The sequence below is a fragment of the Telluria sp. PB2R4 genome, assembly GCF_059685695.1.
Genome location: NZ_JCASIC010000008.1, coordinates 168,626 through 226,296 on the forward strand (window position 1 = coordinate 168,626; position 57,671 = coordinate 226,296).

Genomic DNA, 57,671 nt, shown 5'->3' on the forward strand with positions numbered 1-57,671 from the left:
GTCCATGATGCAGAACATCACGGCCGAGGTGCTTGGCTTGGGTACCTTGATCCGGTTTGAATAGCGCAGGTCGAAGGGGTCGATGAAGGGAATCGCGTTGAGGCGGATATGCAGGTGGTGGATCTTGTCTTTCAGCGCCACTACCATCTCGTCGTCGGAAGGCGCGCCCTGGTCGAGCAGGGCCTGCAGCGCTTCCTCGGCTTCGCGCAGCTGACGCCGGGCGGGGCCGCCGACGGCGATGCGGCGTCCGAGTGCGCCGCGCAGCGAGCGCAGCACGTGGATGTTGGACGGTGTGCCGGACACGTTATAGCCGGCGCGCTGGCTCTTGAATTCGATGGTCTGGCTGAGCTGCGTCTTGATCATGTTCGGCAGCTCAAGATCTTCGAAGAAGTAATTCATGAACTCTTCGCGCGACAGCTCGAAGATGAAGTCGTCCTCGACGGTCTGGTCGCTGTTGCCGGCGCGCCCGCGACCCGACCCGCCACCGCCGCTGCGTGGGCGGTTGAACTGGTCGCCTTTCTGGTATTCGGTATTGCCCGGGTTGACGGTTTCCCAGACGCCCCCGTGGGCGTGGCCGAAATGCGGCTCGTTCACGTCCTTGACGGGGATCGTGACTTTCTCGCCATTTTCGATATCGGTGATCGAACGGCCCTTGATCGCGCGGCCGACCGCATCCTTGATTTGCGCCTTGTAGCGGCGCAGGAAGCGTTCGCGGTTGACCGCGGACTTGTTCTTGCCCTGCAAGCGACGGTCAATAAGGTAAGTCAAAACAGGCCTCCTGCTCTAAAAACCTTCGGCGCACCGCGAAACCAGCCGGTACTCCTATCTTAATACGCGCGGCGCAGACGCGTACGATGCACGCGCGTGCGCCGGTGACGGCGCACGCCGCCGGGAGCGGGGCCTGCGCCGCCGCCCGGCGCACGGAATTGATTCAGGAGGATTTCCTCACGCGCAGGTACCATTCGCACAGCAGGCGTACCTGCTTCGGCGTATATCCTTTCTCGACCATGCGGGCCACGAAGTCGGCATGCTTGTTGGCATCCTCGGTATTCGCTTTCGCATTGAACGAAATGACGGGCAGGAGTTCTTCGGTGTTCGAGAACATCTTCTTCTCGATCACGCTACGGAATTTCTCGTAGCTGGTCCAGGCCGGGTTCTTGCCGGCGTTGGTGGCCCGCGCACGCAGGCTGAAGTTGACGATCTCGTTGCGGAAATCTTTCGGATTCGAGATGCCGGCCGGCTTCTCGATCTTCTCGAGCTCGGCATTGAGCGATTCGCGGTCGAAGCTCTCGCCGGTGTCCGGATCGCGGAATTCCTGGTCCTGGATCCAGAAGTCGGCAAACGTGACGTAGCGGTCGAAGATGTTCTGTCCGTATTCCGAATAGCTTTCCAGGTAGGCGGTCTGGATTTCCTTGCCGATGAAGTCGACATAGCGCTGCGCCAGGTGTTCCTTGATATAGGACATGTAGCGCTGCTCGGTCTCCGGCGGGAACTGCTCGCGCTCGATCTGCTGTTCCAGCACGTAGAGCAAGTGCACCGGATTGGCCGCCACTTCGGTATTGTCGAAGTTGAAGACCTTGGACAGGATCTTGAAGGCGAAGCGGGTCGACAGGCCGTTCATGCCTTCGTCCACGCCGGCATAGTCGATGTACTCGTGCAGCGACTTGGCCTTGGGGTCGGTGTCCTTCAGGTTTTCGCCGTCGTACACCAGCATCTTGGAATAGATGCTCGAGTTCTCGGGATCCTTCAGGCGCGACAGGATCGCGAACTGCGCCATCATGCGCAGCGTGCCGGGCGCGCAAGGGGCCTTGTCGAGCGAGGAGTTGTACAGCAGTTTGTCGTAGATCTTGATTTCGTCGGATACGCGCAGGCAGTACGGCACCTTCACGATGTAGATGCGGTCGAGGAAGGCCTCGTTGTTGCGGTTGTTGCGGAAGGTCTTCCATTCGGACTCGTTGGAGTGCGCCAGCACGATGCCCTCGAAGGGAATCGCGCCGAAGCCTTCGGTGCCCTTGTAGTTGCCTTCCTGCGTGGCCGTCAGGAGCGGGTGCAGCACCTTGATCGGCGCCTTGAACATCTCGACGAATTCCATCAGGCCCTGGTTGGCCAGGCACAGGCCCCCCGAGTAGCTGTAGGCATCCGGATCGTCCTGGGCATAATCTTCGAGCTTGCGGATGTCGACCTTACCGACCAGCGAGGAAATGTCCTGGTTGTTCTCGTCGCCCGGTTCGGTCTTGGAGACGGCGATCTGCTTCAGGATCGACGGGTAGCGCTTGACGACGCGGAACTTGTTGATGTCGCCGCCGAATTCGTGCAGGCGTTTCACGGCCCATGGGCTCGGGATGGCGCGCAGGTAGCGGCGCGGAATGCCGTAGTCTTCTTCGAGAATGGTGCCGTCCTCAAGTTCGTTGAACAGGCCCAGCGGCGACTCGTTCACGGGCGAACCCTTGATCGCATAGAAGGGCACGTGTTCCATCAAACTCTTGAGCTTTTCAGCGATCGAGGATTTGCCCCCGCCGACCGGGCCCAGCAGGTAGAGGATCTGCTTGCGTTCTTCCAGGCCCTGGGCCGCGTGGCGGAAATAGGAGACGACCTGCTCGATCACTTCTTCCATGCCGTAGAACTCGCGGAAGGCCGGATAGATCTTGATCACCTTGTTGGCGAAGATGCGCGACAAACGCGGGTCGAGGCGGGTGTCGACCAGGGTGGGGTCGCCGATCGCGGCGAGCATGCGCTCCGGCGCGCTGGCATAAGTGAGGGGATCCTTCTTGCACAGCTGGAGGAATTCTGCCATGGAATATTCCTCTTCCCGGGTACGCTCATAGCGGGCGGTGTAGTTGTCAAAGATGCTCATGTCGTCTGTCCTTTATGTGCAAAGCGTGTGCCAACAACGATCACTTTCACGGCCGCCGTCGATGCTCGGCTGCCCCAGGCCCCGGTCTGTTTTTTTTTGCGTACTCCTAGTTCGGTCGCCCGCACTGGCGCCGGGATTGCCGGCGCCGCGGGTGCGGCGATTTTCTTGTTGTTGTCCCGGACGGCCGTGTCGGCCGCACCGGTCTCCCGCAGTGTGGAGAGCGTCTTTTTTTGCGTTTGTGAAATTTATTATGTGCCTAATAGTTCCCGAAGTCAAAGCACCGTCGTTCGTACGTGCACCGCATATGCAAGTGCTTGAATCGAAGAAGAAAATACTGATTTTCCAGGGCTCCGGCGGCCCTGGAAAACGCGTGCGGACACGGCTTTCCGGACGCTTTCCGGCGCGGTCGATTCGGTCCGCTCCAGGCTGCTTAAATATCAACTTTGTGAGCCGATAGTGCACCAACTATCCAAGCTGTGGCGCACGCAAACGGTCAATACAGCGCAGTGCAAGACGGCCGATTTCACCTATGACGGGAGAGTGCGGCAGGCATGCGTTACACTTGTCGGCCATGTCACATCGACCCCACACCGGCGCCGGAGAACCTCATGCTGAACGACCAGCTGCGCACGATTCTGCAGAACATGCCCAAGGCAGAATTACACATCCACATCGAGGGCTCGCTCGAGCCTGAGTTGATTTTTGCGTTAGCGCAAAGAAACGGCGTATCGCTGCCCTACGCCTCGGTCGAGGCGTTGCGCGAGGCCTACGCTTTCAGCGACCTGCAATCCTTCCTCGACATCTATTACGCCGGCGCCAGCGTGCTGCTGACCGAGCAGGATTTCTACGACATGACCGCCGCCTACCTGGCGCGCGCGCATGCCGACAATGTCCGCCACGCAGAGATCTTCTTCGACCCGCAAACCCATACCGCGCGCGGCGTGTCCTTCGCGACCGTCATCAACGGCATCTGGCGCGCCTGCCAGGATGGCCCGATCAGCGCCAGCCTGATCATGTGCTTCCTGCGCCACCTGTCCGAGGAAGAAGCGCTCGCCACGCTGGACGAGTCGCTGCCTTACCGCGACAAGTTCATCGGCGTCGGCCTGGATTCGTCCGAGCTCGGCCACCCGCCGGAAAAATTTGCGCGCGTGTTCGAGCGCGCGCGCCAGCTCGGCCTGCGCCTGGTGGCGCACGCGGGCGAAGAAGGCCCGCCAAGCTACATCGAAAGCGCGCTCGACGTGCTCAAGGTCGAGCGCATCGACCATGGCGTGCGCACGCTCGAGAGCCCGGAACTCACCGAACGCCTGGCGGCCGAGGGCATGGCGCTCACCGTGTGCCCGCTGTCGAACATCAAGCTGCGCGTGTTCGACGTGATGGGCAGCCACAACCTGCGCCGGCTGCTCGACGCCGGCCTGGCGGCCACGGTCAACTCGGACGACCCGGCCTATTTCGGCGGCTACATGAACGCCAATTTCATCGCCGCCTTCGAGGCCTTGCCGCTCGACACCGGCCATGCGCGCCAGCTCGCGCACAACAGTTTCGCCGCCTCCTTCCTCGACCCGGAGCGCAAGCGCGCCTTCCTCGCCGAGGTCGATGCATTCTTTGCCGCCGCATAAGGTAGACCCATGTTCAAACAGTCCCTTCGCATGACCGCGCGCGACTGGCGCGCGGGCGAGCTGCGTTTCCTGCTGGTGGCCCTGATCGTGGCCGTGTCGGCGCTGTCCTCGGTCGGCTTCTTCATCGACCGCATGCGCGCGGGGCTGAATCGCGACGCGCACCAGCTGCTGGGCGCCGACCTGCTGATCAACGCCGATGACGCGATCCAGCAGCGCTGGCGCGAAGAAGCGGCGCGGCGCGGCCTGCTGGTGGCCGATACCGTCGCCTTCCAGAGCATGGCGCAGGCGGGCGAGGGTGAGGCCACGCTGGCCCAGCTGGCCGCCGTCAAGGCGGTATCGGGCGGGTATCCATTGCGCGGCCAACTCGCCATCACCACCGATCCGAACGATGCCGGCCGCGCCGTCGGCCGGAAGACGCGGGCGGTCCCGGAGCCGGGCACGGTGTGGGTCGACGCCAACCTGCTGCCCGCACTGAAGGTGGGCGTGGGCGGCACGATCCAGCTCGGCGACAAGGCTTTCCGCATCGCCCAGCTGATCGCCACCGAACCGGACAAGGGCGCCGGCTTCTCCAATTTCGCGCCGCGCGTGATGCTGTCGCTGCAGGACCTGCCGGCCACGCGCCTGGTGGATGCGTTTTCGCGCGTTACCTATCGCCTGCAGGTGGCGTCGCCGTCGAAAAACGAGCTGGCCGGCGTCAAGGCCTTCGAGCAGTGGGTGCGCGCCGATATCGTCAAGAACAATGTGCGCGGCGTGCGCATCGAGACGCTCGAGAACGGCCGTCCCGAGATGCGCGCCACGCTCGACCGCGCCGACAGCTTCCTGTCGCTGGTCGGCCTGCTGTCGGCGATGCTGGCCGCGGTGGCGGTCGCGATGGCGGCGCGCCGCTTCATGCAGCGCCACCTGGACGCCTGCGCGATGCTGCGCTGCCTCGGCATGACCCAGAACCAGGTCGGCGCCATGTACCTGACCGAATTCGCCATCGTCGGCCTGGCGGGCAGCCTGCTGGGCGTGGCGGTGGGCTTCGGCGCCCACTTCATCCTGGTCCAGATGATCGGCAACCTGCTGCCGCCCGACCTGCCGCCGGTGTCGCCGCTGCCCGCGCTGCAGGGCATCGCCACCGGCATGCTGCTGCTGGTCGGCTTCGCGCTGCCGCCGGTACTCCAGCTGCGCAACGTGCCGCACAACCGCGTCATCCGGCGCGAGGCAGCAAGCCCGCAGCCGCTGGCGCTGGCCACCTACGGCCTGGGCATCGGCGTGTTCCTGGCGCTGCTGCTGTGGCAGGCCGGCGACACGAAACTGGCCCTGATGACGGCCGGCGGCTTCCTCGGCGGCCTGGCCCTGTTCGCCTTCGTCGCCTGGCTCGGCCTGCGCCTGCTGCGACGCCTGCGCGGCGCCTCCAGGAACCAGAGCTGGCGCTTCGCCATCACCTCGCTGCAGCGCCGCCCCGGCGCTACCGTGGTGCAGGTGGTGTCGCTGTCGCTGGGCCTGATGGCGCTGCTGCTGCTCACCGTCGTGCGCGGCGACCTGATGTCGGCCTGGCGCAGCGCCACGCCGCCGGATGCGCCGAACCGCTTCATCATCAACATCCAGCCGGAGCAGGCGGCCGGCGTCGAGGGGCAGCTGCGCGGCGCGGGCGTGCGCACGCCGATGCTGTATCCGATGATCCGCGGCCGCCTGACCGCCGTCAACGGCCAGCCGATCACCCGCAACAGCTACCAGGACGGCGATGCGCGCCGCCTGGCCGAGCGCGAGTTCAACCTGTCGACGGTAGCAAGCCTGCCCGAGACCAACGAGATCGTCGAAGGCGCCTGGTACAAGGATGCGCCGGGCGTGGCCGAAGCGTCGGTGGAGCAGAGCCTGGCCAAGCGGCTTGGCCTGAAGCTGGGCGACGTGATGCGCTTCGACATGGCCGGCCTGCCGGTGGAGGCGAAAGTGACCAGCCTGCGCAAGCTCGAATGGGGCTCGATGCGCGCCAACTTCTTCGTCATCATCAACCCGCAAGCGATGGCGAATGCGCCGAAGAGCTACATGACGGCCTTCCACCTGCCCGAGGGCGGAAGCGCCGCGTCCGGCAATCTCACCAACAGCCTGACCCGGGCCTACCCGAACCTGACCGTGATCGACGTCTCCGGCATCATCCGCCAGCTGCAGGAAGTGCTCGACCAGGTGGTGGTGGCGGTCGAGTTCCTGTTCATGTTTACCCTCGCTTCCGGCGTGCTGGTGCTGTACGCGGCCCTGATGGGATCGCAGTCGGAGCGCACCCGCGAAGCAGGCCTGCTGCGCGCCCTCGGCGCCACGAAAGGCCAGCTGGCGACGGCGCAGCGCATCGAGTTCGTGCTGGTGGGCGGCCTGTCCGGTGTGCTGGCGGCGACCGGCGCGGCGGCGATGGGCTGGGTGCTGGCCGAGTTCATCTTCAAGTTCCCCTGGAAGTTCGAGCCGCAGGTGTGGCTGGCCGGGGTGGTGGTGGGCGCGCTTTGCGCCTTGATCGGCGGCTGGCTGGGCCTGCGCAGCGTGCTGCGCCAGCCGCCGCTGCAGACGCTGCGCGAAGCTTGACGCGCTGAGTTTGCAACAACGCGTTGCCGGGGTGGCCAGTCGCTACCCCGGCGCGCTATCATGGCGGCATGTCCGAACCGAACACCCCCGAAGCACAAACGCTGTACCAAGTCATGGGCGGCGCCGAGCGCCTGCGCGAACTGGTCGACCGCTTCTACGACCTGATGCAGCTGGAGCCCGAATTCGCCGGCATCCACGCCATGCACCCCGTCCCCAACGACAGCTCGCGCGAGAAGCTGTTCATGTTCCTGTCCGGCTGGACCGGCGGCCCCGACCTGTTCATCGAACGCTACGGCCACCCGCGCCTGCGCGCACGCCATCTGCCCTTCGCCATCGGCACGGGTGAACGCGACCAGTGGCTGCGGGCCATGGCCTGGGCGATGGAAGACCTGGGCTACGACGAGGCGCTGCGCATGCGGCTGATGCAGTCGTTCTACCAGACCGCCGACTGGATGCGGAACAAGGCCGACTGATCCATGACCATCGTCGAACTCCTGATTCTGCTGGCGGTCGTGGTCGTCATCGCGCTGCAGCTGTTGCTGCTGGCGAAAGCCCGTTCCAATGGCGACGGTCGCCACATCGAACGCCTGGAGCGCGAGCTGCGTCTCGAGATGCAATCCACCGCCCAGACCACGCGCCAGGAAGTGGCGGGGCACATGGGCCAGTACCACGGCGCCACCGTGCAGCAGCTCGACGGCATGCGCCAGCAGATGCAGCTGCATTCCGCCAGCGGCCGCGAAGAGCAGGCGCGCGCGCTCAAGCGCTTCGCCGACACGCTGCAGCTGACCCTGTCGAACCTGACCGAATCGAACGCCCAGCGCATGCTGGAAGTGCGCGGCACGCTGGAAAGCAAGATCCGCGACCTGCAGCTTGACAACGCCAAGCGCCTCGAAGAGATGCGCCAGACCGTCGATGAAAAGCTGCATGCGACGCTGGAGACGCGCCTGACGGAGAGCTTCAGGCAGGTGAGCGAACGCCTGGAAAAGGTGCACCAGGGCCTGGGCGAAATGCAGCAGCTGGCGATCGGCGTCGGCGACCTGAAGCGGGTGCTCACCAACGTCAAGACCCGCGGCACCTGGGGCGAAGTACAGCTCGAGATGCTGCTCGAGCAGGTGCTGACCGTGGACCAGTACGCGAAGAATGTCGAGACCATCGCGGGAAGCGGCGCGCGCGTCGAATTCGCGATCAAGCTGCCGGGCGTGGTCGACGGCGGGCCGCCGCTGTGGCTACCGATCGACGCCAAGTTCCCGAAGGAGCAGTACGAGCGCCTGCTGGAAGCGGCCGAGACGGCCGACGCCGACGGCGTGGCGCGCTTTGGCGCCGAGCTCGAACGCGCGGTGCGCGGCGAGGCGAAAACCATCTGCGAAAAATACGTATCGCCGCCGCAGACGACCGACTTCGCGATCCTGTTCCTGCCGACCGAAGGCCTGTACGCGGAAGTGATGCGGCGCCCGGGCCTGGCCGACGACCTGCAGCGCGTGCTGCGCGTGACGATTGCCGGGCCGTCGACGCTGTCGGCGCTGCTCAACAGCCTGCAGATGGGCTTCCGCACCCTGGCGCTGGAAAAACGCTCGTCCGAGGTATGGCAGGTGCTGGGCGCCGTGAAGACCGAGTTCACCAAGTTCGGCGACGTGCTGGCGGCCACCAAGGCGACGCTGGAGAAGGCCGCCAAGAACATCGAAAGCGCCGAAGTGCGCAGCCGCCAGATGGCGCGCAAGCTGAAGTCGGTGGAGGCCTTGCCGAGCGAAGCGGCGCAGCTGATGCTCGGCCCGGACCGTCTCGATACCGACGAATGATGCGGCTTGTTACATCAATCCTTCGAAAGGGATGATGTCGACCATGTCGCCCGCGTTGACATTGCCCTGCTCGTCGTGCAGCACCACCATGCAATTCGCCTCGGACATCGAACGCAAGATGCCCGAGCCTTGCGAGCCCGTGATGCGCACTTCCGGCGGGCCGTCGCCGGCGCGTGACAGGATGCCGCGCTGGTATTCGGTGCGGCCTGGCTTCTTGCGAATGGCAGCAGCCGAGCGGGCGCGCAGCAGCGGCAGCGGGGCCTCGGCGCCCATCATGCGCAGAAGCGCCTCGCGCGCGAAGAAGTAGAAGGACACCATCACCGCCACCGGATTGCCCGGCAAGCCGAACAGGAAGGCGCTGCGGCCGGCCGAAGCCACGCGCCCGAAGGCCAGCGGCCGCCCGGGGCGCATGCCGATTTTCCAGAAGCTCACCTCCCCCAGCTTGGCCATGATCTGCCTGGTGTAGTCGGCCGCGCCCACCGACACCCCACCCGAGGTGATGACGGCGTCCGCATTCTCGCAGGCGCTGCGCAGGGCGTCTTCCAGCGCTTGCGGGTCGTCGCGCACGACGCCCATGTCGATGACATCAACGCCGAGGCGTTGCAGCATGCCGTAGATGGTGTAGCGGTTGCTGTCGTAGACGCAGCCTTCGCCAAGGGTCTCGCCGACCGAGCGCAGCTCGTCGCCGGTGGAAAAGAAGGCCACGCGCAGGCGGCGCTGCACCGCGACTTCGGCGATGCCGAGCGAGGCCATCATGCCCAGGTCCGGCGGGCGCACCACGCGCCCGGACCTCAAGGCAGCGCTGCCGGCCTGCAGGTCTTCGCCGGCGAAGCGGCGGTTGTCGCCGGGGCGGATCACGCCCACAGGCAGGATGATCGTATCGCCTTCTTGCGTGACGAATTCCTGCGGTACCACGCTGTCGCAACCGTCGGGCATGACGCCGCCCGTCATGATGCGTACGCATTCCCCGGGACCCGGGACCAGGCCGGACGGATTGCCGGCAAACGCGGTGCCGATCACGCGCAGGCTGGCCGGGCCATCGCCGCCCAGGTCGGCGCCGCGCAATGCGAAGCCGTCCATGGCCGAGTTGTCGTGGGCCGGCACGTCGATCGGCGAGATCACGTCGGCAGCCAATACCCGCCCGAGCGCGGACCGCAGGGCCACTTTTTCGACGGCGCGCACCGGCTGCACGAACTCGCGGATGATGCGCTGGGCGTCACGCACGCTCAAGGCGTCCGGATCGTAGCCGGACAGGCAGCTGACGACTTTCGCCAGCGTCGGTGGAGATGCGGGCGGGGAGGTATCGTCCAGCCCCTGCAGGTCTTCTAACGTATTGATATTGCGGAAGGCCTCCGCATCCTCGAACAGCACCTCGACCGAGGTCAACTCCTTGTACCAGCCGTCCACCCGGCGTCCGCCCTCGAGCAGGTACTGCGACAGCACCGGCAGCCGGCTCGCCTTCACCAGGCAGAACACCGGATGCGCTTGCGGGCGCATGCCCGGCTCCCGGGTCGCGGCAAAGGCCACGTCGGCGTCCGCCGCTTCCGCGGCGGCAGCCAGGCGCGCGGCCAGGTCCGGCGGCAGGAAGGGCGAATCGCAGGGCACCGCCAGCAGCCAGGGGGTGACGCAGTGGCGCAGCCCGGCTTCCAGGCCGGCCAGCGGCCCTGCGAACCCCGGCGTTTCATCCTGCCACACGGGGGCGGCCAGCTCCAGCCAGCTTTCAATGTTGCGGTTGGCGTTGACCATGACCGAGCCCACCTGCGGCAGCAGGCGCTCGATCGCGTGCTGGGCCATCGGCTTGCCGCGGAAGGGCTGCAGGCCCTTGTCGACGTTGCCCATGCGCGAGCCACGGCCGCCCGCCAGGATGAGTCCCGTGATGAGTTTCTTGTCCATGTTTTATGTATCAGCCGCCGATGTACGACATTTCGACTTTCTTGCCGCGTGCGGGACCCGAGGCGTCGACCGTCCGCGTTTCCGAATAGCGGTCGCTGCGTCCGCGCCACAGCCGGGCGATGGCGCCGGACATCTCGCTGTCCGTGCGGCCGTTGCGCAGCAGGGCGCGCAGGTCATGGCCGCGGGTGGCGAACAGGCAGGTGTAGAGCTTGCCCTCGGTCGACAGGCGCAGGCGCGTGCAGTCGTGGCAGAAGGCTTGCGTGACGCTGGAGATGAAGCCGACCTCGCCGCTGCCGTCAAGGTAGCGCCAGCGGGCCGCGGTCTCGCCGCTGTAGTTGGCGCCGACCGGCGCCAACGGCAATTCGAGCCCGATGCGGCGCACCAGCTCGGCGGAAGGAATGACCTCGTCCATGTTCCAGCCGTTCGACGCGCCCACGTCCATGTATTCGATGAAGCGCAGGATGAAGGGCGAATCCTTGAAGTGGCGTGCCATCGGCAAGACCTGGTCTTCGTTGGTGCCGCGCTTGACCACCATGTTGACCTTGATCGGTCCGAGCCCGGCGGCGTGGGCAGCATCCAGCCCGTGCAGCACATCGCTGACGGCGAAGTCGACGTCGTTCATGCGGCGGAACACCGTGTCGTCGAGCGCGTCGAGCGATACCGTTACGCGGTCGAGACCCGCGTCTTTCAGGGCCCGGGCCTTGCGCGCCAGCAGCGAGCCGTTGGTGGTGAGCGTGATGTCGAGCGGGCGGCCGCTTGGCGTGCCCAAGGCGCGCAGCATGCCGACCAGACCCTCGAGATTCTTGCGCAGCAGCGGTTCGCCGCCGGTCAGGCGGAGCTTCTCGACGCCGTGGGCGACGAACAGGCGCGCCACCCGCGTGATCTCTTCGAACGACAGCAAGTCGCCGTGCGGCAGGTAGGCATAGTCCTTGTCGAAGACCTCTTTCGGCATGCAGTACACGCAGCGGAAATTGCAGCGGTCGGTCACCGAGATGCGCAGGTCGTGCAGCGGCCTGCCCAGGGCGTCCAGAAGCCGCCCGGTGGGCGCTTCCGGCGCCGTCGGCACCGCCATCGATGGCAAACGCAGCTCGCGCAGGTCGGTAATCGGGATGATTTTTTCAGGCATGCCAATACGATAGCACGACCCCCGCCAGCGCACAGGCGGCGATCAGCTTGATGGGGCCGACCTTGAAGCGCAGCAGGGCAAGGCTGGCGGCGGCGCCGATGACGATCGCCGCGGGCTGGGCCTGGCCGCCGGCGAAGAATACGTGCTGGCCGAAGAACACGGCCAGGCTGGCAACCACGCCGACCACCGCGGCCGAAATCGCCGTCAAGGGGGCCGTCAGACGCACGTTGCCGCGCCCGGATTCGACCAGCGGCCCGCCGGCCAGGATGAACACGAAGGACGGCAGGAAGGTGAACAGGGCCGCCACCAGCGCCGCGGCGATGCCGGCAAGCGGGAGTGCGGCCGGGCCGAACAGCGCATGGGTCCAGCCGCCGACAAAGCCGACAAAAGCCACGATCATGATCAGGGGCCCGGGCGTGGTCTCGCCCAGGGCCAGGCCGTCGATCATCTGGGTGGGGCTGAGCCAGCCATACTGCTCGACCGCGCCCTGCACCACATAGGGCAGCACGGCGTAGGCGCCGCCGAAGGTCAGCAGCGCGGCCTTGGTGAAGAACCAGCCCATCCGCGCCAGCGTGCCGTCGACCCCGTAGCTTGCCGCCAGCGCCAGCAGGGCGCCGCCGGCCAGGCCGACACCCAGCAGGGACACCTTGAGCAGCCCGCGCAGCGAGAAGCGGGCGTGCGCCGGCGTCGGCGTGTCGTCGTCGATCAGGGCCGGACCGTAGTGCCTGCGGTCGGCCGGGTGTCCGCCGCCGGGCTGGAAGCGCTGGGGCCAGACGCGGCCGCCCACCAAACCCGCGAGCGCGGCGGCCAGCACGATGAGCGGGAAGGGCAGGTCGAGCAGCGTAATGGCGACAAAGGCGAGTGCGGCGATGGCGGCAAGCAGGCCGTTGCGCAGCGTGCGCGTGCCGATGCGCCAGGCCGCAGCGATCACGATGGCCACCACCGCCGGCTTGATGCCGGCCATGATGCCGGCGATGACGGGCAGGTGTCCCCAGGCCAGGTAGATCCAGGACAGGCCGATGAGCAGCGCCAGCGAGGGCAGGATGAACAGCAGCCCGGCCATGATGCCGCCCCAGGTGCGGTGCAGCAGCCAGCCGATGTAGACCGCCAGCTGGGTCGCTTCGGGACCGGGCAGCAGCATGCAGTAGTTCAGGGCGTGCAGGAAGCGCTGTTCGGAAATCCAGCGGCGCCGCTCGACCAGTTCGCTGTGCATCAGGGCGATCTGGCCGGCCGGGCCGCCGAAGCTGATGAAACCGAGCTTGAGCCAGTAGAGCAGGGCTTCGCGAAGGGAAATGGGGGCGGGCATTGTCTTATCGTAACCCGGCAATATGACAGTGTGTTGGCAGGCACATCGGCGTCCCCAAAACAAAATGGGAAGCCAGGCTTCCCATTTTGTCATTTCAGCACCAAGGCAGTGCTTACTGGCGCGTATCCACCTGGATCAGCGGCTCGTCCACCGGTGCCTGCACCGGCTTGCGGGCGCGGCCGACGCGTGGCGCGATATTGGCCTGGGCAGCTGCTTCCTGGGCTGCGCGCAGCTTCTCCGGGTCGGTCGACGCGAGCTGCAGGCCAGCCTGGGACAGCACGGCGCTCATGTCGATCGGTGCGGCGGCAGGCACCGCGGTAGGCACGGAGGCAGGTGCCGCTGCCGGCGCTGCCTGCACAGGCGCCGGAGCAGGAGCAGGAGCAGGAGCAGGAGCAGGAGCAGGAGCAGGAGCAGGAGCAGCCGCTGGAGCTTCGGCGACAGGCGCTGCAACAGCCGGAGCGACCGGGGCTTCAGCGACGGGCGCCGGCGCTGCTTGCGGAGCCGGAGCAGCAGCAGGAGCAGCCGCAGGTGCAGCCTCGACAGCCGGCGCCTTCGGTGCAGCCATCGACGCGGCGGTCGGGAACAGCCACGGACCCGGATCGGCCGCAACGGCCGGCACCGGGACGACAGCACGCGATGCTGCGGCAACCGGTGCCGGAGCGGCGGCAGCGGCTTCGGCATGCGCCTTGGCAGCCACCGACGCGGCGGTCGGGAACGGCCACGGACCTGGCTCGACCGGCGCGGACTTCTTCGGTGCGGCCTTGGCTTCGGCCGCGACTTTCGCGGCTTCTTCGTCGGCTACCGGGGTAAAGGCCGGTGCGCCTTCCACGCCGTCCGCGGACTCGATGCCCTCGGCGCCGTCACGGTCGCGACGGTTGCGGTTGCGGCCACCGCGGCGGCGGCGGCGGCGCGGCTCGTCGCCATCGGCGTCGAGTTCCTCGCCACCAGGGCCCTGCGTCGCCATTTTGACCGCGTGGTCCAGCACGTCGCCGTGCGGGGTCGTGGTCGACAGTTCGCTTTCATCGCTCGGTGCCGGGATGGCCTGCACTTTCAGTTCTTCGGCCTTGGCTTCGACCTGCTGGGCATTGCGCTCGCCACGCTCGCGCGGCTGGCGCGGTGTACGTTCCTTGCGCTCGCCCGGCTCACGTTCGGCGCGTGGTGCGGCCGTTGCGTTGTCGAGCTGTTCACGCGGCTCGCGTGGAGCGCGCGGCTCACGCTTTTCACGCGGCGGACGGGCCGGCTTGGCTTCGGCATCCACCGGCTTGACGGTGTCTTCGAGCTTGCCGGTCAGGTCGCGGTCCTCGCGCTCGCGGCCACCCTTGGCGCCGCGCGGATTGCGGGTGCGCTGGCCATTACGGCCATTGCGTTCGCCGCGTTCTGCTGGTGCCGAGGTTCCAGCTGATGCACCTGCGGGCTTCTCGACCACGCTCGGCGCCGGCGCAGGCGCCGGGACGACCGGCTCGCCCATGAAGAAGCTCTTGATGCGGGCGAAGAAGCCCAGTTCGCTCGGGGGCGGGGCCACCGGCGCCGGTGCCGTTGCGGCGGCAACCGCCGGCTTGACCGGCTTGGCCGCTTCGCTGCGGTCCACCACCGGGGCCGGCTGGGCCGGAGTGATGGTCTTGACCACGGCTTCCTGGCGCGGCTTGGCTTCTTCTTTCTGGCGCTTGGCGAAGCCCATGTCGGTCTCGGCCGATTCCGCCATGGTGTAGCTGGCGGCCGCGTCTTCCAGGCGCGGGTCGTCGTGCTTGATGCGCTCGAGCTTGTAGTGCGGGGTATCGAGATGCTTGTTCGGGATCAGGATGACTGTGATGCGGTGCCGGTTCTCGATCTTGAGCACTTCGCCGCGCTTCTCGTTGAGCAGGAAGGCGGCGACGTCCACCGGCACCTGCACGTGGATCGCGGCCGAGTTCTCCTTCATGGCCTCTTCCTGGATGATGCGCAGGACTTGCAGGGCCGAGGATTCGGTATCGCGGATGTGTCCGGTGCCCGAGCAGCGCGGGCAGGTCACATGCGAGCCTTCCGACAGCGACGGACGCAGGCGCTGGCGCGACAGTTCCATCAGGCCGAAGCGCGAGATCTTGCCCATCTGGACGCGTGCACGGTCATGGTGCAGGGCTTCCTTCAGGCGCGTTTCCACTTCGCGCTGGTTCTTGGCCACTTCCATGTCGATGAAGTCGATCACGATCAGGCCGCCCAGGTCGCGCAGGCGCAGTTGTCTAGCCACTTCGTCAGCGGCTTCGCAATTGGTGTTGAAGGCGGTGGTCTCGATGTCCGAGCCGCGCGTGGCGCGTGCCGAGTTGACGTCGATGGAGACCAGGGCTTCGGTGTGGTCGATGACGATCGCGCCGCCCGACGGCAGCGGTACGGTGCGTGCGTAGGCGGTCTCGATCTGGTGTTCGATCTGGAAGCGCGAGAACAGCGGCACGTCGTCGCTGTAGCGCTTCACGCGGTGCGCCATGTCCGGCATCACGTGCGACATGAACTGCTGCGCCTGGTCGAAGATCTCGTCGGTGTCGATCAGGACTTCGCCGATGTCCGGCTGGAAGTAGTCGCGGATCGCACGGATCACCAGCGACGATTCCTGATAAATCAGGAACGGACCCGAGGCCGACTTGCCCGCGCCTTCGATCGCGCGCCACAGTTGCATCAGGTAGTTCAGGTCCCACTGCAGTTCATCGACGTTGCGGCCGATGCCGGCGGTGCGGGCGATCACCGACATGCCCTGCGGCAGGTCGAGCTTGTCCATGGTCTCGCGCAGTTCCTGGCGCTCTTCGCCTTCGACACGGCGCGACACGCCGCCGCCGCGCGGATTGTTCGGCATCAGCACCAGGTAGCGGCCGGCCAGCGAGATGAACGAGGTCAGGGCAGCGCCCTTGTTGCCGCGTTCTTCTTTCTCGACCTGCACCATGATTTCCTGGCCTTCGCGCAGGGCTTCCTTGATGGTGCAGTTACGCACATCGACGCCATCGCGGAAATAGGTCCGGGCAACTTCTTTGAAGGGGAGGAAGCCGTGGCGGTCTTCGCCGTAGCTGACGAAGCATGCTTCGAGGGAGGGTTCGATGCGGGTGATGACACCCTTGTAGATATTCGACTTGCGTTGCTCGCGACCAGCGGTCTCGATATCGATGTCGATCAGCTTCTGGCCGTCGACAATCGCTACGCGCAGCTCTTCTTGCTGCGTAGCATTAAACAACATGCGTTTCATTTTTATTAACTCCGCGACCCGAAGGCCGTGTCATGCCGCGTGTGTCAGACGCGGCGAAAGTACAAGGGATGTACGCGGAGCAGGAATGTTGGAGGGGGGAATACCCGGGACGGGGCAGGGCGATGCAAACACATCGCTGCCGCACAGGGCGCAAATGGAGCCGAACGTCATTGTCTACGCACGCCGCAACCAGCGACTGGGACCGCCTGCCACCACGTTGGGGTGGGCACAGCGGGCACAGCGGGTCGGTGTGCAACAACGGGCCAGACCGGAGCCGGCGAACAACCGAGACGTCGATGCAGAGGCGATCAATCAGCCTTCTACCCTTGCGCCTTCAGGTGATGCTTACTTCGGTTCGGGCGGAAACGACAAGCGTTATCGACACCATCAACCGGCGAGCCGCCAAAGGTGGCTTTCCGGTACTTATCCATACAAATCCAAACAATCCAATCCGGCACTCAGCCACGCAACCCGATTGCAACTGCAGGTGCAACCCTGATCGGCGCAAGGACACCACCAAAAACCTGCTGCGCGTTGCATTTTCGGTCTGCGATGCTCGCTGTACTCTAGTACAGCTGCGCTTCTCGACCGAAACTGCTGCCGCTCGCGACGGTTTTTCGAGATGTCCGCCTGAATGTGCGTACACGTTTTTTTCCACCGAATTTGCTCATGGCGGGGCCGGTGGAGCGCGCCCCTGTGTAAAATATCGTTTTAATTCTTACACCAGCAGAGGTTTGACCGCCGCCTGTCGATTATATATTCAAAATGAAGGACTTAGAGAGAATTTCTGGGAAGACAATGCGAACAGTGTTACAGAACGATGTTGTTCCCCCTTCATCACAGCCGGCAGCAGCGGCCCCCGCATCGGCACCATTACAGGCGCAGTTCGTCACAATCACAGAGGAAGAGGCCGGCCAGCGCATCGATAACTATCTGTTGCGTGTCTGCAAAGGCGTCCCCAAAAGTCATATTTACCGCATCCTCCGTTCGGGCGAGGTGCGGGTCAACAAGGGCCGTATCGACCAGCTGTACCGCCTGGTGGAAGGCGACCTGGTGCGCATCCCGCCGATCCGCATTGCCGAGAAGGCCAGCAGCCAGGTGGCGCCGGGCGCCGAATTCGCCATCGTGTTCGAAGACACCCACCTGCTCGTCATCGACAAGCCGGCCGGGGTCGCCGTGCACGGCGGCTCGGGTGTGTCCTATGGCGTCATCGAGCAGTTGCGCGCGGCGCGGCCGGAGGCCAAGTTCCTCGAACTGGTGCACCGGCTCGACCGCGAAACCTCCGGTTTGCTGCTCATCGCCAAGAAACGCTCGGCCCTGACCAACCTGCACGACCAGATGCGCGAAGGCGTGACCGACAAGCGCTACCTCACTGCGGTGGTGGGCGACTGGACCAACAAGCGCCAGCATGTAAAGCTCCCTTTACATAAGTTCACGACTCCGGACGGCGAGCGCCGCGTGGTGGTGCAGGCCGGCGGCCAGGAAGCGCACACGGTGTTCAACCTGAAGCGCAAGTGGCAGGGCTTCGCCCTGCTCGAGGCCGAACTCAAGACCGGCCGCACGCACCAGATCCGCGTGCACCTGGCGTCGAGCGGCTTTCCGATCCTCGGCGACGAGAAATACGGCGATTTTGCCTTGAACAAGCAGCTGCAAAAGGCGAACAACGAGCGCGGGGCGCTCAAGCGCATGTTCCTGCACGCTTACCAGATCACCTTCACGCACCCCGACACCGGCCAGCCCGTGACCCTGCGCGCGCCGCTGCCGGCGGAGTGCGACCGATTCTTGGTAAGCTTGGGGCAACCATTAAACTAACATTGTAGGGTGGACGGCTTTGCCGTCCGCGCGTTCAAGCAGCTCAAGAACAGCCGCGCGGCTGTGCATTGGCTGGTTGAACGCGTGGGCGGAGGATCCGCCCACCCTACCAAACCAAGAGAGACAGGTGGCGAAGCCACCGACAACAATGCCAAGAAAGCAATTTGACCTGATCGTCTTCGACTGGGACGGCACGCTGATGGACAGCACCGCGGCCATCGTCCGCTGCATCCAGTCGGCGGCGCGCGACCTCGGTTTGCCGGTGCCGAGCGATGCCTCGGCATCGCACGTGATCGGCCTCGGTTTGTCCGAGGCCATGCAGGCCGTCCTGCCGGACATCGATCCGGTGCTGTACCCGCGCATGATCGAGCGCTACCGTTACCACTTCCTTACCAAAGACCACGAACTGGTGCTGTTCAAGGGAGTTCGCGAGATGTTGACCGAACTTTCCCAACAAGGCTACTTCCTGGCGGTAGCCACGGGAAAAAGCCGCGTGGGGCTGAACCGCGCCATGAACGCGGCCGGGCTGCTGGCCATGTTCGATGCCACCCGCTGCGCCGACGAAACCTTTTCCAAGCCGCACCCTGCCATGTTGCAGGAGCTGACCCGCGAGCTGGGCCAGGATCTGCGCCGCACCGTGATGATCGGCGACACGACCCACGACCTGATGATGGCGACCAATGCCGGCGCATCGGGCATCGCGGTCGAGTTCGGCGCTCACCCGGTGCACCAGCTGCAGGCTTGCAAGCCGATCTTCTCGGCGCGGACGATTCCCGAGCTGCATGCCTGGCTGCTGGAGAACGCATGAACATGGCTGCGTGATGGAAGAAGATCGCAGGCTGTTCGTGTGCGAAGCGTCTGCGCTGCTGGACGGAGGCAAAGGCGTGCGCTTTCCGGTAATTGCTTTTGGGCATCCGGGCACCGGCTTTGTGGTACGGTATGACGGTAAACCATTTGCTTACCTGAACCGTTGTGCGCATGTGCCGATCGAACTCGACTGGTCGCAAGGCGATTTTTTCGAATCGAGCGGCCTGTACCTGATGTGCGCGACCCATGGCGCGGTGTATGAGCCGGATACCGGCAAGTGCGCCGGCGGACCCTGCCGCGGCGGCCGGCTGCGGCCGATCGCGGTCAGCGAGCGGGACGGTGGCATCTGGTGGCAGCCCGACGACATGGTGCGGGCATCCGTCCCCGGGAATCCGACAATTAGCTGAACAATTAGCTGAACAATTGAGCGAATGAGCGACCAAACGAGTCACGATCACGATCCATTGAGCCCTTCCGACAAGCGTCTCGCCGCCGACCCGAGCGTCGGCAACTGGGAACGCGCGACGCTCGAAAAGCTGGTATTCGCCACCGTGCAGGAACGCCGGGCGGCGCGCCGCTGGGGCATTTTCTTCAAGCTGGGCTTCCTGCTGGTCGCCATCCTGGCCCTGCTCACCTATTACGACTCCACCTTCGGCCTGGGCGGCGACGAAAACCTGGGCCGCCACACGGCCCTCATCGAGATCAACGGCGATATCGAGTCCGAGGGCAGCGGCGCGGCCGATACCGTGATTCCTTCCCTGAACAAGGCATTTTCCGACGCCGGCTCGGCCGCGGTGGTGCTGCGCATCGACAGCCCCGGCGGCAGCCCGGTGCAGGCCGGCATCATCGTCGACGAGATCCAGCGCCTCAAGCGCGGCTATCCGGACAAGCCGCTGTACGTCGTGGTGGACGAGATGTGCGCCTCGGGTGGCTACTACATCGCCTCGGCGGCTGATCGCATCTATGTCAACAAGGCCTCGATCGTCGGTTCGGTCGGCGTGCTGATGGACAGCTTCGGCTTCACCGGCACCATGGAAAAGCTGGGCGTCGAGCGGCGCCTGCTCACCGCCGGCGAAAACAAGGGCTTCCTCGACCCGTTCAGCCCGCAGTCCGACAAGCACAAGGCGCACGCCCAGGCGATGCTGAATGAAATCCACCAGCAATTTATCTCGGTGGTCCGCGCCGGCCGCGGCAAGCGCTTGAAAGAAACCCCGGAAACCTTCTCGGGCCTCTACTGGACCGGCGCGAAGGCAGTGGAAATGGGCCTGGCCGACGGCTTCGGCACGGTCGACAGCGTCGCGCGCGACATCGTCAAGGCCGAGGACATCGTCGACTACACCGCCCATGAAGGCTTGCCCGAGCGCGTGCTCAAGAAGTTCGGTGCGGCGGTCGGCAATGGCGCCGTCAACGCCGCCTACAAGGGAGCTGTTCCGCAACTTCGATGACAAATTGCTTGCATCCTGCGGAACATGTTCTATATTGGGTGTAGCGACTCGAGGGCAGGTACCGATCGGGATCCGCTCCCCCACTGCACCCAGCTGCAGTTTTCGAGAGAATTCAATTCCTCATAGTAGTGTTCCTTCTCAGGAAGTGGAAACGACGGCTCCGGTCGTCGTTTTCATTTCCCGAGAGGCCTTTGATTACGTGCAGCTACCGATCTGCCGGGTGTCACCGTCGGGTACCGGCTGGCGCTTGACGATGCTTGGCGGGCAAGGCGCTGCCGTTTCTTCGTACTGGCTGAAGCCGCCGCGGTCGAGCCAGGCCTGGAAGTCACGCCGGGCATTGGCGTACCAGGCCGCACGCAAGGCCGGGGCGCCGTGGTGCAGATGGGGAATGTGTCCACCATATTGCCAGCGCGACAGGGCGAGCCGGGTGGGAAACAGGGCAGCATGGAGTCGGGCCATCTGGCGTCGCTCGGCAGGATCAACTGCGGGAGGAAGTGTTCCATCGGTCGTTTGCGCGTTGGTATGCACGGTCTTGTCCTATCGGTCATGGCGAGGAATGTTGTCTTACAAGAAGTCCTCATGTCATTAGGTGGATTCCTAACGCGTTGAAGTCTATCAATAGGAAACTTCCTAGGCTTGACGCTCGTCAAATGTACAGGTGCATCCGACGCCTGTCGGAATACTTTACGCCCGGGGTGGGGGCGCCGAAGCTTTGTCGGGACTGCCCCTTCTGTTAAAGTGGCGCCCCATGAGCAAACTTTCCCTGGACCGTATCCTGCAATCGCAGGGATTCGGCACCCGCAAATACTGCCGCGCGCTGATCGAGGACGGCGATGTGCTGGTCAACGGCACGGTCGAAGACAATTACAAGACCAGCGTCGATACCGACAACCTGGTGCTGACCGTGTTCGACGAGGAGTGGCGCTACCGCGAGCGCGTCTATCTTGCGCTGTACAAGCCGGCCAACTACGAGTGCTCGCGCAAGCCGAGCCACCATCCCGGCGTGCTGACCCTGCTGCCCGAGCAGTTCGGGTGGCGCGAAGTGCAGCCGGTCGGCCGCCTCGACCATGACACCACCGGCTTGCTCCTGATGTCGGACGACGGTCCCTTCATTCACGCCCAGTCTTCGCCCAAGCGCCACGTGCCCAAGGTCTACCAGGCCACCACCGCCGAGCCAGTGACCGAGGCCCTGGTCGCGCAGCTCCTGGGTGGCGTGCAGCTGCATGACGAGCCGGCGCCGCTGAAGGCGCTGTCCTGCGTGCGGCGCGGCGAACACCTGCTCGAGATCGTGCTCGAGCAGGGCAAGTACCACCAGGTCAAGCGCATGCTGGCGGCGGCGGACAACCATTGCAGCGCGCTCCACCGTTCGCAGATCGGCGGCCTGACGCTGGAGGCGCTGGGACTGAAAGAAGGGGAGTGGTGCTTCCTGGAGCAAGACCAGCTGGACCTGCTGGTTCCTTGACGCGCGCTTTCAATCAGGCCCATTGGCCGCTGCCCGGACCTGGCGCCCCATCCTGTCGCCCCGCCTTGCCATGCTCTGCAGGTCGAGCGGCCGCGTAAGCCGGTGACGCGCGAGCGCCGCGGCGCCGACCGCGACGGCATCGGCGCCGAAACGCGAGGTGCGGATTTCCGGTGCGGTCAGCAGCGCGGCATCCGCATACTCGCCGAGAATACGGCGTGCGGGCGCGATCAGCGTGTCGCCCAGCCGCAGCGCCGGCCCGCCGATAACGATCGTCATCGGGTCGAATGCGGCCCATAGATTGTTCAGCAGTACCCCGAGCTGTTCGCCTGCCGCGGTGACTGCCGCGCAGGTCTGTTGCTGGCCCTGCGCTATCCTGTCGAACAGCAGCTCCAGCGCCACACGGCTTGGTTTGGCCGTGCCCAGCAAGGAAGCCAGGCCGATCAACGCGTCCGCGCAGCCGCAGCGCCCGCATGAGCATGGCGGTCCGTCGATCTGCAGGATCGCGTGGCCGACTTCGCCGGCAAAGCCGTTCAGGCCGGTGAGCAGGCTGTCGCCGACGATCACGCCGGCGCCCACCCCATAGCCGATCGACAGGTAGACCAGCGGGTCGGTGCCCGACTGCCCGGTGAATTCGAACTCGGCCAGCGCCGCGGCATTGGCCTCGTTCTGCATATAGAGCGGCAAGCCGTCCAGCGGCGTGCCGGAGAAATGCGATCGCAGCTGGCTGTCCACCTCGACGTTGCGCCAGCCCAGGTGCGGTGCGTAGCGCAGTACCCCGAGCGTTTCGTTCACCCCGCCGTGCAGGCCTACGCCAATGCCGAGCACCTGGCGCGCGCCGCGGGCCCCCGTGGCGCGGCCCAGCCGGCGCGCGACGCGTACCAGTCCGGCCGCGACCACCTCGATGCAGCGCGCCGGATCCCGGGTGTCGTCGTAAGTCACCACCTGTGCGTCGAGCACTTCGCCGAGGAGGTTGGTAGCGACGATGCGCGCTTCATCCACGCCGACCTCCGCGCCAAGCAGGGCCAGGGTGTCCGGGTTGAGGTGCAGCGGCGTCGCGCGGCGGCCCACTTCACCGGTCGCAATCAACTCGCGCTCGCTCAGCCAGCCTTCGTCCATCAGGTCGCGTACCAGCATGCTGACCGTCGATTTGGTGAGCCCCAGCACCTCTGCCAGGGACGCGCGCGATAGACCGGGCTGCATGCTGACCTGGCGCACCAGCGCCATCCGGTTGAGTTGCTTGAGTAGTTGGTGGTCGCCGGTGACGGGCATGAGCCGAGAAAGTGGGGTAAGCGTGACTATTATGCAACACTACCATGAACGCAGGGAAAAAAATTCGCTGTTTGTCGAGGCGGTAAACGCTTGCAAGTATAACCGGCTCTTCCGTTCGACAGTCGCCGCAGCAAACAACGCGAAGTCCTTGAATTGTCTATGAAATCGATTTCATAAGTGATCCTTGCCACTGTGCGTCCGGCTTCTCCCTGGGCAGATAAACGGCGTTTTTTGTTGCGGTCCCATAACCAAACGTAGCTTGTTTAGTTTGTTCGACGAATTGACTAATTAAATCTCTTTCACTAATCTCCGGTCATTACAACAAGTCCGCGGCAAAGGCTTGAGCCTGCGTGTGCGCCGCCTGTACACAGCACGACGGACAAGGCCCACTACAAATTTTCAAATCAAGGTGTATTTCGACAACACCAAACCGCGGCACGTTCCCGACCGGGCGCGGCGCCATCTTTGTAGAAGAGAGGAGACATAGTGCTGCACAAGAAAACCAAGGGTAATGCCTTCCATCCGGGCACCAGGCACCGGCTGATCGTTCTGGCGGTAGCGAGCGCATGCGCCACGCTGGTCGCGCAAGTCCATGCACAGGAAGCGAACAATCAGGCCGCGGTCAATGCGGCTCCCGGCACCGCGGCGCCAGGCAACGCGGCCGAGCCGGCCACTCCCACCGCTGGCAACACCGTCGTCGTGACGGGCATCCGCGCCGCCATGCAGTCGACGCTCAACCTGAAGCGCAACTCGGATGGGTTCGTGGACGGTATTGCAGCCGATGACATCGGCAAGTTCCCCGACACCAACCTGGCGGAAGCGCTGCAGCGCATCAGCGGCGTGTCGATCGACCGCAACCGCGGCGAAGGCGCCCTGGTCACCGTGCGCGGCGTCGGCCCGGACCTGAACCTGGTGCTGCTCAACGGGCGCCAGATGCCGACCGCGAACCTGGGCGACCAGTCCGGCCGTGCATTCGACTTCAGCAACCTGGCCGCGGAAGCCGTGTCCCAGATCCAGGTGTACAAGAGCGTGCGCGCCGACGTCACCCCGGGCGGCATCGGCGCCACCCTGAACGTCATGACCGGCCGTCCGCTCGACCTCGGCAAGCAGGCCAGCTTCGGCGCCAAGCTCGTCCACGACACGTCCAACAACAACCTGCCGGCCCAGAACAAGGCCGGGCGTTCGACCACTCCTGAAGTCTCGGGCTTGTACAGCAACACCTGGAACGACGGGATGTTCGGCCTGTCCGCCAGTGCCAGCTACCAGGAACGCAACATGGGCGTCAACACGGCCGCCGTCATCAACGGCTGGCTCGGGCCGCTCAAGATCGGCGACACCACCGATGGCGCCATCCCGCAGCCGGGCAATCCGAATTTCGTCAACATCAAGAACCCGCCGAGCGGGAACGACCTGTATCTGTCGCCGCAGAACATGTCGTACAAGATGAACGGCTACCAGCGCCAGCGTACCAACGGCCAGCTGACTTTCCAGTTCCGCCCGGTCAAGGAACTGACCGCCACCCTCGACTACACCTACGCCGAGAACAAGCTCCAGCACCGCTATAGCGAATTGTCGGCCTGGTTCGGCCACAACATGGACATCCAGGGCGCCGAGTTCACGAAAGGTCCGCTGGCCTCGCCGCTGTACTACGAAGAGCGCTATACCAGTCCCCAGGATATCTCGATGAACGGCGGCGACTCGGCCCGCAAGTCGACCCTGAACTCGCTCGGTTTCAACACCCAGTGGCGCGCGACACCCGACCTGACCCTGAGCTTCGACGCGCACCACTCGGTCGCCGAAGCGAAGTCGGACAGCCCGTACGGATTCAACAACGACCTGGCCACCGCCAGCTTCAGCCGCGGTGTCACGCGCGCCGATTTCACCAGCGAAATGCCGGTGCTGTCGATCCAGGGCGCCGACTTCGTCGGCAGGCCGCACCAGGTCGCGGGCTCGTGGTTCCAGGACGGCCGCAACAAGATGGAGCTCGACCAGGTCCAGCTGGGCGGCAAGCTCAGGCTGTTCGAGCGCTCGGGCCTGAACTTCGGCGCTGCGTTCACCGAGAACAAGAACGAGTCGATCTTCCAGCAGGTGCAACGCGATACCTGGGGCGGTACGGTGCCGGTCACGTCGAACGCCTACGACCAGAACATGTGGCACGCGGATAACCTGCGCAATTACTTCAGCAAGCTGGGCGGCGCCGACAATCCGGCCCTGTTCACCCAGATCCACCCCTTCGATTTCGAAGCGGTACGCAATGCCGCCATCGCGATCACCGGCGACCGTGCCGGCTACACGCCGAGCCTGGCCAACCCGGCCTACAACCGCACCACGGTCGAGAAGACCAAGTCGCTCTACTTCCAGTTCAACACCGACTGGGATACCGCGCTGCCGATGCACACCGGGATCGGTTTCCGCTACGAGCAGACCCGGGTCGCCTCGACCGGCCTGACCAAGGTGCCGACCGGGATCCGCTGGATTTCGGAAAACGAGCTGCCGGTCGACTTCGGTTCCCAGCAATTCGAGACGCTGGAAGGCAAGTACAACAACTTCCTGCCGAGCGTGGACTGGGACATGGACCTGCGCTCCGACCTGAAGCTGCGCGCCAGCTACGGCGTATCGATCGGCCGTCCACGCTACGACCAGATCGCCGGCGGCAGTACCTACGGCACCACCGCCAGCGTCACGGGCGTGACGGTCAGCCGCGGCAACCCGGCACTGGAACCGGTCAAGTCCAAGAACCTGGACTTCTCCGCCGAGTGGTATTACAACAAGCAGAGCATGCTCTCGCTGGGCTTGTTCCACAAGAAGCTGACCGATTACACGGGTTCGACCGTGATCACCGAAGGCTCGCCGACCGCGACCACGCCGGTGGGCGGCGCGTACTGGAATGCGGCGGTGGCGTCGGGCTGCTCGGTCTCGAACCGGATCTGCATCCGCAACTACATCCTGCGCACCTATGCCGGTCAGGCAGGCGTGACCTATACGGGCGAGAACTCGTCCGGCGTCGCGCAGGGCACGATCACCGGCATCCCGGGCAATCCGGCACTGCCTTACCAGGTGTCCACCCTGGTCAACTCGCAGGGCGACACCCTGAAGGGCGCCGAGCTCAACTGGCAGCACATGTTCGCCAACGGTTTCGGCTTCCAGACCAACTACACCTACGTAAAGTCGGGCCTGACCTACAACAACCTCAGTGTGGGCAACCAGTTCGCGCTGGTCGGGCTGTCGGATTCGGCCAACGTCGTCGGTATCTACGAAGACAGCAACTGGTCGGTCCGTGCAGCCTACAACTGGCGTGACCGCTTCCTGTCCTCGACCAACGACAACGGCAAGCCGAACCCGAGCTATGTCGAGCCCTACGGCCAGCTGGACATTTCGATCGGCTACAACCTCAGCAAGAACCTGAGCCTGTCGCTGGAGGCGATCAACGTCAACGACGAAACCCAGCGTGTCCATGGCCGTTCGGAGATGCAGGTGTTGCAGGTTTCCACGGGCGGTCGGCGCTATATGGTGGGAGCCCGCTACAAGTTTTAAGTTCGGTGCCGGGCGGTGCTTCGGCGCCGCCTTTTCAAGCAGGCCGTCCTCGTGCGGCCTGTTTTTTTCACACGCATGGTTTTGCCTGTGCGACACTTCCAAAGCCATAAAAAAGAGAACAGAGGAGACCATGAGCCAATCCGTTTTGCTGCACAGCCTGGAACACAAGGACTTGCGCGTCATGTCCGAGCGCGGCGCCGCGTATGGCGACAACGTGATGTTCAGCTTGACCTTCCCACAGGAATTCCGCCAGGTCCAGGCCCATTATCCGATCGTCTTTCGCCGTACCGATGACGCGAGCGGCTTCGAGGCGCTGGCGCTGTTCGGCTTTGAAACCGGCGAGAACCTGTTCCTGGACCACCAGGGCTGGGACGCGCATTATGTCCCACTGAATATCGAGCGCCGACCCTTCCTGATCGGCCGCAATGGCGACGAGCTCAACATCCATATTGACCTGGAACACCCGCGCGTGAGCCGGACCATGGGAAATGAACTGTTCCTGCCGTACGGCGGCACCAGCCCCTACCTGCAACGCATCCATTCGGTGCTGCTGACCCTGCACCAGGGCCTGCAAGCCATGCCGGCCTTCGTGGCGGCGCTGGTCGAGCACGCGCTGCTCGAATCCTTCGTTGCCGACATCGCCCTCGAAGACGGCTCGCAGCACCGCCTCATGGGCTTTTACACGATCAACGAGGAGCGCCTGCATGCCTTGCCGGGCGCCGCACTCGAACGCCTGAGCCGCGACGGCCACCTGGAGGCCATCTACATGGCGGTGGCCTCGCTCGCCAACTTCCGCGACCTGATCGCGCGCCGCGAGCAACAAGAGAACCGTCGTGCTGCCTGAACCCGCGCCGATCCGCGAGCTCGACTGCCACGAAGGCGGCGGCACTGCGGCCATCCTCACCGACGCGCTGCTCGCCTCCACCGAACCGGTCGTGCTGCGCGGGCTGGCCGCGCGCTGGCCGATGGTGGACCGGGCGCGCAGGTCGCAGCGGGAAGCGGGCGCCTACCTGCGCCGTTTCTACCGCGGCGAGCAGGTGCTGGCCTTCCTGGGCGCGCCCGAGATGGCGGGGCGCTATTTCTATAACGACGAGCTGAGCGGGTTCAATTACGCCGCCATCAAGGTACCGCTCGACAAGGTGCTGGAAGAACTGGAAGACCACAAGGACGATGCCCGTCCACCCTCGGTCTACGTCGGCTCGACCATGATCGACCACTACCTGCCGGGTTTCCGCGCCGAGAACGACCTCGACCTGGGCCAGCGCGTGCCCCTGGTCAGCATCTGGATCGGCAACCGTTCGCGCATCGCCGCCCACTACGACGTGCCGGACAACATCGCCGTCGTGGCTGCAGGGCGCCGCCGTTTCACCTTGTTCCCGCCGGAGCAGGTGGCCAACCTGTACGTCGGGCCGCTCGATTTCACGCCGGCCGGGCAGGCGATCAGCCTGGTCGACTTCGCCAAGCCGGACCTGCAGCGCTTTCCGCGCTTTGCGCGCGCCATGCAAAGCGCCCTGTCGGCCGAACTGGGGCCGGGCGACGCGATCTTCATTCCATCGATGTGGTGGCACCACATCGAGGCGCTCGCGCCATTCAACGCCCTGGTCAACTATTGGTGGCGCCAGTCGCCGCCGCACATGGATTCGCCGGCCAGTGCGCTGATGCTGGCGCTGCTCACCATGCGCGATCTCCCGCCCGCCCAGCGAAGTGCCTGGCAGGAGCTGTTCCGCCATTACGTGTTCGAGAGCGACGGCAGCGAAGCCGACCACATCCCGTCGGCGGCGCGCAGGATGCTGGCGCCACTGGACGTGGACGGCGCGCGGGCGCTGCGCATCCAGCTGCTCAACAGGTTGAACCGATAGACGCAGGCAAACGGTGCGACATCGCCGCCGCTTTTCCGCGACACTAGCGTTGATTAATCGCAAACCTGCCGTAGAGCATTTCCCAAAGAAAGCCCATGCATTTAAAGAAGATCCCCGTAGCACTGCTGCCATTCGTGTTCACCCTCCCGGTCGCCGCCCAGCAACTCCCCCAGCAGTTGGCCGATTGCGCCAAAGTCACCGACACCACCCAGCGCCTGACCTGCTTCGACGGCCTCGCCAAAGCCCACGGCGCCACCCCGGCGGCGCCTGCCGTGCTGCCCGCGACGACGCCCGCGGCCGCGCAGGACGTTGCCGCTGTTACTGGCCAGCAGCCAGGCGCCTTCCCGGTCAAGCCCCAGCCGGACGCCGCCGCCTCGATCGACCCGGCTGTCGAGGCCGCCGCCGAGTACACCATGGACGCCCACTGGGAGCTGAATGAAAAGCAGCGCCGCGGCGTATTCGTGTTCCGCCCGCATAACCCGAACTACCTGATCGCAGCCCGCAGCTACCGCCCCAACGAGGCGCCCTACGAACCCTTCCGCGCGGCCGATTTCACCGGCAAGCTGTCGCACGCCGAACTGCAATACCAGCTCGGCTTCAAGATGAAGGCGGTCGAAACCTTGTTCGAATCGCCGGTCGACCTCTGGTTCGGCTACACCCAGAACAGCTTCTGGCAGGCCGGTAACCGTGAAGCATCCAGCCCCTTCCGCGAAACCAACTACCAGCCGGAAGTCATGTTGGTGACGCCGCTGAACTTCAGTGTCCTGGGTGCCAACATCAAATTCCTGAACCTGGGCCTGAGCCACCAGTCGAACGGCCAGTCTTCGTCGCTGTCGCGCAGCTGGAACCGGGTCTATGCCCAGGTCGGCCTGGAGCGCGGGCGGCTGTCGCTGACGGCGAAGGTGTGGAAGCGCGTCAACGAGGCGCTCGAGGACGACAACAACCCCGACATCGTCGACTACCTGGGCCGCGCCGAACTGGCCGGCACCTACCGGATGGACGGCCATGAGTTTTCGGCCATGCTGCGCCGAAACCTTTCCACCAGCAAGGGCGCGACCCAGCTCGGCTGGGCCTTCCCGCTGGCCGGACCGCTCAAGGGCTACGTGCACTGGTTCTCGGGCTATGGCCAGAGCCTGATCGACTACAACTACTTCCAGCGCAGCATCGGCGCCGGCGTGGTGATGCAATATTGAGGGGTGCTCGGCTACAATAGCGGGTTGCCAACAAGAGCCCGCTTTCCATGAAACTCGCCACGCTGAAAGACGGTAGCCGCGACGGCCAATTGCTGGTCGTGTCGCGCGACCTGAAAGCTGCCCACGTCGCCGACGGCATCGCCCCGACGCTGCAGGCCGCACTGGACGACTGGGCCTTCATTGCGCCCCAGCTGCTTGAGCTGTCGCTGCTGCTGAACGAGGGCCGGGCGCGGCGTCCCTTCGATTTCGACCCGGCCGCCTGCATGGCGCCGCTGCCGCGCGCCTACCAGTGGGCCGACGGCTCGGCCTACGTCAACCATGTCGAGCTGGTGCGCAAGGCGCGCAAGGCCGAGATGCCGGCGTCGTTCTGGGAAGACCCGCTGATGTACCAGGGCGGCAGCGACGATTTCCTGGGGCCGATGGACGACATCGTCCTGGCGCACGAGGAATGGGGCATCGATTTCGAGGCCGAGGTGGCGGTGATCACCGGCGACGTGCCGATGGGGGCCACGCCCGACGAGGCGCATGGGCAGATTCGCCTCCTGACGCTGGTCAACGACGTCTCGCTGCGCAACCTGATTCCCGACGAACTGGCCAAGGGCTTCGGCTTCCTGCAGTCGAAGCCTGCGACCAGCTTTGCGCCCGTGGCGGTGACCCCGGACGAGCTGGGCGAAGCCTGGCGCGGCGGCAAGCTGCACCTGCCGCTGCGCTCGAGCTGGAACGGCCACCTGGTCGGCCAGCCGCATGCCGGCACCGACATGGTGTTCAATTTCCCGCAACTGATTGCGCACCTGTGCAAGAGCCGCAACGTGCGGGCCGGCAGCATCGTCGGATCGGGCACGGTCTCGAACAAGGATGCGGGCAAGGGCGGAACGCCGCCCGGATATTCGTGCATCGCGGAGAAGCGCTGCCTGGAGATGATCGCGGACGGCGCCGCCAGCACGCCCTTCATGCGCTTCGGCGACACCATCCGGATCGAGATGTTGGATGAGAAGGGCAAGTCGATTTTCGGGGCGATCGAGCAGACGGTAAAAAAGCTGGAACGCCCGTAGGGTGGGCGGCTTGTCCGCCCACGCGGTGATTGTTGGCGGTTCCGCTTTCGTGCGGGGTGATCTTGATGCTGACTATCACCGCGTGGGCGGCGAAGCCGCCCACGCTACGGACCAGAAATCATCGGGAGCGCCGCTGCCGCGCAGATCGACTTCCACCGGCTGGCTGATCCGCCGCAGCACCGCGGCCGCCAGCAGCCGGCCGTCCGGCTCGTGCAGCCGGTACCACAGGAAGGCGGCCCCCGACAGGCGCAGGTGCTGGCCGGTGAACAGGTTTTCCTTCACGATGCTCATGCCTTCCAGCCGCAGGTCGATGTCGAGCACCAGGCTGCCGGCGGTGCGTTCGCTGTAGCCGAGGAAGCGGGCGGCGTTGAACAGCGGGCTTTTTTCGCTGGCTTCGCCGACCCTGAGCGAATCGATGAAGGCATCCACCACCTTCAGCTGCGCCAGCGCGGCCTGGGCGACCGCCGCGAGTTCCTTCTTCTGCTCGCCCTTGGCGGCATCGAGCAGCACCTGCAGCTCGGCGATGCGCTGGGCGTAGCTGGCGCGGTGGACGGCGAGGGTGTTGACGCGCCCCAGCAGTTTCTCGTAGCGGACCCAGTCGAGTTCACCCAGGTAGCCGGCTCCGAGTCCGCTGATGCGCTCGGGGCAGGCTTGTGCGACAGCGCTGGCGAACAGGCTGTGCGCACCTTCGCCGTAGCCGATGCCGGTGACCGTCACGTCGCTGCGCAGCAGGGCGGCAAGGTCGGCGCCGGCGCGCACGGTGGCCGGGACGATGGTCAGTACGGATAGCAACTGAGGCGGCAGCGCGGCCGCGCCGGAGCCGGGCGGGCGCTGGGTGTCGAGGTAGCGCTGCAAGGCCTTGTTGCGCTCGGCCATGTCGTCGGCCAGGCGGACGAGGGCGCTGTCGAGGGTGCGCGCCGCCACCATGCCCTGGGCCGTGGCAGGATCGTAGAGGGCCGTGTGGCGCCCGGCAGGCAGGCGGGCGCACAGTCCGGCGGCCAGCTCGCGCGCCAGGTCGAAAGCGCGCACCAGCCCGGCGGCGCCGAACTGGCGGCTGTCGATGGCGCCGGCCAGCGGTTTCGATTGGGCGGGCGGCAGGCGTGCCAGCAGTTCGGCGCGTTCGGCTTCGGCCACCGCCTGGCGTGCCTCGGCCTCGAGCTGGCGGGTGCGCAGGTCGGCCAGCTCGCTGGATGACTGGCCGCAGGCCGGCCGATGAAAGGCGGTGAATAGGGTGGCAAGCAGGAGAAATCGTGCGGCGCGATTTTGGTGAATTACGCGGGCGAATACCATGTTCGGCTCCCGGATACTGAAATCTTATTCAGTAAGAATAATTGCCGCGAATAAAAGTGTAACAAATTGTCGAGAAATATTAGGAGAAGTTTCAGGGTTATTGCTTGCTAGGTATCAAACTCCCTAGAATCGGCAATTCTGCTTAACAGATCAACGACTTGCAGCGCACGCCGGGAAACAGTCTGTAACACGTTTGCCCATTAGTTAAATAGAAATGCGATAGAATTGACGAGTTAACAAAGTGGTTCTATGAGTATTATTAATCTCACCTTCTCCGGCCTCGAGCTCGGTTTTGCCGTATCGCTTGCCTGTTCCATGCTGCTCGTCCTGACGACCCGCTGGCACGGGCGCTATTCGCTTGACGCGACGCACGGCGTGCAGAAATTCCATATCACCCCGACCCCGCGCGTTGGCGGCGCCGCCATCATGCTCGGCCTGTGGCTGTCGCTCGGCGTGCTGCCCCCCGAACAACAGGAACTGCTGCTGCCGGTGCTGGTGTCCGCCATGCCCGCCTTCGTGTTCGGCCTGGCCGAGGACCTGACCGGCAACGTATCGGTGCGCGCGCGCCTGCTCGCCACCATCGCCAGCGGCGTGTTGTGCTGGGGGCTGACTGGCGTCACCTTGCTGCACGTCGGCATCGCGCCGATCGACATGCTGCTGACCTGGCTGCCGGCCTCGGTCCTGTTTACCGCCGTCGCGGTAGGCGGCGTGGCCAATGCGGTCAACATCATCGACGGTTTCAATGGCCTGGCCAGCGGCACCGTCCTGATCGGCATGGCCGCGATCGGCATCATCGCCCAGGATGCCGGCGACGCCACCCTGGCCCAGCTGTGCTTCGTGGTGTGCGCCGTCACGGCCGGCTTCTTCGTCGTCAACTTCCCGTTCGGCAAACTGTTCCTCGGCGATGGCGGCGCCTACCTGCTCGGCTTCATGCTGGCCTGGATGTCGGTAATGCTGGTCTACCGCAACCCGCTGGTGTCGCCATGGGCTCCGCTGCTGGCCTGCGGCTATCCGATCTTCGAGACCGTGTTCACCATCGTGCGCCGCCTGTGGTGCCGCCGCCATCCGGGTCACCCGGACAGCTGGCACCTGCACAGCCTGGTCAAGACCGCGATCGCCGCGCGCTACTTCCGCGCGCTGCCGGCGCCGCTGCGCAACGCCTGCGTGTCACCGTTCTCGTGGGCGGTGGCGCTGGTGCCGGCCATGATGGCGGTGCGCTTCGCCGCCGTGCCGGAAGCCCTGTTGCAGGGTGTGCTGGCGAGCTTCCTGCTGTACCTGTCGGTGTACGCCTTCGTGGTCTCGGCCTGGTGGGCGCGCCGCCGCCACACGCAGCGTCCGGCCGGGCGCGCCATGCCCCTGGCTCCCTTGAGCGACATGGCGCTCGAGCAGACCAACTCTTCCTTCATCCAGCGCGGCCTGTAATCCATCCTGCTCCCTGCGACGACGGGTTGACCGGACGACAGTGTCAACCGAGAATGTCGGTTTGGCGCCTGTCAGCGGCCTGGCGCCGGCTCAACCATCAGGAAAGCAGGGAATGACTATCCTCGTAACAGGCGGAGCGGGCTTCATCGGCTCGAACTTCGTCATCGACTGGCTCGCTCACCATGACGAAGCCGTCGTCAACCTCGACAAGCTGACCTACGCCGGCAACCTCGACAACCTGGCCGGCCTGGCCGGCGACGGGCGCCACCATTTCGTGCGCGGCGACATCGGCGACGGCGCCCTGGTGGCGCGCCTGCTGGCCGGGCACGGGGTCAGGGCGGTGCTGAACTTCGCGGCCGAGAGCCACGTCGACCGCTCGATCGAAGGTCCGGCCGCTTTCATCCAGACCAATATCGTCGGCACCTTCAATTTGCTGGAAGCGGTGCGCGCCTACTGGAACGGCCTCGACGGCGATGCCAAAGCGGCGTTCCGCTTCCTGCACGTATCGACCGACGAAATCTACGGTTCGCTGTCGAGCGGGGCGCCGGCCTTCGACGAGCAGCACCGCTACGAACCGAACAGCCCCTATTCGGCCAGCAAGGCGGCCTCGGACCACCTGGTGCGCGCCTACCACCACACCTATGGATTGCCGGTCCTGACCACCAATTGCTCGAACAATTATGGTCCCTACCATTTCCCGGAAAAGCTGATTCCGCTCGTGATCCACAATGCGCTGGCCGGCAAGCCGCTGCCGATCTACGGCGACGGCCAGCAGATCCGCGACTGGCTCTACGTCCGTGATCACTGCAGCGCGATCCGCCGCGTGCTGGCCGCAGGCCGCCTGGGCGACACCTATAACGTCGGCGGCTGCAACGAAAAGGCCAACATCGATGTGGTGCGCACGCTCTGCGCGATCCTCGACGAACTGCGCCCGCGCGCGGACGGCCAGCCCTACGCGGCCCAGATGCGCTTCGTGAAGGACCGCCCCGGCCACGACCGCCGCTATGCGATCGATGCCGGCAAGCTGGAGCGCGAACTGGGCTGGCGTCCGCTCGAGACCTTCGAGACCGGCATCCGCAAGACGGTCGAGTGGTACCTGGCCAACCAGGAATGGGTGGGCAACGTCACCAGCGGCCACTACCGCGACTGGGTGGAACGCCAGTACGCCTTGGCGCAACCGGCTTCATGAAGATCCTCCTGCTGGGCAAGGACGGGCAGGTCGGCTGGGAACTGGGACGCGCCCTGGCGCCGCTGGGTGACCTGATCGCCTGGAACCGCCGGGAAGCCGACTTCCTCGAGCCGGAATCGCTGCGTGCGCGCGTGCGCAGCCTGCGGCCCGACGTGATCGTCAATGCCGCCGCCTACACTGCGGTGGACCGGGCCGAGGGCGACGAGGCGACGGCGCGCCTGGTGAATGCCACCGCGCCGGGCGTGCTGGCCGAGGAAGCGCAGGCAGGCGGCGCCTGGATGGTGCATTACTCGACCGACTACGTCTTCGACGGCGGCAAGGACGGCGCCTGGACCGAGCTCGACGCGACCGCGCCGCTGTCGGCTTACGGACGCACGAAATGTGAAGGCGAGGAACGCATCCGCGCCAGCGGCGCGCGCCACCTGATCCTGCGCACCAGCTGGGTCGTTGGCGCGCGCGGCAACAATTTTGCCAAGACCATGCTGCGCCTGGCGAAAGAACGCGAGCAGCTCAGCGTGGTGGACGATCAGGTCGGCGCGCCGACCGGCGCGGCGTTGCTGGCCGACGCCACCGCCCTGGCCCTGTACCGGATCGCCCTTGCAGGGCCCGATGCGGGCGCGTTCGCCGGCACCTACCATCTGGCGGCGAGCGGCAGCACCACCTGGCATGGCTTTGCTTGCCACGTGCTGGCGCGGGCCCTGGCCCACGGCATGCCGCTGAAGGCGGGACCGGAGCAGGTGCGGCCGATCGCGTCAAGCGCGTTTGCGGCGCCGGCCGCGCGCCCGGCCAATTCGCGTCTCGACTGCAGCAAGTTCGGCAGCCGTTTCGGGCTGGCGCTGCCCGACTGGCGCCATCACGTGGATCGCTTGGTGGCCGAGCTGGCAGCCCAGGACAACATGCAAGGAAAACCATGAAGCGCAAGGGCATTATCCTGGCAGGCGGCAGCGGCACCCGCCTGTACCCGGCCACGCTGGCCGTCTCGAAGCAGTTGCTGCCGGTGTTCGACAAGCCGATGATTTATTATCCGCTCAGCACGCTGATGCTGGCGGGTATCCAGGACATCCTCGTCATCTCCACACCGCAGGACACGCCGCGCTTCCAGCAGCTGCTGGGCGACGGCGCCCGCCTTGGCGTGAACATCTCGTACGCGGTGCAGGAGTCCCCCGACGGGATCGCCCAGGCCTACCTGATCGGCGCCGACTTCCTCGCCGGCGGGCCGTCGGCCCTGGTGCTGGGCGATAACATCTTCTACGGCCACGACCTGATCTTCCTGCTCGACCGCGCCGACCGCAGCCTTGATGCCAGCATATTCGCCTACCACGTGCAGGATCCGGAGCGTTACGGGGTCGTCGAATTCGACGCCGGCGGACGCGCGGTCAGCCTGGAAGAAAAGCCGCTCCAGCCCCGTTCAAACTATGCGGTGACCGGCCTGTACTTCTACGATGGCCAGGCGGTCGACATCGCCCGCAGCCTGCGCCCTTCGGCGCGCGGCGAACTCGAGATCACCGACATGAACCGCGTCTACATGGACATGGGGCGGCTGCAGGTCGAGATCATGCGGCGCGGCTTTGCCTGGCTCGACACCGGTACCCACGAATCCCTGCTCGACGCCAGCCATTTCATCGCCACGCTGGAAAAGCGCCAGGGCCTGAAGGTGTCCTGTCCCGAGGAGATCGCCTACCGCAAGGGCTGGATCGATGCCGCCCAGCTGGAAGCACTGGCGGCGCCCATGAAGAACAACGGCTATGGCCAGTACCTGATGCGGGTATTGAAAGAGACTGTGTACTGATGAACATCACGCCCCTGGACATCCCCGGTGTCCTGCGCATCGAACCACGCGTGTTCGGCGACGAGCGCGGCTTTTTCTACGAGAGCTTTCACCAGGCCCGCTTCGAGGAAGCGGTTGGTCGGCCGGTCGCTTTCGTACAGGACAACCATTCCAGGTCGGCTCGCAATGTGTTGCGCGGCCTGCACTACCAGGTCAAACAGGCGCAGGGCAAGCTGGTGCGCGTCACTTCAGGCAGCGTGTACGACGTGGTCGTCGACCTGCGCCGCTCCTCGCCCACCTTCGGCCAGTGGCTTGGCGAGATCCTGAGTGCCGACAACAAGACGCAGCTGTGGGTGCCGGCAGGCCTTGCCCATGGCTTCCTGGTGCTGTCGGAAGCGGCAGAGGTGCTCTACAAGACTACCGACTACTACGCGCCGGAACACGAGCGCTGCATCGCCTGGGACGATCCGACCCTGGCGATCGATTGGCCGCTGCAGTCGGCGCCGCTGGTGTCGGGCAAGGATGACAAGGGGATGGCATTTTTGTCAGCGGAAGTGTTCGATTGAGCTCCCACAGACGCAAATAAGCAGGCTTTTCCCATCCTCCTCCCCTTATAGCCATAGGGCAACACCTGCGATAATCCTGCTTTCGGTCAGCACGACCAGCAGGGGAGCAGTGGATGGCGGACGACAGCGACGCAGAAAAGACGGAACCAGCGTCACCCAGGAGGCTCGAGAAAGCCCGTGAGGATGGCGACGTTCCCCGTTCGCGCGAACTCGCCACTTTTACCGTCCTGATGACCGCGGGCGCCGGTCTGTGGATGACCGGCGGTTCGCTGGTCGGCAAGCTGGAGCTGGCCATGCAGTCCGGCCTCTCGCTCAGCCGCGACCAGGTCTTCAATGCCAACGTCCTGATCGAACGCATCACCGCCGACCTGATGGCGGTGATGCTCGCCTGCCTGCCGCTGGCCGGCTTCATCATGCTGGTCGCCCTCGCGTCGCCACTCCTGATCGGCGGCTGGAACTTCTCCGCCAAGGCCTTCGCGCCGAACTTCATGAAGCTCGACCCCATCAAGGGCATCGGCAACATGTTCTCCATGAACGCCCTGATCGAATTGCTGAAGGCCGTCGCCAAGACCCTGGTGGTCGGCGTGGTGGCCTGGGTCGTCATCATGGGCCAGAAGGAGGCGGTGATCGGCCTGGCGGTCGAGCCGCTCAATGCCGGCAGCGCCCACGTCGGCGAACTGGTGGCCAAGGCCTTCCTGTTCATCACCGGCGCGCTGGGCGTGATCGCCGCCATCGACGGGCCCTGGCAGTTGTATCACTACCACGACAAGCTGAAGATGACGCGCCAGGAAGTGATCCAGGAATCGAAGGAATCGGACGGCAATCCGCAGATTAAAGGGAAGATTCGCCAGATGCAGCGCGAAATGGCGCGCGGCCGCATGATGCAGAATGTGCCTACTGCGGATGTGATCGTCACCAACCCGACCCACTACGCGGTGGCGCTGAAGTACGCCGACGGCCAGAAGGGCGCGCCGCGCGTGGTGGCCAAGGGCGTCGACGAAGTCGCGGCCAGGATCCGCGAACTCGGCGCCGAGCACAAGGTGACCCTGCTGGAGGCCCCGGCCCTGGCCCGTGCGCTCTACAAGCACACCGACATCGACGAAGAGATCCCGGAAAAGCTGTTCTCGGCCGTGGCGGAAGTGCTGGCCTACGTGTACCAGCTGCGCGCCTACAAGAAGGGCGAAGGGCTGTACCCGGATCGCCCGAGCAAGCTGGCGGTGCCGGCGGAGATGGACCCGAACGACCCGGCCTACAAAGGACCAGGTGCAGCGAATACAGACCCGGATAACGGAGCATTGCACTAATGAACAGCATCAAACTGCCGGCATGGGCGGGCGGCATGGCGGCAAAGGGCGCCGGCGCGCTCGCCGCACCGATCTTCATCATCGTCCTGCTGGCGATGATGATCCTGCCGCTGCCGGCCTTCGTGCTGGACGTGTTCTTCAGCTTTAACATCGCGCTGTCGGTCATCGTGCTGCTGACCGCGCTGTACACGGTCAAGCCGCTCGACTTCATGGCCTTCCCGGCCATCCTCCTGATCTCGACCATGCTGCGCCTGGCGCTGAACGTGGCCTCGACCCGTATTGTCCTGACCGAAGGCCACACCGGCGGCGCCGCTGCCGGCAAAGTGGTCGAAGCCTTCGGCCACTTCCTGATCGGCGGCAACTTCACGGTCGGTATCGTCGTCTTCATCATCCTGACCATCATCAACTTCTCGGTCGTCACCAAGGGTGCGGGCCGTATCGCCGAAGTCGGCGCACGCTTCGCGCTGGACGCGATGCCGGGCAAGCAGATGGCGATCGACGCCGACCTGAATGCCGGCCTGATCGGCGAAGCCGAGGCCCGCAAGCGCCGCAGCGAAGTGTCGCAAGAGGCCGAGTTCTACGGCGCGATGGACGGTGCGTCCAAGTACGTGAAGGGCGATGCGGTCGCCGGCATCATGATTACCCTGATCAACGTGATCGGCGGCCTGATCATCGGCATGGTCCAGCACGACCTGGCAGTCGGCCAAGCGGCCGAGGTCTACACGCTGTTGGCCATCGGTGACGGCCTGGTGGCGCAGATTCCTTCCCTGATCATTTCGATCGCGGCCGGTATGGTGGTGTCGCGCGTGGCCAACGAGGACGACATCAGCAGCCAGGTGACCAACCAGCTGTTCGCCCGTCCGGAAGCGCTGTACATCACCGGCGGCATCATCTTCGCACTCGGCATGATCCCGGGCATGCCGAACCTGGTGTTCCTGCTGCTGGGCAGTGCGCTGGTGGGCGGCGGCTGGATGATCGCCAAGCGCAAGAAGGAAGGCCCGGACAGGGAAGCGGCTGCCGCGGCCGAGGCTGCGGCGGCCACGGCGGCAAGCGGTGCGGCTGCGCCGGCCGAGTCGGAAGAAGCCACCTGGCAGGACGTCATGGCGGTCGATACCCTGGGCCTCGAAGTGGGCTATCGCCTGATTCCCCTGGTCGACAAGACCCAGGGCGGCGAGCTGCTCAAGCGCATCAAGGGCATCCGCAAGAAGTTCGCCCAGGAAGTCGGCTTCCTGGCGCCGCCGGTACACATCCGCGACAACCTCGAACTCAAGCCCTCCGCCTACCGCATCACCCTGAAAGGTGTGGAAGTGGGCACCGGCGAAGCGATCAACGGCCAGTTCCTGGCGATTAACCCGGGCATGGCCAGCGGCACGCTGCCGGGCCTGGTAACCACCGACCCGGCCTTCGGCCTGCCGGCCACCTGGATCGACGCCAGCCTGCGCGACGAGGCGCAGAGCATGGGCTACACCGTGGTCGATGCCGGCACCGTGGTGGCGACCCACCTGAACCACCTGATCACGACCCACGCTTCGGAACTGCTGGGCCGCCTGGAAGTGCAAGACCTGCTCGACCACCTCGCCAAGGCGACGCCGAAGCTGGTGGAAGACCTGGTGCCGAAGGTCGTGTCGCTGTCGACCTTGCAGAAAGTGCTGCAGAACCTGCTGCAGGAAGGCGTCCACATCCGCGACATGCGCACCATCATCGAATCGCTGTCGGAATTCGCCGGCCAGACCCAGGACCCGGGCGAGCTGACCGCCATGGTGCGGGTGGCGCTGGGCCGCGCCATCGTGCAGCAGCTGTTCCCGGGCGCCAGCGAGCTGTCGGTGATGACCCTGGATAACCGCCTCGAGCGGCTGCTGATGCAGGCGATGGGGCAGGGCGGCGACGGCACCGGTATCGAGCCGGGGCTGGCCGATACCATTGCGCAGCAGGCGGCGAATGCGGCCCAGCAGCAGGAAGCGATGGGCTTGAGCCCGGTGCTGCTGGTGCCGGCGCCGCTGCGGGTGCTGTTGTCGCGTTTCCTGCGCCGCGCGGTGCCGCAGCTGAAGGTGCTGTCGCATAACGAGATTCCGGAAACCAAGACGATTCGGGTGACCAGTCTGGTGGGCGTGCCGATGTAAGCGTTTTCGGGGTTCGTAGGGTGGGCGGCTCCACCCTGCAAAATGATTGACCTGTGCCGCGTATGCCGCCCACGCGTTCAACCAGCTGATGAGCAGCCGTTTTGTCTGTTCGAAGAGGAGTTGAACGCGTGGGCGGCCGCCACGATACCGGCTGTTCGCCCTCCTGGGCGGAGCCGCCCACCCTACGAAAATCTCCTCCGCTTTGCCTTGGCCTTTTGAAATAGGCCCATTTCCCCTTCTTTCTCCCCCGATGGTTTCTCCACGGCATCGCCAATAATGCTGGCTATGGACGGGCAATTGCGCCTGCGAAACTTAGAACAGTACAGTCGAAGTGCGGAGAACAAAGATGAACGTGAAGAAATTTACAGCGGCTACTTCCCGTGACGCCTTGCGGAAGGTGCGCGAGGCGCTCGGCCCTGACGCGGTCATCCTCTCCAACCGCCCGGTCGACGGCGTGGTCGAGATCCTGGCGCTGGACAACGACGATGTCGCCTCGCTGGCTTCTCCGGCCATCGAAGAGCCGCAGCAGCCCGCGTTCGCCGCGTTCGACAACGACTTCGATCCGGAACCGGTCTTCACCCGCGCCCCGGCTGCGCCGCGCGCCGCCGCGCCGCTGCCAAAATCCGATCCATTCGCCGGCCAACCCTATGTGGAGCGCCGCGCCGCGCCGGCCGAACCGGAAATCCCGCCGACCTACGTCAACCGCCGTGCCCCGGCCCCGGAGCCGACGATCGACATGGCCGCCATGACCCAGATGATGAGCGCCGCCATCGCCCAGGCCAAGGAATCGGCCGCGCTTGAAATGAGCGGCATGATGAACGAGATCCGCGCCATGCGCGGCCTGATGGAAACCCAGTTGGCCGAACTGTCGTGGAACGCGACCGCCCAGCGCGAGCCGCAGAAGGCCGCCGTACTGCGCGAGATGCTGGCTGCCGGATTCTCGGCCACCCTGGCGCGCTACCTGATCGACAAGATGCCGTCGACGGGCGACGCCGGCGAAGCCCTCCGCTGGATCAAGACCGTCCTGGCCCGTAACCTCACCACCATCGCCAACGAAGACGACCTGCTGTCGCGCGGCGGCGTGTTCGCCCTGGTCGGCCCGACCGGCGTCGGCAAGACCACCACCACCGCCAAGCTGGCCGCGCGCTGCGTGATGCGCCACGGCCCGGACAAGCTGGCCCTGATCACCACCGACGCCTACCGTATCGGCGGCCACGAGCAGCTGCGCATCTACGGCAAGATCCTGGGCGTGATGGTGCACTCGGTGAAGGACGAAGCCGACCTGCGCATCGCCCTGAAGGAGCTCAAGAACAAGCACACCGTCCTGATCGACACCATCGGCATGTCGCAGCGCGACCAGATGGTGACCGAGCAGGTGGCCATGCTGGCCGGCGCCGACGCCGACGTGAAACGCCTGCTGTGCCTGAACGCGACCTCGACCAACGAGACCCTGAACGAAGTGGTGCGCGCCTACCAGGGCAGCGGCCTGGCCGGCTGCATCATGACCAAGCTGGACGAAGCCGCCTCGATCGGCAACGTGCTCGACGTCGTCATCCGCCAGAAGCTGAACCTGCACTACATCTCGAACGGCCAGCGCGTGCCGGAAGACCTGCACCTGGCCGACCGCGCCATGCTGATCGACCGGGCTTTCCGCAATACCCGCAATGCCGGCGCGCAGTTCAGCGATGCCGATTTGCCGATGATGATGGCCGCAGCTGCGGTCGGACAAAATGCAGACCGCAACATGCGCGAGGTGCAGCTTGGCTAGTTTCGATTTCGACCAGGCCGAAGGCCTGCGCCGGATGCTGCAGGGCCCGCGCCCGCGCATCGTCACTTTTCTCTCCGCCACGCCTGAAGACGACAAGGGCGCCATGCTGGTCAACCTGGGCGCCTCGCTGGCCCAGACCGGGAACGAGGTCCTGATCGTCGACGCCTGCGAGCGCGATTACGGCGTGGCGCGCCGCCTTGGCTTGAGCCGCGCCGCCACGCTGGCGAACGTGGCGCGCCAGGAATGCGGCTTGAACCAGGTGCTGCACGCGGTGCCGCAGGGCTTCTCGGTGGCCGCACTCGGCACGCCGCTGGGCAATGCCGACACGCGCCGCCTGGCCAAGACCTTCGACGTGCTGGTCAAGCAGGCCGGCATCGTGATGGTCGACGCCGAACTCGGCCCGGATGGCGAATTCCCGCTGCCGCTGATGGCCAGTTCGGAAATCGTGGTGCAGGTCGGCACCAGCGCCGCCTCGATCACGAACGCCTATGCGCTGATCAAGCGCCTGGCCCAGCAACTGGGCCGCCGTCCCTTCGGCATCCTGGTGACCGGCGCGACAGAGGCGGAAGCCAAGCTCGTATACGATAATATGTCTACCGCGGCAACACGTTACCTGGCCATCAACCTCAGTTCGATGGGTTCGGTGCCGGCCGACGAGTACCTGCACCGGGCCGCGCGCCTGGGCCGGGCGGTGGTCGATGCCTTCCCGCTGGCGGGAGCCTCGGTGGCCTTCCGTCAGCTCGCGGGCAAGTTCGCGCTGCACCGCATGCCGGGGCTAGGAAGGGGTTGATCGTAGGGTGGGCGGCTTGACCGCCCACGCGGTGATAGCCGAGACATGAATAGCCGCGCAGGCAGCAGTACCGTAATTTGACCGCGTGGGCGGGAACACCCGCCCACCCTACAAAAGCAGGTCCTGAACGAGATAGCGAAAGACAAGCAAAACGCATGTACACGGTCAAAGGGAAAGCGGACAAGAACCATTTGCTGACGGAGCACATGCCGTTGGTGAAGCGTCTTGCCCACCACATGAAGGCCAAGCTGCCGCCTTCGGTGGAAGTCGATGACCTGGTGCAGGCCGGCATGATGGGCCTGCTGGACGCGATCAACCGCTACGAAGACAACCACGGCGCCCAGTTCGAGACCTATGCGGTGCTGCGCATCCGCGGCGCCATGCTCGACGAGCTGCGCAGCAGCGACTGGATGCCGCGCTCCACGCGCCAGAACATGCGCAAGGTCGAGGCCGCGATGGAGGCGCTGCAGCAGCGCCTGGGCCGCCCGGCCAGCGAATCCGAAATCGCCAAGTCGCTCAAGATGTCGCTCGCCGACTACCAGGAGATGCTGGGCGACGGCGGCGGCCACCAGCTGCTCTACTACGAAGATTTCCACGACGACGAAGGCGGCAGCGACGGCTTCCTCGACCGCTATGCGGTGGACGACAGCGATCCGCTGCGCAGCCTGCTCGATACGGGCTTCCGCCAGGCCGTGATCGACGCCATCGACAATTTGCCGCCGCGCGAGAAGATGCTGATGGGCCTCTACTACGAGGAAGAACTCAACCTGAAGGAGATCGGCGCGGTCATGGGTGTGAGCGAATCACGGGTGTCGCAGTTGCATACCCAGGCCGTGTCGCGTCTGCGCGCCGCCCTCAAGGAGCAGTTGTGGACTGGGCCAGCGTAGCCGGCCTGGCGCTCGCGCTCGCGGGCATCCTGGTCGGCCATACGCTCGACGGCGGCAAGTTCGCCTCGCTGATCCAGCCGGCCGCCTTCGCCATCGTGGTGGTCGGCACGCTCGGGGCCACCCTGCTGCAGAGCGAGCGGCGCAGCTTCATGCTGGGCCTGCGCATGCTGCGCTGGGTCTTCATTCCACCCAAATCGGGCCGCGACCTGCTGTCGCGCGAGATCGCGCTGTGGAGCCTGACTGCCCGGCGCGACGGCCTGCTCTCGCTCGAGCAGTACATGGGCACGCAGGACAAGTTCATCCAGAAGGGCCTGCGCCTGGTGGTCGACGGCATCCAGCCCGAGAAGATCCGCAGCCTGCTCGAGAACGAGATCAACGCCTACGAATTCTCGCAACGCCAGGCGGCGCGCATCTGGGAATCGGCGGCCGGCTATGCGCCCACCATCGGCATCCTGGGCGCGGTGCTGGGCCTGATCCACGTGATGGAAAACCTGTCCGATCCATCGCGCCTGGGTTCCGGCATCGCGGTGGCCTTTGTCTCTACCGTGTACGGCGTGGGGCTGGCCAACCTGTTCTTCTACCCGGTCGGGAACAAGCTGAAGGCCATCGTCAGCGACAAGGTGGCCCAGTACGAAATCCTCGCCGAAGTCTTCCACGACCTCGCCACCGGCGACCACACCCGCGTGGTCGACGAACGGGTGGCGAGCCTCTTGACGCGCCACTGAGCCACGGGACACTGAGCCATGGCGCGCAAACGCTACGACGACGGTCCCGGCGAACACCACGAGCGCTGGCTGATCTCGTACGCCGACTTCATCACGCTGCTGTTCGCCCTGTTTGTGGTCATGTACGCGATCTCGATCGTCAACGAAGGCAAGTACGCGGTGCTGTCCGAAGCCCTGGGCGACGCCTTCGGCGGGCGCACCCCGGCGCCGCAGGCCTACACCAGCGTCGAACCGGTGCTGCCGCTGTCGCACATCGTCAACCGCAAGCGCCTGGAAGCGGCAAAGCGCGAGCGCGAGCGCATGGAGACGCTGGCGAAAGACCTGAACACGACCCTGCTGCCCCTGGTGAAGTCGGGCCAGGTGCGGGTGACGCAGAACGCGCGCGGCATCGGCGTCGAACTCAATGCCAGCATGCTGTTCGCGCAGGGCGAAGCCGTGCTGCAGCCGGATGCGCGCGAGGTGCTGGGCGAGGTGGCCGGGCTGCTCAGGAACGATCCGCACCGGATCGAGGTCGAAGGCCACACCGACACCTTGCCGATCACCACCGAGCGCTTCGCTTCGAACTGGGAACTGTCGGCGGTGCGCGCGGCCAGCGTGGTGCGGCTGTTCATCGAAAGCGGGGTGCAGGATGCGCGCCTGTCGGCGATCGGCCATGGCGCCACGCGCCCGGTGGCGCCGAACGACACGCCGGCCAACCAGGCCCGCAACCGGCGCGTGGCGGTGATGATCCTGGCCACGACGCCCGAGCTGCTGCCGACCGCCGTGCAATAAAATGTCATTATTGTGCTTCCAGTGAAATAAAGTTTCAGGAGCTTTCATGCATGCCAAACGATTTTTACCGTTACTGCTGCTCGTCTTCGGAGGCCTGGTGAGTACGGTCGGCGCGGTCGAGCAGGATCCGCAGGTGCGCCACCAGCTGGAAGTCGAGATCAGGAACGGCAAGGTGCTGGTGCAGCTGATCGTCCAGAACAATGGCGACACCACGATCTATGTGCCGCGCGAAGTCGCCGCCGGCGACGAACTCACGGGCCGGCGCTTCGACCTGCGCGAAGTGATCAACGGTAAAGCGGGCAAGCTGCTCGATTACACCGGCATGATGGTCAAGCGGGGCGCGCTCACGGCAAGCGATTACCAGGCGGTAGCGCCGAAAACCATGCACATGAACAGCATCGACATCACGCCGACCTATGCCTTCAAGAAGGGCCGCCACAGCTACGAGATCCGTTACGACGGCCCCTACCTGCCGGACGTGGCCCAGCTCGATGTCGTCAAGCAGAGTCCGGCCGAGCCGGTGAGGTTCAGCTTCAGCCAATAAGAGCGGGCCAGCGGTGCTGGCCCGTTTCACTTCAATCGAACGGCTTAGTTCAGCGCCGGCGTGTTCTCGCCGAAGTACTCGTGCGAGTCGGCGTTCTGCACCGCCAGGTCGGGGTTGGTGATGGCGAGGTTGGCGGCGCCCGACTGGCCATATACGTGGTCATCGGTACCGGCCACCACGTTGAAGTGGCTCATCTCGTGCACCAGCGTGCCGCCCTTCGAATCGGTGCCGGTCATCGGCGCCGACCAGAAGGCCTTGCAGACGTAGATCTTGTACGGCTGGGTCGGATACACGTAGGCGTAATACGTCTTCTTGCAGCCGCAGTCGACCGTCACCGGCTTGTTGGCGAAGGCATCCTTGATCGCGGCGAAGCTGGCCTTGACCGTGGCCACGCGGGTGGCGTTGTTGGCGCCGAACCACTTGGTGTAACGGGTGCCGATCGCGCCCGCCTGCATATACGCGTCGCTATTGCTCGCCATGCTGGAGCCGGCGGCCATCGCCTGCGTGATCGTGGTCTGCTGGGTGGTGGTGCATTTACTGAAGCTCAGCCCGCCAGCCGAGGGCGAGGGCTGGGCGGCCGCCTGCTTCATCGCTTCGATGTCGAGCATGACCTGCGACTTCTGGCCGCGCGCCACGCGGCCGTCGATCCAGACCGAGGCCGGCGCCGACACCAGGGTAGCGTTGTCGCTGTCGGCATCGAAGGCCGCGGCGGCGCCGCTGCGGCCGGCTGCGCTCGGAGTGGCCAGGAACAGCTGCGGCGACATCTGCTTGTAGCTGATCTGGTAGTCGCCGCTCACGCTCATGTCGTACAGGCTTGACAGCTCGACCTTGACGGTGTGCGAGGCGCCCGGCTTGAGCAGGAAGTAGTCGGCCTGCGTGGGCGCCGCGCGCTTGATGTGGGCGCCGAGGTAGGCTACCGGCTCGCCGTCGCGCTTGATCTCGAACAGCGCTTCTTCCATGCCTTCGAAGGGCGTGCGCGACTTCAGGATGTACTGCGGCGCGCTTGAGTTGTTGGTGATGGTGACGCGCACCACCACATCGTCATTCTGACCCAGCGCATGCTTCTCGGGTACCACGGTGACCGCCACGCCTTTCGGCGCCGCGGCCGCGTTGCAGGCTGCAGCGAGCGCAGCCATGCCCAATGCCGACTTCCAGATGCCTTTCAAGCTCATGTTCATTCTCCGTTTCCGTATGAAAATCGTTATGCGGCTTGACCTCAGCCTGTATTGAGCTGCCCGTGGAGTTACCGATAAGACATTGGGTTAGCTCAACTTCATATTTACGGAAACATGAGGATGTGTAAAGTTGAATCAGACTGGAGGTGACAATTTTTGCGAAGTGTCAACAAAACGCAAAAAGTGGCAATCGTGCGCTGGTAATCTGTATACACAAGTGCTAGGAATTGATGCCGGCGGCGGTCCTTGTTTTACTGCAGCGGCGGCGAGTTTTCGCCGAAGTACTCATGCGAGTCAGCATTGTTGACAGCGCGCGCCGGGTCGGTGCGGGCCAATTCGCCCGCCCCCTGTTGCCCGTACACGTGGTCGTCGGTGGCCGCCACCACATCGAAGTGGCTCAGCTCGTGCAGCAGCGTGCCGCCACGCGAGTCGGTGCCGGTCAGCGGGGCGGTCCAGAAGGCCTTGCAGACATAGATGACGTAGGGCTGGGCCGGATACACGTAGGCGAAATAATTCTCGTTGCAAGCGCAGTCGATCCTCAAAGGCTTGGTCTCGAAGGCGTCGCGGATGGCCGTGAAATTGGTGTTCAAGGTGGCGGCGCGGCCGCTGTCGAAGGCGCCGAACCAGGAGCCGTAGCGTGCGCCGTACTGTCCGGCCTTCAGGTAATTGTGGGCGTCCACCGTCATCGCCTTGCCCGCATCCACCGCCGCCGCCAGCTGCTCCTGCTGGGCGTTCGAGCACTTGCTGAATTCCAGCCCGCCGCTGCTGGCTGCCCCCTTGGCCGGCGCACGCGCCCCGCGCGGCAGGCGGCCGTCGATCCAGATGCTTACCGGGCTGGAGGCCAGCGCGCCGGCCATGGGGCGCATTCCGGAGGCGGCGAACAGGCCGCTCGACGACGTGCGGTAGCGCAGCTGGTAGGGGCCGGTCACGTTCATCTCGTACAGCGCCGACAGTTCGACCGTGCTGGTGAGCGAGGCGCCAGGTTCCAGCCGCACGTAGTCGCCCGGGCCGGGCGCGGGGCGCTTGGCCTTGATGCCAAGGTAGGCTACCTTCTGTCCGTCGCGCAGCACTTCGAACAGCGGCGCTGCGACGCCTTCCAGGGGGGTATGCCACTTGAGCAGGAACTGCGGCAGCGCACTCGAATTGTGCAGGGTCACCCGCACCAGCACCTCGTCGCTGCGGGCGAATTTGTCTCGCACCGGCGCGACCGTCACCGTGACATCCTGCGCCATGGCCGGCAGGGTAGGCAAGGCGAACAGTACGCAAAGGGTGCGGCTGAGCAGGGACGGGTGGCGGCGCATGGCAGGCTCCTTCAGGATGGCGGATCAGCCTACTCTGCACCCGTGCCGGGCAAGCGCCTTGCGCCATCCCAAGTGTCTATTTACCCATGGCAACAAAACCACACTGCGAGTATGGCTTATTAACAACAAACGTGATTATCTGTGAGAATTTGCTCGATTGGCGAAGAGTCGATTGCTATCATGCAATCGATATAGCTTCACGTAAATATTTCTCTTTTCTCTTCAGCTCAGACTCCCATGATGACCCAGGATTTCGTTGACGATCTGGAGGCGCCCAAGGCCCTCCTGGAACAGGGCGAGCCTGACGTCGAAGCGCAGCGCGACGTGCACCAGCACTACCTCGAGCAGGTCATCGACGGCATGCCGGCGGGCCTGGTGGTGGTGGACGCCGACCTGCGCGTGCGCTCGATGAACCGCATGATGGCCGACCTGCTGGGCGTGCCGGACGGGCTGCTGCTCGAGCAGCGCCTCAGCCTGGACGCGCTGATTCCCTCGAGCGAACTGGCCAGCCGCGCCGCCGAGGCGCTGGCCTCCGGCGCGCCGCACGACCACGTGCTGGTCACGCTCGACGGCCGCGCCGACGGCGTGTGCTACGTCGATTTCAATATTCGCCGCGCGCGCAAGGACGGCAGCACCATGCTGCTCCTGATCGGCCAGGACATCACTTTCCGCCGCAAGGCCAGGCTGCGCCTGCAGGAGAGCGAGGAATTCTTCCGGCTGACCTTCAACCAGGCCGCGGTCGGCATCGTGCTGCTGGGCGGCGATGGCCGGGTGCTGCGTACCAACAGCAAGATGACGCAGATCGTCGGCTATTCCGAGATCGAGCTGCTGCAGCGCTTCTTCCAGCAGCTCACCTGTGCGGACGACCTGGCGGACGAGCTGGCACTGATCAAGCGCCTGAAGGCCGGCGAGATCAGCGACTACCAGCGCGAAAAGCGCCTGATCCGGCGCGACGGCAGCCGCGTGTGGGTCAGCGTCAATGTCTCGCGTATGCGTGACGCCCACGGCAACCAGCGCTTCATCTGCGTCATCAAGGATATCCAGCGCCAGAAGCAGGCCGAGGAGGCGCTGCTGCGCCTGGCCAACCACGACGCCCTGACCGGCCTGCCCAACCGGGTCCTGATGCTGGACCGCCTCGGCCAGGCCATCATGCACGCGCACCGCGCGGCCCGCCAGGTAGCGGTGATGTTCATTGACCTGGACCGCTTCAAGCACGTCAACGACAGCCTCGGCCACGATGCCGGCGACGCCCTGATCGTCGAGATTGCACGCCGCCTGTCCGGCAGCCTGCGCGAAAGCGACACGGTAGCGCGCCAGGGCGGCGACGAATTCGTGGTGGTGCTGCCCGACCTGGCAGGGCGCGACGACGCGGCCGGCGTGGCGCGCAAGCTGTTGGAGAACCTGTTCCAGCCGATGACCTTGTGCGGCCAGGAAGTATTCCCCTCGGGGAGCATCGGCATTGCGATGTACCCGGGCGACGGCGCCGATGCCGCCACCCTGCTCAAGTGCGCCGACAGCGCCATGTACGGCTCCAAGGGGCAGGGCGGCAACCACCATTCCTTCTACACGGCCGAGATGGGCGAGCAGGCGGCCCTGCACCTGCGCATGGAAGGCGCGCTGCAGCGCGCCCTGCAGCGCGACGAATTCGTGCTGGTGTACCAGCCGGTGGTGCAGATCGGCAGCGGCCAGGTCACCGGCGTCGAGGCGCTGCTGCGCTGGCAGCCGGCCGGCCGGCCCTTGGTGCCCCCGGGCGAATTCATTCCGCTGGCCGAGGAGACCGGACTGATCGTGCCGATCGGCGACTGGGTCCTGGCCACCGCGATGCGCCAGCAGGTCGCCTGGCGCCGCGCCGGCCTGACGCCCTTGCGCGTCAGCGTGAACCTGTCGGCGCGCCAGTTCCTGGGCCAGGACGTGGCCCAGCGCGTCGCTGCGCTGCTCGACGAGACCGGTTGCGATCCGGCCAGCCTGACGCTCGAGATCACCGAGAGCGTGCTGATGGAGAACCCGGCGGCGGCCACCGAGACCATGGGCCGGCTGGCCGCGATGGGCGTGCAGCTGGCGATCGACGACTTCGGCACCGGCTACTCGAGCCTGGCCAGCCTGAAGCGCTTCCCGATCCACAGCCTCAAGATCGACCGCTCCTTCGTGATGGACCTGACCCAGGACCTTGATGACGCCGCCATCGTCAACGCCGTGATCGCGCTGGCGCACTCGATGAAGCTGAACGTGATCGCGGAAGGCGTCGAGACCAGTGAGCAACTGGCCTTCTTGCAGGAACACGGCTGCGACCAGATGCAGGGTTACTGCTTCAGCCGCCCGGTGGCGCCCGAGAGCATCGCGGCGATGCTGCGCAAGACGCCGGCCTGAGGCCTCGCCGGGACCGGAATTGTCTTCCGGCGTCAGCCATGCGACAGCCAATGCGGGTAGCCGATATGATTTGAGCAACTCAAATCACGATCAAGGACGATGCAATGTCTACTACCGTCATGGCCACGCCGGCCTATCGAAGCGCGCCGGGGCCGCTTCACACGATTTTGCTTGCCGGCACCGTTCCCCTGTTTCTTGGCGCATTGCTGAGCGACATCGCGTACTACAAGAGCTACCAAATTCAATGGAGCAATTTCGCTTCGTGGCTGATCGTCGGCGCCCTGGTGTTTTGCGGGCTGGCCCTGCTGTGTTCCCTGATTCATCTGCTTCGGGCGAAACCGAAGACCGGCCGTCTCAAGCTGCATGTCGTCTTGTTGCTGGCGACGTTTATGCTTGGCCTCATCAATGCATTCGAGCATGCCAAGGATGCCTGGGCTGCCATGCCCTCCGGCCTGGTGCTGTCCATCATCGTCACCGCGCTGGCCTGTGCCGCCGCCTGGCTTGGCCTCAGCACCCGTTCCGGAGGTGCGGCATGAAGACGCCATTGACCTTATTGAGCCTGGCCCTGCTGCTGAGCGCGTGCGGCGACAAGGGCGCAACGACCTTGGCGCACGGCCCGAATCCGACATTGCCGGAGCCCCAGCGAGGTTTGCTGCCAAGCATGAAAATTGCCGAACCGGCGGAGTGGGGGAGCCAAAAGCCGACCGTGCCGCAGGGCTTCACCATCACCGCGATCGCGACCGACCTGAAGATTCCGCGGCAGAGCCTGGTGCTGCCCAATGGCGATATCCTGGTTGCGGAAGGGCGGGGCGGCAATGCCGCCAAGCTCAAGCCGAAAGATGTCATTGCCGGCTATATCAAAGCGAAAGGCAATACCAAGGTCGAGGGCGGCGACCGCCTGACCCTGCTGCGCGACGCCGACGGCGACGGTGTCTACGAACTGAAAACGGTCTTCGCGGACAAGCTGAATGCCCCGTACGGCCTGGCGTTCGCCGACAACAAGCTGTACGTCGCCAACCAGGACGAACTGGTGCGCTTCGACTACCAGGAAGGCCAGACCAAGGCCGGCGGGCCGCCCACCAGCCTCGCCAAGCTGCCGTCCGAGATCAATCACCACTGGACCAAGGCGATGACCATCAGCGCCGACAAGCGCTTCCTGTATGTCGGCATCGGCTCGAACAGCAATATCACCGAGCGCGGCATGGAAGCCGAACTCGATCGGGCCCTGGTGTGGCAGATCGACGTGGCGACGGGCGCCCACAAGCCGTATGCGACCGGCCTGCGCAATCCGACCGCGCTGGCGATCCAGCCCGGCACCGGGCAACTGTGGGCCGTGGTGAACGAACGCGACGAACTGGGTCCCGACCTGGTGCCGGACTACCTGACCTCGGTGCTGGAAGGCGGTTTCTACGGCTGGCCGTACAGCTACTGGGGACAGAACGTCGACCCGCGGGTCAAGCCGCAAGACCCGAAGAAGGTCGCTGCCGCCATCAAGCCCGATTACAGCCTCGGCTCGCACGTCGCCGCGCTGGGCCTGGATTTTTCGCTGCCCGCCATGGGTGATGCCTACGCGAACGGGGTGTTCATCGGGGAGCACGGCAGCTGGAACCGCGATGAGCCGGTCGGCTACAAGGTGATCTTCGTGCCGTTCCGGGACGGGCGTCCGGCCGGGGAGCCGATCGACTTCGTGACCGGCTTCCGTGACGCCGACGGCAAGACCCGTGGGCGGCCGGTGGGCGTGACGGTCGATCCGCGCGGCGCGCTGATCGTCGCGGACGACCTGTCGAATACCGTGTGGCGAGTCGTCCGGAACCGCTGAAGCGCGCAATATGCTCAGCGCCGTGATTCTTTCCTGAATCCGGCGCGGCAGGATTGACGGCGGTCGCGCCGGCTGCGGATACTGGGTGGTCCCGACCACCCTTCTTGACTGCCTGCCGATGACGACCCTGCTGCGCTGCCTCCTTTGTGCTTCCCTGCTCGCCGGCGCGCACGCGTCGGCCGACACCAAGCCTGCCTCTGCCGCCGTGTCCGCGCAGGGCAAGGTCGCCGCCAAGCCGCTGTTCCGCGACCCGGTGTTCGACGGCGCCGCCGACCCGGTCGTCGTGCGCAATGCCGCGCGCGGCACCTGGTGGATGTTCTATACCAACCGCCGTGCGAACGTGGAAGGGCTATCGGGGGTGACCTGGGTCCACGGCACCAAGATCGGCATCGCGGAATCGCGCGACGAGGGCGCCAGCTGGACCTACGTCGGCACCGCCGACATCGAACTGCCGGCGGCGCTGGGCGGCAAGGATGCCACCCACTGGGCGCCCGACGTGGTGCGCGCCGACGACGGCAGCTACCACATGTTCCTGACCGTGGTGCCGGGCGTGTTCACCGACTGGAACCACCCGCGCCGCATCGTGCACCTCACCAGCCTTGATCTGCGCACCTGGCGCAATGCCCGCGACATCCCGTTGGCCTCGGATCGCGTCATCGACGCCGCCGTCACCCGCGTGCCCGGCGGCGGCTGGCGCATGTGGTACAACAACGAGCGCGATCACAAGTCGATCTATTACGCCGACAGTCACGACCTGGTGAACTGGAGCGAACGTGGCAAGGTCGTCGCCGACCAGGCCGGCGAAGGGCCGAAGGTGTTTCAGTGGCGCGGCGCATGGTGGATGATCACCGACGTCTGGCGCGGCCTGGCCGTCTACCGCTCGCCTGACGCCGCCACCTGGACCCGCCAGGGCGCCAATCTGCTGCAACAGCCTGGGAAGGGGATCGACGACGGCGCCATCGGCGGGCATTGCGACGTGGTGGTCAACGGCGACCGCGCCTGGCTGTTCTATTTCACCCATCCGGGACGCGGCGGCGCACATGGCGGCGCGGCTGGCGGCACCAGGAGTGCCGACGACGTCGAACAGCGCCGCAGCACGCTGCAGGTCACCGAGCTGTTCCTGTCGGGCGACACGCTGCGCGTAGAGCGCGACGCGCCCACCCGCATCGCGTTGGGCGGGGACTAAGAGCGTCTGACAAAACCCCTAGGGCAAGACGATGCAACGCTGCCATAGGGGGAATTGTCAGGCGCTCTAAGCTTCGACGTCGCAGATCCGGTCACGCCCCGCGGACTTCGCCTGGTACAGGCGGCGGTCGATCCGGTCGAGGAAGACTTCCGGATCGTCCTGGGCGCCGGGCACGATGGTGCCGATACCCATGCTGACGGTCACCAGGCGGCCGACACCTGAACGCGCGTGCGGGACTTCCTTTTGCCGCAGCAGCTTGCGGCAACGCTCGGCCACGCCGCGGGCGGCATCTGCGTCGGCGCCCGGCAGCAGGAGGACGAATTCTTCGCCGCCAAGGCGCGCGCACAGGTCGCCGGGATGCGCTGCGCCCGCATCCATCGCCTGGGCCACCAGCCGCAGGCACTCGTCGCCTTGTACATGGCCATAGTGGTCGTTGTACTGCTTGAAGTAATCGACATCGATGACCACCAGCGACAGCGGCGCGCCGCTATCGCGCGCCTTGGCCCATTCGGCCGGGTACACGGTGTCGAACATGCGCCGGTTGGCGACCCTGGTCAGGCTGTCGCGGTAGGACAGGATCTCGAGCTCGCGCTGGAGTTGAAGGATCTTGTCTTCGGCCTGCTTGCGCGCCGTGATGTCGAACATGAAGCCCACCAGGGAGTCGACGCTGCCGTCCGGGCGGCGCACCACGTGCACCACGTCGCGGATCCAGACATGGTCGCCGTCGCGCGTCAGCGCGCGGTAGTCGGCTTCGTGGTCCACGCCCTGTCGCGACTGCGCGACGCAGAAGTCGACCGTCTTCTGGCGCTCGTCTTCGTGGATGCGGTCGGCCCAGTCGTTGACGGACACCCAGCTGGATGGGCTCCAGCCCAGCAGTTCCTCGATCTGGGGGCCGATATAGGTGAAGCGCATCGTGGCCCAGTCGATCCGCCAGGGAATCGCCTTGGTCGATTCGAGCAGGGTGCGATAGACGCCGGGATCGTCACATGCGAGGGGCTGGGAGTGGGGGAGCGAAGCGGTCATGGCGTGTGGGGCAGGGAAGGAAGCGCATTGTGCGCCGAAAGCATGGGTTGCCGTCAAGTAGAACCATCGCGGCGTTACGCCATCGTCCCGCCCAGCATTATTTACGCTCTTGCAAGAGGCTTCATCCGGAAGCTGATCCCCATGCGATTGATAGCATTCATGGCTGCAATCACGAGTGTCAGCTCGACGAGCGCTTTTTCGCCGAACACAGCGAGGGCTGCGGCGTATGCTTCATCAGAAGCATGTGTTTCGCTGACGCGCGTTACCTCTTCCGTCCAGGCGAGCGCTGCTTGTTCCCGATCCGAGAACAAATAGCTCACCTCCTCCCACACCGGCACCAATACAATCTTGTCGACTGCCATGCCACTCTTGATGAGGTCGCGGGTATGGATATCGATACAGTGCGCACAGCCGTTGATTTGTGAAGCTCTTAAAAACACCAGGTGAATCAACTCGCTGGCTAGACTTGTTCCAGTTGTAACGTAATGATGAAGTGCGCCAACAGCCTTGGCACCCTCGGCAGACGCTTGAAACCAATTCGGACGTTTCATGAACTTTCCTCGTTTAGAAGTTTGGCGGATGACAGTTTGAGTCACTGTTGCTTCTTAGACGTCCGCAGCGGCCGGTTTGTGACAAGCAGCAGTCTTGCTAGAGAAAAAGTCACGCGTCGGGGTCAAGCATGAGGTGTTGGCGTGCTGGCAGGATCGGTAACGCGGAAAGAAAAAAGGCCGGAAATTTGTCACAGCGAGCCAGCCTGCTTCGTCTGATAGGCATGAACTTTTATGGCTTCCAAGGTGCACGATGGCCGAACCGGAGAGGATTCACAAAAATCATGATCGATCACGCTGACTCGAAGCCGGAAGAGATATTCAATGCGCTTCGTCCACGCTTGTTTTCTATCGCGTACCGTATGCTTGGTATTCGTGCAGACGCCGAGGATGTTGTGCAGGATGCCTGGCTGCGCTGGCATGGCGCGCCTAAAGATCACATCCAGTCTCAAGAAGCATGGCTGGTAACTGTTACGACGCGCCTCGCAATCGATCGGCTGCGAACGGCCAAGCTTGATCGTGAGGCGTATATCGGTTGGTGGTTGCCGGAACCCCTGGTTGAACTTGACGAAAAAACGCCTGAAAGCACGCTTGAACTGGCTGATGACGTATCGGTTGCATTCATGTGGATTCTGGAACGTCTATCTACCGAAGAGCGTGCAGCGTTTTTAATGCGCCAGGTTTTCGACTCCGATTATTCGGAGATCGCCGACGTGGTAAAAAAGTCGGAACCAGCATGCCGGCAGCTTGTACACCGTGCATTGGCGCGCGTTCAGCAGGAACGGCCGCGCTTCGACGTCCCCAAGGATAAGCACCGCGAATTGCTCGGCAAGTTCGTCCAGGCTGCAAGGCAGGGCAGTCTTGCGGATATGCGTGCCTTGATGTCCGACGATGTGCAGTTGGTGTCCGACGGCGGAGGCAAGGTCAAGTCCTTCATGCATGTTCTAAAGGGCGCAGGTCGGGTCGCAGGCGTCTTCTGGACACTCGAACACAAGTTTCCATTGCAAATTGCATACAAAATCGCTCTCGTCAATGGTGAGCCAGGTGTGCTGCGTTTTGTGCAGGGAAAGCTGGAGTCGGTGCAGTCGTTTATCGTCGACAACGAACGAATCGTGGCAGTCTTCATCATGCGCAACCCAGAAAAGCTGGTATCGGTACCCCAGGCAATTTAGAGCTGCCTGATCACGAATGGGACCATGTTCCACCACCGGTGGGGGTCTCGCCCAAACAATCCGCATCCTATAATTTTCACCTGACCGCAACATTCAAAGGATGCACCATGAAGATGACCCGCCTGTTTGCCGCCGCGTTCGTGGCACTGCTGCTGTGCGCTTCGGCCAAGGCTGCCGAGCCGGAAGAGCATTTCCTGCTGACCCCGGCCCTGCTGGCGAAGCTGAAGGCCGCCGCGCCGGACATCAAGAAGCTCGAAAAGGACGACGACGAGGAACGGGACGACGGCAAGAGCAGGAACCTGTCGGCCGACGATTTCGCACGGGTGCTCGACAAGGAGCCGCGCGCCAGGGCGGTGCTGGCCAGGCACGGCCTGAGCACCCGCGAGTTTGCGCTCACTACCTACGCGATGATGCATGCCGGGATGTTCGTCGGCCTGGAGCCGAGCATGAACAAGAAGCAGGCGGCCGACATGCTGGCCTCGTTCACGAAGGAACAGCGCGCCAATGTGGCGCTGCTGCGCAAGACGGATATGAGCGCTTTCAACAAGTAAGGACAGATTCGCCAAACGACAATGGCCGCGCAAGCGGCCATTTTTCATGGAAGGCGGGCTTAGCCGCTCAGCCGCTCAGCCGACCACGTAGCGCTTCGATGCGCCGCCGCCGATCGCCTGGCCGCTGGAGCCATACACGCCGCCGGCTTCCGGACCCGCCGGCATGCGCAGCGCGTTGAGCACGCCCTGGTTGTGCGCCATCTGCTTGTTGATCAGCATGCCGTTGACGCGGTTGAGTTCCTTCGCTTCACGGGCCAGCGTCAGGAGCTCTTCCCACTGGGCCCGCGCTTCAAGGCTGCCGCCCACGGCCAGCCACGGTTCCATGCCCGCTTCCGCGCCTTCGCAGCCGGCAGCAAGCAGCGCCGCGTGGCGCTGGGCCGACAAATCGGCGAGCGCCTGCAGCAGTGCGTTCTTGCGGGGAGTGAGTTCTGCCAGCCCGTCGGCGTCGGCTGCGACGAGCAGCTGCTGTTCCTGTTTCATCAGCGCGATCAGGGCGTTGACGTGTTGCTGTTCTGCGGCGAGGGTCGCGTTCGGAGTCAGGACGGGGCTGGTGGGCATGAAGGTTTATCGCTTGCGTGAATGGAGCAAGTCGCGCACGGTGTC

At 65.0% G+C, this 57,671-nt stretch carries 48 protein-coding genes (2 of these 48 running past the window's edge); 33 read left to right on the forward strand and 15 right to left on the reverse strand.

Features of this window, described 5'->3' with window-relative positions:
- Positions 1-768 carry the 5' portion of a YeaH/YhbH family protein gene (locus tag AC56LU_RS15035; protein ID WP_497176413.1) on the reverse strand. The gene continues 504 nt to the left of window position 1, outside the view, so 768 of the gene's 1,272 nt are visible here — the first part of the coding sequence; it begins with the start codon at positions 766-768; its stop codon lies beyond the left edge, outside the window.
- 163 nt (positions 769-931) lie between these two features.
- Entirely contained in the window at positions 932-2,854 is a 1,923-nt protein-coding gene (locus AC56LU_RS15040; RefSeq protein ID WP_497176414.1) for a PrkA family serine protein kinase, read from the reverse strand.
- A gap of 608 nt (positions 2,855-3,462) precedes the next feature.
- Between AC56LU_RS15040 and AC56LU_RS15045 the strand changes: the two genes are divergently transcribed.
- The 4 genes from AC56LU_RS15045 to AC56LU_RS15060 all read left to right on the forward strand — a co-directional run bounded on the left by AC56LU_RS15045 (position 3,463) and on the right by AC56LU_RS15060 (position 8,819).
- Positions 3,463-4,470: an adenosine deaminase gene (locus AC56LU_RS15045; protein WP_497176415.1), complete on the forward strand. Its 1,008-nt coding sequence runs from the start codon at positions 3,463-3,465 to the stop codon at positions 4,468-4,470.
- A 9-nt stretch (positions 4,471-4,479) separates the two neighbouring features.
- Complete coding sequence (locus tag AC56LU_RS15050) at positions 4,480-7,023, forward strand: ABC transporter permease (RefSeq protein ID WP_497176416.1); 2,544 nt, start codon at positions 4,480-4,482, stop codon at positions 7,021-7,023.
- 68 nt (positions 7,024-7,091) lie between these two features.
- Positions 7,092-7,496 carry a group II truncated hemoglobin gene (locus AC56LU_RS15055; RefSeq protein ID WP_497176417.1) on the forward strand — a complete coding sequence of 135 codons (405 nt, stop codon included), beginning with the start codon at positions 7,092-7,094 and terminating at the stop codon, positions 7,494-7,496.
- Positions 7,497-7,499: 3 nt separating this feature from the next.
- Complete coding sequence (locus AC56LU_RS15060) at positions 7,500-8,819, forward strand: DNA recombination protein RmuC (RefSeq protein ID WP_497176418.1); 1,320 nt, start codon at positions 7,500-7,502, stop codon at positions 8,817-8,819.
- Positions 8,820-8,828: 9 nt separating this feature from the next.
- Here AC56LU_RS15060 and moeA read toward each other — a convergent pair whose 3' ends face one another.
- The 4 genes from moeA to AC56LU_RS15080 all read right to left on the reverse strand — a co-directional run bounded on the left by moeA (position 8,829) and on the right by AC56LU_RS15080 (position 16,349).
- Positions 8,829-10,712, reverse strand: a complete 1,884-nt coding sequence (moeA, locus tag AC56LU_RS15065; protein WP_497176419.1) for a molybdopterin molybdotransferase MoeA — start codon at positions 10,710-10,712, stop codon at positions 8,829-8,831.
- 10 nt (positions 10,713-10,722) lie between these two features.
- Positions 10,723-11,838 (reverse strand): GTP 3',8-cyclase MoaA, encoded by a 1,116-nt coding sequence (gene moaA, locus AC56LU_RS15070; RefSeq protein ID WP_497176420.1) that lies wholly within the window; start codon positions 11,836-11,838, stop codon positions 10,723-10,725.
- On the reverse strand, positions 11,831-13,144 hold the full coding sequence (gene chrA, locus AC56LU_RS15075) for a chromate efflux transporter (protein WP_497176421.1): 1,314 nt from the start codon (positions 13,142-13,144) through the stop codon (positions 11,831-11,833). Before chrA ends, moaA begins: the two co-directional genes overlap by 8 nt.
- A 112-nt stretch (positions 13,145-13,256) precedes the next feature.
- On the reverse strand, positions 13,257-16,349 hold the full coding sequence (locus tag AC56LU_RS15080) for an Rne/Rng family ribonuclease (protein WP_497176422.1): 3,093 nt from the start codon (positions 16,347-16,349) through the stop codon (positions 13,257-13,259).
- A gap of 798 nt (positions 16,350-17,147) precedes the next feature.
- Between AC56LU_RS15080 and AC56LU_RS15085 the strand changes: the two genes are divergently transcribed.
- The 4 genes from AC56LU_RS15085 to AC56LU_RS15100 all read left to right on the forward strand — a co-directional run bounded on the left by AC56LU_RS15085 (position 17,148) and on the right by AC56LU_RS15100 (position 20,413).
- Complete coding sequence (locus tag AC56LU_RS15085; protein WP_497176423.1) at positions 17,148-18,161, forward strand: RluA family pseudouridine synthase; 1,014 nt, start codon at positions 17,148-17,150, stop codon at positions 18,159-18,161.
- A gap of 148 nt (positions 18,162-18,309) precedes the next feature.
- Positions 18,310-18,969: an HAD-IIIA family hydrolase gene (locus AC56LU_RS15090; RefSeq protein ID WP_497176424.1), complete on the forward strand. Its 660-nt coding sequence runs from the start codon at positions 18,310-18,312 to the stop codon at positions 18,967-18,969.
- Positions 18,970-18,982: 13 nt separating this feature from the next.
- Entirely contained in the window at positions 18,983-19,375 is a 393-nt protein-coding gene (locus tag AC56LU_RS15095) for a Rieske (2Fe-2S) protein (protein ID WP_497176425.1), read from the forward strand.
- 24 nt (positions 19,376-19,399) lie between these two features.
- On the forward strand, positions 19,400-20,413 hold the full coding sequence (locus AC56LU_RS15100; RefSeq protein ID WP_497176426.1) for a S49 family peptidase: 1,014 nt from the start codon (positions 19,400-19,402) through the stop codon (positions 20,411-20,413).
- 195 nt (positions 20,414-20,608) lie between these two features.
- Here AC56LU_RS15100 and AC56LU_RS15105 read toward each other — a convergent pair whose 3' ends face one another.
- Positions 20,609-20,872 (reverse strand): hypothetical protein, encoded by a 264-nt coding sequence (locus AC56LU_RS15105; protein WP_497176427.1) that lies wholly within the window; start codon positions 20,870-20,872, stop codon positions 20,609-20,611.
- A gap of 289 nt (positions 20,873-21,161) precedes the next feature.
- Between AC56LU_RS15105 and AC56LU_RS15110 the strand changes: the two genes are divergently transcribed.
- Complete coding sequence (locus AC56LU_RS15110) at positions 21,162-21,875, forward strand: pseudouridine synthase (protein WP_497176428.1); 714 nt, start codon at positions 21,162-21,164, stop codon at positions 21,873-21,875.
- A gap of 9 nt (positions 21,876-21,884) precedes the next feature.
- Here the strand turns inward: AC56LU_RS15110 and AC56LU_RS15115 are convergent, their stop codons facing one another.
- Positions 21,885-23,075, reverse strand: coding sequence for an ROK family protein (locus AC56LU_RS15115; RefSeq protein ID WP_497176429.1), 1,191 nt, complete (start codon positions 23,073-23,075; stop codon positions 21,885-21,887).
- A 555-nt stretch (positions 23,076-23,630) separates the two neighbouring features.
- Here AC56LU_RS15115 and AC56LU_RS15120 point away from each other — a divergent pair.
- From AC56LU_RS15120 to AC56LU_RS15140, 5 genes are all read left to right on the forward strand, one after another.
- On the forward strand, positions 23,631-26,678 hold the full coding sequence (locus AC56LU_RS15120; RefSeq protein WP_497176430.1) for a TonB-dependent receptor: 3,048 nt from the start codon (positions 23,631-23,633) through the stop codon (positions 26,676-26,678).
- A 130-nt stretch (positions 26,679-26,808) separates the two neighbouring features.
- The gene (locus AC56LU_RS15125) at positions 26,809-27,522 is read left to right on the forward strand and encodes a SapC family protein (protein ID WP_497176431.1); all 714 of its coding nucleotides are present in this window, start codon (positions 26,809-26,811) and stop codon (positions 27,520-27,522) included.
- Positions 27,512-28,537 carry a cupin-like domain-containing protein gene (locus AC56LU_RS15130; protein WP_497176432.1) on the forward strand — a complete coding sequence of 342 codons (1,026 nt, stop codon included), beginning with the start codon at positions 27,512-27,514 and terminating at the stop codon, positions 28,535-28,537. Before AC56LU_RS15125 ends, AC56LU_RS15130 begins: the two co-directional genes overlap by 11 nt.
- A gap of 95 nt (positions 28,538-28,632) precedes the next feature.
- Positions 28,633-29,730 carry a phospholipase A gene (locus AC56LU_RS15135; RefSeq protein ID WP_497176433.1) on the forward strand — a complete coding sequence of 366 codons (1,098 nt, stop codon included), beginning with the start codon at positions 28,633-28,635 and terminating at the stop codon, positions 29,728-29,730.
- 47 nt (positions 29,731-29,777) lie between these two features.
- Positions 29,778-30,782, forward strand: coding sequence for a fumarylacetoacetate hydrolase family protein (locus AC56LU_RS15140; protein ID WP_497176434.1), 1,005 nt, complete (start codon positions 29,778-29,780; stop codon positions 30,780-30,782).
- A gap of 75 nt (positions 30,783-30,857) precedes the next feature.
- Here the strand turns inward: AC56LU_RS15140 and AC56LU_RS15145 are convergent, their stop codons facing one another.
- Entirely contained in the window at positions 30,858-32,072 is a 1,215-nt protein-coding gene (locus AC56LU_RS15145; RefSeq protein WP_497176435.1) for a hypothetical protein, read from the reverse strand.
- Positions 32,073-32,321: 249 nt separating this feature from the next.
- On the opposite strand from AC56LU_RS15145, the gene AC56LU_RS15150 reads away from it, so the two are divergent.
- From AC56LU_RS15150 to AC56LU_RS15210, 13 genes are all read left to right on the forward strand, one after another.
- Complete coding sequence (locus AC56LU_RS15150) at positions 32,322-33,494, forward strand: MraY family glycosyltransferase (RefSeq protein WP_497176436.1); 1,173 nt, start codon at positions 32,322-32,324, stop codon at positions 33,492-33,494.
- A 112-nt stretch (positions 33,495-33,606) separates the two neighbouring features.
- A complete protein-coding gene (rfbB, locus tag AC56LU_RS15155; RefSeq protein ID WP_497176437.1) occupies positions 33,607-34,683 on the forward strand; it encodes a dTDP-glucose 4,6-dehydratase in 1,077 nt (358 codons plus the stop codon).
- On the forward strand, positions 34,680-35,597 hold the full coding sequence (gene rfbD, locus AC56LU_RS15160) for a dTDP-4-dehydrorhamnose reductase (RefSeq protein WP_497176438.1): 918 nt from the start codon (positions 34,680-34,682) through the stop codon (positions 35,595-35,597). Before rfbB ends, rfbD begins: the two co-directional genes overlap by 4 nt.
- Positions 35,594-36,472 carry a glucose-1-phosphate thymidylyltransferase RfbA gene (gene rfbA / locus AC56LU_RS15165; RefSeq protein ID WP_497176439.1) on the forward strand — a complete coding sequence of 293 codons (879 nt, stop codon included), beginning with the start codon at positions 35,594-35,596 and terminating at the stop codon, positions 36,470-36,472. The genes rfbD and rfbA overlap by 4 nt, the downstream gene beginning before the upstream one ends.
- Positions 36,472-37,017 carry a dTDP-4-dehydrorhamnose 3,5-epimerase gene (rfbC, locus tag AC56LU_RS15170; RefSeq protein WP_497176440.1) on the forward strand — a complete coding sequence of 182 codons (546 nt, stop codon included), beginning with the start codon at positions 36,472-36,474 and terminating at the stop codon, positions 37,015-37,017. The genes rfbA and rfbC overlap by 1 nt, the downstream gene beginning before the upstream one ends.
- Before the next feature lie 113 nt (positions 37,018-37,130).
- A complete protein-coding gene (gene flhB, locus AC56LU_RS15175) occupies positions 37,131-38,321 on the forward strand; it encodes a flagellar biosynthesis protein FlhB (protein ID WP_497176441.1) in 1,191 nt (396 codons plus the stop codon).
- Positions 38,321-40,441, forward strand: coding sequence for a flagellar biosynthesis protein FlhA (flhA, locus tag AC56LU_RS15180; RefSeq protein WP_497176442.1), 2,121 nt, complete (start codon positions 38,321-38,323; stop codon positions 40,439-40,441). Before flhB ends, flhA begins: the two co-directional genes overlap by 1 nt.
- A gap of 346 nt (positions 40,442-40,787) precedes the next feature.
- On the forward strand, positions 40,788-42,209 hold the full coding sequence (gene flhF / locus AC56LU_RS15185; RefSeq protein WP_497176443.1) for a flagellar biosynthesis GTPase FlhF: 1,422 nt from the start codon (positions 40,788-40,790) through the stop codon (positions 42,207-42,209).
- A complete protein-coding gene (locus tag AC56LU_RS15190; protein ID WP_497176444.1) occupies positions 42,202-42,999 on the forward strand; it encodes a MinD/ParA family ATP-binding protein in 798 nt (265 codons plus the stop codon). Before flhF ends, AC56LU_RS15190 begins: the two co-directional genes overlap by 8 nt.
- Positions 43,000-43,154: 155 nt before the next feature.
- The gene (locus tag AC56LU_RS15195; protein WP_497176445.1) at positions 43,155-43,886 is read left to right on the forward strand and encodes an RNA polymerase sigma factor FliA; all 732 of its coding nucleotides are present in this window, start codon (positions 43,155-43,157) and stop codon (positions 43,884-43,886) included.
- Positions 43,868-44,611 (forward strand): flagellar motor protein, encoded by a 744-nt coding sequence (locus tag AC56LU_RS15200; RefSeq protein WP_497176446.1) that lies wholly within the window; start codon positions 43,868-43,870, stop codon positions 44,609-44,611. Before AC56LU_RS15195 ends, AC56LU_RS15200 begins: the two co-directional genes overlap by 19 nt.
- A gap of 18 nt (positions 44,612-44,629) precedes the next feature.
- Positions 44,630-45,382 (forward strand): flagellar motor protein MotD, encoded by a 753-nt coding sequence (gene motD / locus AC56LU_RS15205; protein ID WP_497176447.1) that lies wholly within the window; start codon positions 44,630-44,632, stop codon positions 45,380-45,382.
- Positions 45,383-45,428: 46 nt separating this feature from the next.
- On the forward strand, positions 45,429-45,926 hold the full coding sequence (locus AC56LU_RS15210; protein ID WP_497176448.1) for a hypothetical protein: 498 nt from the start codon (positions 45,429-45,431) through the stop codon (positions 45,924-45,926).
- A 44-nt stretch (positions 45,927-45,970) separates the two neighbouring features.
- Here the strand turns inward: AC56LU_RS15210 and AC56LU_RS15215 are convergent, their stop codons facing one another.
- Together AC56LU_RS15215 and AC56LU_RS15220 are read right to left on the reverse strand one after the other, a co-directional pair.
- Complete coding sequence (locus AC56LU_RS15215) at positions 45,971-47,098, reverse strand: M35 family metalloendopeptidase (protein ID WP_497176449.1); 1,128 nt, start codon at positions 47,096-47,098, stop codon at positions 45,971-45,973.
- A gap of 254 nt (positions 47,099-47,352) precedes the next feature.
- Positions 47,353-48,402, reverse strand: coding sequence for a M35 family metalloendopeptidase (locus AC56LU_RS15220; RefSeq protein ID WP_497176450.1), 1,050 nt, complete (start codon positions 48,400-48,402; stop codon positions 47,353-47,355).
- A 237-nt stretch (positions 48,403-48,639) separates the two neighbouring features.
- Between AC56LU_RS15220 and AC56LU_RS15225 the strand changes: the two genes are divergently transcribed.
- The 4 genes from AC56LU_RS15225 (at position 48,640) to AC56LU_RS15240 (ending at position 53,774) form a co-directional block, all read left to right on the forward strand.
- The gene (locus AC56LU_RS15225) at positions 48,640-50,769 is read left to right on the forward strand and encodes a putative bifunctional diguanylate cyclase/phosphodiesterase (RefSeq protein WP_497176451.1); all 2,130 of its coding nucleotides are present in this window, start codon (positions 48,640-48,642) and stop codon (positions 50,767-50,769) included.
- A 104-nt stretch (positions 50,770-50,873) separates the two neighbouring features.
- Positions 50,874-51,305 carry a DUF2231 domain-containing protein gene (locus tag AC56LU_RS15230; RefSeq protein ID WP_497176452.1) on the forward strand — a complete coding sequence of 144 codons (432 nt, stop codon included), beginning with the start codon at positions 50,874-50,876 and terminating at the stop codon, positions 51,303-51,305.
- Complete coding sequence (locus AC56LU_RS15235; RefSeq protein WP_497176453.1) at positions 51,302-52,588, forward strand: PQQ-dependent sugar dehydrogenase; 1,287 nt, start codon at positions 51,302-51,304, stop codon at positions 52,586-52,588. Before AC56LU_RS15230 ends, AC56LU_RS15235 begins: the two co-directional genes overlap by 4 nt.
- Before the next feature lie 85 nt (positions 52,589-52,673).
- A complete protein-coding gene (locus tag AC56LU_RS15240; RefSeq protein WP_497176454.1) occupies positions 52,674-53,774 on the forward strand; it encodes a hypothetical protein in 1,101 nt (366 codons plus the stop codon).
- Positions 53,775-53,840: 66 nt separating this feature from the next.
- Here AC56LU_RS15240 and AC56LU_RS15245 read toward each other — a convergent pair whose 3' ends face one another.
- Positions 53,841-54,797, reverse strand: coding sequence for a sensor domain-containing diguanylate cyclase (locus AC56LU_RS15245; RefSeq protein WP_497176455.1), 957 nt, complete (start codon positions 54,795-54,797; stop codon positions 53,841-53,843).
- A gap of 101 nt (positions 54,798-54,898) precedes the next feature.
- The gene (locus AC56LU_RS15250; RefSeq protein WP_497176456.1) at positions 54,899-55,348 is read right to left on the reverse strand and encodes a carboxymuconolactone decarboxylase family protein; all 450 of its coding nucleotides are present in this window, start codon (positions 55,346-55,348) and stop codon (positions 54,899-54,901) included.
- Positions 55,349-55,629: 281 nt separating this feature from the next.
- Here AC56LU_RS15250 and AC56LU_RS15255 point away from each other — a divergent pair, with 281 nt between their 5' ends.
- Together AC56LU_RS15255 and AC56LU_RS15260 are read left to right on the forward strand one after the other, a co-directional pair.
- Complete coding sequence (locus AC56LU_RS15255) at positions 55,630-56,517, forward strand: RNA polymerase sigma-70 factor (protein ID WP_497176457.1); 888 nt, start codon at positions 55,630-55,632, stop codon at positions 56,515-56,517.
- 107 nt (positions 56,518-56,624) lie between these two features.
- Positions 56,625-57,068 (forward strand): hypothetical protein, encoded by a 444-nt coding sequence (locus AC56LU_RS15260; protein ID WP_497176458.1) that lies wholly within the window; start codon positions 56,625-56,627, stop codon positions 57,066-57,068.
- A gap of 75 nt (positions 57,069-57,143) precedes the next feature.
- Here AC56LU_RS15260 and AC56LU_RS15265 read toward each other — a convergent pair whose 3' ends face one another.
- Positions 57,144-57,626, reverse strand: coding sequence for a flagella synthesis protein FlgN (locus tag AC56LU_RS15265; RefSeq protein WP_497176459.1), 483 nt, complete (start codon positions 57,624-57,626; stop codon positions 57,144-57,146).
- A gap of 6 nt (positions 57,627-57,632) precedes the next feature.
- Positions 57,633-57,671, reverse strand: partial view of a flagellar biosynthesis anti-sigma factor FlgM gene (gene flgM / locus AC56LU_RS15270; RefSeq protein WP_497176460.1) — the final stretch only. Its footprint extends 285 nt past the window's final position; only the last 39 of its 324 coding nucleotides appear in the window; its start codon lies beyond the right edge, outside the window; it ends in the stop codon at positions 57,633-57,635.

Bases quoted from the DNA above. Each gene is read 5' to 3' on its own strand.
- AC56LU_RS15040 (WP_497176414.1), bottom strand. From the start codon at position 2,854: ATGAGCATCTTTGACAACTACACCGCCCGCTATGAGCGTACCCGGGAA.
- AC56LU_RS15045 (WP_497176415.1), top strand. From the start codon at position 3,463: ATGCTGAACGACCAGCTGCGCACGATTCTGCAGAACATGCCCAAGGCA.
- AC56LU_RS15050 (WP_497176416.1), top strand. From the start codon at position 4,480: ATGTTCAAACAGTCCCTTCGCATGACCGCGCGCGACTGGCGCGCGGGC.
- AC56LU_RS15055 (WP_497176417.1), top strand. From the start codon at position 7,092: ATGTCCGAACCGAACACCCCCGAAGCACAAACGCTGTACCAAGTCATG.
- AC56LU_RS15060 (WP_497176418.1), top strand. From the start codon at position 7,500: ATGACCATCGTCGAACTCCTGATTCTGCTGGCGGTCGTGGTCGTCATC.
- moeA (WP_497176419.1), bottom strand. From the start codon at position 10,712: ATGGACAAGAAACTCATCACGGGACTCATCCTGGCGGGCGGCCGTGGC.
- moaA (WP_497176420.1), bottom strand. From the start codon at position 11,838: ATGCCTGAAAAAATCATCCCGATTACCGACCTGCGCGAGCTGCGTTTG.
- chrA (WP_497176421.1), bottom strand. From the start codon at position 13,144: ATGCCCGCCCCCATTTCCCTTCGCGAAGCCCTGCTCTACTGGCTCAAG.
- AC56LU_RS15080 (WP_497176422.1), bottom strand. From the start codon at position 16,349: ATGAAACGCATGTTGTTTAATGCTACGCAGCAAGAAGAGCTGCGCGTA.
- AC56LU_RS15085 (WP_497176423.1), top strand. From the start codon at position 17,148: ATGCGAACAGTGTTACAGAACGATGTTGTTCCCCCTTCATCACAGCCG.
- AC56LU_RS15090 (WP_497176424.1), top strand. From the start codon at position 18,310: ATGCCAAGAAAGCAATTTGACCTGATCGTCTTCGACTGGGACGGCACG.
- AC56LU_RS15095 (WP_497176425.1), top strand. From the start codon at position 18,983: ATGGAAGAAGATCGCAGGCTGTTCGTGTGCGAAGCGTCTGCGCTGCTG.
- AC56LU_RS15100 (WP_497176426.1), top strand. From the start codon at position 19,400: ATGAGCGACCAAACGAGTCACGATCACGATCCATTGAGCCCTTCCGAC.
- AC56LU_RS15105 (WP_497176427.1), bottom strand. From the start codon at position 20,872: ATGGCCCGACTCCATGCTGCCCTGTTTCCCACCCGGCTCGCCCTGTCG.
- AC56LU_RS15110 (WP_497176428.1), top strand. From the start codon at position 21,162: ATGAGCAAACTTTCCCTGGACCGTATCCTGCAATCGCAGGGATTCGGC.
- AC56LU_RS15115 (WP_497176429.1), bottom strand. From the start codon at position 23,075: ATGCAGCCCGGTCTATCGCGCGCGTCCCTGGCAGAGGTGCTGGGGCTC.
- AC56LU_RS15125 (WP_497176431.1), top strand. From the start codon at position 26,809: ATGAGCCAATCCGTTTTGCTGCACAGCCTGGAACACAAGGACTTGCGC.
- AC56LU_RS15135 (WP_497176433.1), top strand. From the start codon at position 28,633: ATGCATTTAAAGAAGATCCCCGTAGCACTGCTGCCATTCGTGTTCACC.
- AC56LU_RS15140 (WP_497176434.1), top strand. From the start codon at position 29,778: ATGAAACTCGCCACGCTGAAAGACGGTAGCCGCGACGGCCAATTGCTG.
- AC56LU_RS15145 (WP_497176435.1), bottom strand. From the start codon at position 32,072: ATGGTATTCGCCCGCGTAATTCACCAAAATCGCGCCGCACGATTTCTC.
- AC56LU_RS15150 (WP_497176436.1), top strand. From the start codon at position 32,322: ATGAGTATTATTAATCTCACCTTCTCCGGCCTCGAGCTCGGTTTTGCC.
- rfbB (WP_497176437.1), top strand. From the start codon at position 33,607: ATGACTATCCTCGTAACAGGCGGAGCGGGCTTCATCGGCTCGAACTTC.
- rfbD (WP_497176438.1), top strand. From the start codon at position 34,680: ATGAAGATCCTCCTGCTGGGCAAGGACGGGCAGGTCGGCTGGGAACTG.
- rfbA (WP_497176439.1), top strand. From the start codon at position 35,594: ATGAAGCGCAAGGGCATTATCCTGGCAGGCGGCAGCGGCACCCGCCTG.
- rfbC (WP_497176440.1), top strand. From the start codon at position 36,472: ATGAACATCACGCCCCTGGACATCCCCGGTGTCCTGCGCATCGAACCA.
- flhB (WP_497176441.1), top strand. From the start codon at position 37,131: ATGGCGGACGACAGCGACGCAGAAAAGACGGAACCAGCGTCACCCAGG.
- flhA (WP_497176442.1), top strand. From the start codon at position 38,321: ATGAACAGCATCAAACTGCCGGCATGGGCGGGCGGCATGGCGGCAAAG.
- flhF (WP_497176443.1), top strand. From the start codon at position 40,788: ATGAACGTGAAGAAATTTACAGCGGCTACTTCCCGTGACGCCTTGCGG.
- AC56LU_RS15195 (WP_497176445.1), top strand. From the start codon at position 43,155: ATGTACACGGTCAAAGGGAAAGCGGACAAGAACCATTTGCTGACGGAG.
- motD (WP_497176447.1), top strand. From the start codon at position 44,630: ATGGCGCGCAAACGCTACGACGACGGTCCCGGCGAACACCACGAGCGC.
- AC56LU_RS15210 (WP_497176448.1), top strand. From the start codon at position 45,429: ATGCATGCCAAACGATTTTTACCGTTACTGCTGCTCGTCTTCGGAGGC.
- AC56LU_RS15215 (WP_497176449.1), bottom strand. From the start codon at position 47,098: ATGAGCTTGAAAGGCATCTGGAAGTCGGCATTGGGCATGGCTGCGCTC.
- AC56LU_RS15220 (WP_497176450.1), bottom strand. From the start codon at position 48,402: ATGCGCCGCCACCCGTCCCTGCTCAGCCGCACCCTTTGCGTACTGTTC.
- AC56LU_RS15225 (WP_497176451.1), top strand. From the start codon at position 48,640: ATGATGACCCAGGATTTCGTTGACGATCTGGAGGCGCCCAAGGCCCTC.
- AC56LU_RS15230 (WP_497176452.1), top strand. From the start codon at position 50,874: ATGTCTACTACCGTCATGGCCACGCCGGCCTATCGAAGCGCGCCGGGG.
- AC56LU_RS15235 (WP_497176453.1), top strand. From the start codon at position 51,302: ATGAAGACGCCATTGACCTTATTGAGCCTGGCCCTGCTGCTGAGCGCG.
- AC56LU_RS15245 (WP_497176455.1), bottom strand. From the start codon at position 54,797: ATGACCGCTTCGCTCCCCCACTCCCAGCCCCTCGCATGTGACGATCCC.
- AC56LU_RS15250 (WP_497176456.1), bottom strand. From the start codon at position 55,348: ATGAAACGTCCGAATTGGTTTCAAGCGTCTGCCGAGGGTGCCAAGGCT.
- AC56LU_RS15255 (WP_497176457.1), top strand. From the start codon at position 55,630: ATGATCGATCACGCTGACTCGAAGCCGGAAGAGATATTCAATGCGCTT.
- AC56LU_RS15260 (WP_497176458.1), top strand. From the start codon at position 56,625: ATGAAGATGACCCGCCTGTTTGCCGCCGCGTTCGTGGCACTGCTGCTG.
- AC56LU_RS15265 (WP_497176459.1), bottom strand. From the start codon at position 57,626: ATGCCCACCAGCCCCGTCCTGACTCCGAACGCGACCCTCGCCGCAGAA.